The 56,901-nt window shown below is 71.1% G+C and carries 50 protein-coding genes and 1 pseudogene; 23 read left to right on the top strand and 28 right to left on the bottom strand.

The window, feature by feature from the left end:
* Positions 1-283: 283 nt before the first annotated feature.
* Positions 284-1,231 carry an EamA family transporter gene (locus ACTOQ1_RS15525; protein ID WP_440067711.1) on the top strand — a complete coding sequence of 316 codons (948 nt, stop codon included), beginning with the start codon at positions 284-286 and terminating at the stop codon, positions 1,229-1,231.
* 166 nt (positions 1,232-1,397) lie between these two features.
* Here the strand turns inward: ACTOQ1_RS15525 and hisC are convergent, their stop codons facing one another.
* Positions 1,398-2,459 (bottom strand): histidinol-phosphate transaminase, encoded by a 1,062-nt coding sequence (gene hisC / locus ACTOQ1_RS15520; protein WP_440067709.1) that lies wholly within the window; start codon positions 2,457-2,459, stop codon positions 1,398-1,400.
* Between the two features lie 59 nt (positions 2,460-2,518).
* On the opposite strand from hisC, the gene ACTOQ1_RS15515 reads away from it, so the two are divergent.
* Positions 2,519-3,145 carry a Uma2 family endonuclease gene (locus ACTOQ1_RS15515; RefSeq protein WP_440067707.1) on the top strand — a complete coding sequence of 209 codons (627 nt, stop codon included), beginning with the start codon at positions 2,519-2,521 and terminating at the stop codon, positions 3,143-3,145.
* 103 nt (positions 3,146-3,248) lie between these two features.
* Here ACTOQ1_RS15515 and ACTOQ1_RS15510 read toward each other — a convergent pair whose 3' ends face one another.
* From ACTOQ1_RS15510 to ACTOQ1_RS15490, 5 genes are all read right to left on the bottom strand, one after another.
* Positions 3,249-3,917 (bottom strand): NUDIX hydrolase, encoded by a 669-nt coding sequence (locus ACTOQ1_RS15510; RefSeq protein WP_440067705.1) that lies wholly within the window; start codon positions 3,915-3,917, stop codon positions 3,249-3,251.
* A gap of 19 nt (positions 3,918-3,936) precedes the next feature.
* On the bottom strand, positions 3,937-5,775 hold the full coding sequence (locus ACTOQ1_RS15505; protein ID WP_440067703.1) for a DUF4434 domain-containing protein: 1,839 nt from the start codon (positions 5,773-5,775) through the stop codon (positions 3,937-3,939).
* A gap of 78 nt (positions 5,776-5,853) precedes the next feature.
* Positions 5,854-6,942, bottom strand: a complete 1,089-nt coding sequence (locus ACTOQ1_RS15500; RefSeq protein WP_362689755.1) for a glycosyltransferase — start codon at positions 6,940-6,942, stop codon at positions 5,854-5,856.
* Between the two features lie 19 nt (positions 6,943-6,961).
* Entirely contained in the window at positions 6,962-8,227 is a 1,266-nt protein-coding gene (locus ACTOQ1_RS15495; RefSeq protein ID WP_440067701.1) for a nucleotide sugar dehydrogenase, read from the bottom strand.
* Positions 8,228-8,356: 129 nt separating this feature from the next.
* A complete protein-coding gene (locus ACTOQ1_RS15490; protein WP_440067699.1) occupies positions 8,357-10,234 on the bottom strand; it encodes a glycosyltransferase family 4 protein in 1,878 nt (625 codons plus the stop codon).
* Between the two features lie 437 nt (positions 10,235-10,671).
* On the opposite strand from ACTOQ1_RS15490, the gene wecB reads away from it, so the two are divergent.
* From wecB to ACTOQ1_RS15465, 5 genes are all read left to right on the top strand, one after another.
* Entirely contained in the window at positions 10,672-11,841 is a 1,170-nt protein-coding gene (wecB, locus tag ACTOQ1_RS15485) for a non-hydrolyzing UDP-N-acetylglucosamine 2-epimerase (RefSeq protein WP_440067697.1), read from the top strand.
* A 63-nt stretch (positions 11,842-11,904) separates the two neighbouring features.
* On the top strand, positions 11,905-13,962 hold the full coding sequence (locus ACTOQ1_RS15480) for a glycosyltransferase family protein (protein WP_440067695.1): 2,058 nt from the start codon (positions 11,905-11,907) through the stop codon (positions 13,960-13,962).
* Positions 13,963-14,501: 539 nt separating this feature from the next.
* Positions 14,502-14,696 (top strand): PP2C family protein-serine/threonine phosphatase, encoded by a 195-nt coding sequence (locus ACTOQ1_RS15475; RefSeq protein ID WP_440067693.1) that lies wholly within the window; start codon positions 14,502-14,504, stop codon positions 14,694-14,696.
* A 157-nt stretch (positions 14,697-14,853) separates the two neighbouring features.
* Positions 14,854-15,324: a hypothetical protein gene (locus tag ACTOQ1_RS15470; protein ID WP_440067691.1), complete on the top strand. Its 471-nt coding sequence runs from the start codon at positions 14,854-14,856 to the stop codon at positions 15,322-15,324.
* Positions 15,321-15,677, top strand: a complete 357-nt coding sequence (locus tag ACTOQ1_RS15465; protein ID WP_440067689.1) for a hypothetical protein — start codon at positions 15,321-15,323, stop codon at positions 15,675-15,677. The genes ACTOQ1_RS15470 and ACTOQ1_RS15465 overlap by 4 nt, the downstream gene beginning before the upstream one ends.
* Before the next feature lie 154 nt (positions 15,678-15,831).
* Here ACTOQ1_RS15465 and ACTOQ1_RS15460 read toward each other — a convergent pair whose 3' ends face one another.
* Positions 15,832-17,820, bottom strand: coding sequence for an alpha/beta hydrolase (locus tag ACTOQ1_RS15460; protein ID WP_440067687.1), 1,989 nt, complete (start codon positions 17,818-17,820; stop codon positions 15,832-15,834).
* 434 nt (positions 17,821-18,254) lie between these two features.
* Here ACTOQ1_RS15460 and ACTOQ1_RS15455 point away from each other — a divergent pair, with 434 nt between their 5' ends.
* The 3 genes from ACTOQ1_RS15455 (at position 18,255) to ACTOQ1_RS15445 (ending at position 19,864) form a co-directional block, all read left to right on the top strand.
* Positions 18,255-18,767 (top strand): RNA polymerase sigma factor, encoded by a 513-nt coding sequence (locus ACTOQ1_RS15455; protein ID WP_440068136.1) that lies wholly within the window; start codon positions 18,255-18,257, stop codon positions 18,765-18,767.
* A complete protein-coding gene (locus ACTOQ1_RS15450) occupies positions 18,767-19,654 on the top strand; it encodes a hypothetical protein (protein ID WP_440067685.1) in 888 nt (295 codons plus the stop codon). The genes ACTOQ1_RS15455 and ACTOQ1_RS15450 overlap by 1 nt, the downstream gene beginning before the upstream one ends.
* A 78-nt stretch (positions 19,655-19,732) precedes the next feature.
* On the top strand, positions 19,733-19,864 hold the full coding sequence (locus ACTOQ1_RS15445; protein WP_440067683.1) for a hypothetical protein: 132 nt from the start codon (positions 19,733-19,735) through the stop codon (positions 19,862-19,864).
* 21 nt (positions 19,865-19,885) lie between these two features.
* On the opposite strand, the gene ACTOQ1_RS15440 is transcribed toward ACTOQ1_RS15445, so the two are convergent.
* From ACTOQ1_RS15440 to ACTOQ1_RS15415, 6 genes are all read right to left on the bottom strand, one after another.
* Positions 19,886-20,476 carry a dihydrofolate reductase family protein gene (locus ACTOQ1_RS15440; RefSeq protein ID WP_440067681.1) on the bottom strand — a complete coding sequence of 197 codons (591 nt, stop codon included), beginning with the start codon at positions 20,474-20,476 and terminating at the stop codon, positions 19,886-19,888.
* A gap of 76 nt (positions 20,477-20,552) precedes the next feature.
* Positions 20,553-21,287 carry an SRPBCC family protein gene (locus ACTOQ1_RS15435; RefSeq protein WP_440067680.1) on the bottom strand — a complete coding sequence of 245 codons (735 nt, stop codon included), beginning with the start codon at positions 21,285-21,287 and terminating at the stop codon, positions 20,553-20,555.
* Entirely contained in the window at positions 21,284-21,871 is a 588-nt protein-coding gene (locus tag ACTOQ1_RS15430; RefSeq protein WP_440067678.1) for an ArsR/SmtB family transcription factor, read from the bottom strand. The genes ACTOQ1_RS15435 and ACTOQ1_RS15430 overlap by 4 nt, the downstream gene beginning before the upstream one ends.
* Before the next feature lie 412 nt (positions 21,872-22,283).
* Entirely contained in the window at positions 22,284-22,556 is a 273-nt protein-coding gene (locus tag ACTOQ1_RS15425) for a GlsB/YeaQ/YmgE family stress response membrane protein (RefSeq protein WP_329088698.1), read from the bottom strand.
* Between the two features lie 261 nt (positions 22,557-22,817).
* Positions 22,818-24,398, bottom strand: coding sequence for an SPFH domain-containing protein (locus ACTOQ1_RS15420; RefSeq protein ID WP_440067675.1), 1,581 nt, complete (start codon positions 24,396-24,398; stop codon positions 22,818-22,820).
* 127 nt (positions 24,399-24,525) lie between these two features.
* Positions 24,526-24,726, bottom strand: a complete 201-nt coding sequence (locus ACTOQ1_RS15415) for a hypothetical protein (RefSeq protein ID WP_362689711.1) — start codon at positions 24,724-24,726, stop codon at positions 24,526-24,528.
* Positions 24,727-25,225: 499 nt separating this feature from the next.
* On the opposite strand from ACTOQ1_RS15415, the gene ACTOQ1_RS15410 reads away from it, so the two are divergent.
* The gene (locus ACTOQ1_RS15410) at positions 25,226-27,247 is read left to right on the top strand and encodes an NAD(P)-binding protein (protein WP_440067673.1); all 2,022 of its coding nucleotides are present in this window, start codon (positions 25,226-25,228) and stop codon (positions 27,245-27,247) included.
* Positions 27,248-27,382: 135 nt separating this feature from the next.
* On the opposite strand, the gene ACTOQ1_RS15405 is transcribed toward ACTOQ1_RS15410, so the two are convergent.
* Both ACTOQ1_RS15405 and ACTOQ1_RS15400 read right to left on the bottom strand, forming a co-directional pair.
* Positions 27,383-28,411, bottom strand: coding sequence for an acyltransferase family protein (locus tag ACTOQ1_RS15405; protein WP_440067671.1), 1,029 nt, complete (start codon positions 28,409-28,411; stop codon positions 27,383-27,385).
* Between the two features lie 194 nt (positions 28,412-28,605).
* Positions 28,606-29,412 carry an SDR family NAD(P)-dependent oxidoreductase gene (locus tag ACTOQ1_RS15400; RefSeq protein WP_440067669.1) on the bottom strand — a complete coding sequence of 269 codons (807 nt, stop codon included), beginning with the start codon at positions 29,410-29,412 and terminating at the stop codon, positions 28,606-28,608.
* A gap of 158 nt (positions 29,413-29,570) precedes the next feature.
* On the opposite strand from ACTOQ1_RS15400, the gene ACTOQ1_RS15395 reads away from it, so the two are divergent.
* The 4 genes from ACTOQ1_RS15395 (at position 29,571) to ACTOQ1_RS15380 (ending at position 33,474) form a co-directional block, all read left to right on the top strand.
* The gene (locus ACTOQ1_RS15395; RefSeq protein WP_440067667.1) at positions 29,571-32,099 is read left to right on the top strand and encodes a nitrate- and nitrite sensing domain-containing protein; all 2,529 of its coding nucleotides are present in this window, start codon (positions 29,571-29,573) and stop codon (positions 32,097-32,099) included.
* Positions 32,096-32,503 (top strand): roadblock/LC7 domain-containing protein, encoded by a 408-nt coding sequence (locus tag ACTOQ1_RS15390; RefSeq protein WP_440067665.1) that lies wholly within the window; start codon positions 32,096-32,098, stop codon positions 32,501-32,503. Before ACTOQ1_RS15395 ends, ACTOQ1_RS15390 begins: the two co-directional genes overlap by 4 nt.
* A gap of 67 nt (positions 32,504-32,570) precedes the next feature.
* On the top strand, positions 32,571-32,918 hold the full coding sequence (locus ACTOQ1_RS15385) for a DUF742 domain-containing protein (RefSeq protein ID WP_362689693.1): 348 nt from the start codon (positions 32,571-32,573) through the stop codon (positions 32,916-32,918).
* Positions 32,899-33,474 (top strand): GTP-binding protein, encoded by a 576-nt coding sequence (locus ACTOQ1_RS15380; RefSeq protein WP_440067663.1) that lies wholly within the window; start codon positions 32,899-32,901, stop codon positions 33,472-33,474. Before ACTOQ1_RS15385 ends, ACTOQ1_RS15380 begins: the two co-directional genes overlap by 20 nt.
* A 318-nt stretch (positions 33,475-33,792) precedes the next feature.
* On the opposite strand, the gene ACTOQ1_RS15375 is transcribed toward ACTOQ1_RS15380, so the two are convergent.
* The 6 genes from ACTOQ1_RS15375 to xylA form a co-directional block, all read right to left on the bottom strand.
* On the bottom strand, positions 33,793-34,164 hold the full coding sequence (locus tag ACTOQ1_RS15375; RefSeq protein ID WP_440067661.1) for a DUF742 domain-containing protein: 372 nt from the start codon (positions 34,162-34,164) through the stop codon (positions 33,793-33,795).
* Complete coding sequence (locus tag ACTOQ1_RS15370; RefSeq protein WP_344745811.1) at positions 34,161-34,550, bottom strand: roadblock/LC7 domain-containing protein; 390 nt, start codon at positions 34,548-34,550, stop codon at positions 34,161-34,163. The genes ACTOQ1_RS15375 and ACTOQ1_RS15370 overlap by 4 nt, the downstream gene beginning before the upstream one ends.
* Before the next feature lie 174 nt (positions 34,551-34,724).
* The gene (locus tag ACTOQ1_RS15365; protein WP_440067658.1) at positions 34,725-36,968 is read right to left on the bottom strand and encodes a sensor histidine kinase; all 2,244 of its coding nucleotides are present in this window, start codon (positions 36,966-36,968) and stop codon (positions 34,725-34,727) included.
* 142 nt (positions 36,969-37,110) lie between these two features.
* A complete protein-coding gene (locus ACTOQ1_RS15360) occupies positions 37,111-37,761 on the bottom strand; it encodes a DUF998 domain-containing protein (RefSeq protein WP_440067656.1) in 651 nt (216 codons plus the stop codon).
* 129 nt (positions 37,762-37,890) lie between these two features.
* Positions 37,891-39,276, bottom strand: coding sequence for a xylulokinase (gene xylB / locus ACTOQ1_RS15355; RefSeq protein WP_440067654.1), 1,386 nt, complete (start codon positions 39,274-39,276; stop codon positions 37,891-37,893).
* On the bottom strand, positions 39,273-40,424 hold the full coding sequence (xylA, locus tag ACTOQ1_RS15350; RefSeq protein WP_440067653.1) for a xylose isomerase: 1,152 nt from the start codon (positions 40,422-40,424) through the stop codon (positions 39,273-39,275). The genes xylB and xylA overlap by 4 nt, the downstream gene beginning before the upstream one ends.
* Positions 40,425-40,502: 78 nt before the next feature.
* Here xylA and ACTOQ1_RS15345 point away from each other — a divergent pair, with 78 nt between their 5' ends.
* A complete protein-coding gene (locus tag ACTOQ1_RS15345; protein ID WP_440067652.1) occupies positions 40,503-41,696 on the top strand; it encodes an ROK family protein in 1,194 nt (397 codons plus the stop codon).
* Between the two features lie 288 nt (positions 41,697-41,984).
* Here ACTOQ1_RS15345 and ACTOQ1_RS15340 read toward each other — a convergent pair whose 3' ends face one another.
* The 3 genes and pseudogenes from ACTOQ1_RS15340 to ACTOQ1_RS15330 form a co-directional block, all read right to left on the bottom strand.
* A complete protein-coding gene (locus tag ACTOQ1_RS15340) occupies positions 41,985-43,013 on the bottom strand; it encodes a DUF6461 domain-containing protein (protein WP_440067650.1) in 1,029 nt (342 codons plus the stop codon).
* A gap of 55 nt (positions 43,014-43,068) precedes the next feature.
* Positions 43,069-43,248, bottom strand: a pseudogene (locus ACTOQ1_RS15335) (hypothetical protein); the annotation flags it as partial.
* Positions 43,249-43,565: 317 nt separating this feature from the next.
* Positions 43,566-44,018, bottom strand: a complete 453-nt coding sequence (locus ACTOQ1_RS15330) for a MarR family winged helix-turn-helix transcriptional regulator (protein WP_440067649.1) — start codon at positions 44,016-44,018, stop codon at positions 43,566-43,568.
* A 71-nt stretch (positions 44,019-44,089) separates the two neighbouring features.
* Here ACTOQ1_RS15330 and ACTOQ1_RS15325 point away from each other — a divergent pair, with 71 nt between their 5' ends.
* Positions 44,090-44,599, top strand: a complete 510-nt coding sequence (locus ACTOQ1_RS15325; protein WP_362834808.1) for a VOC family protein — start codon at positions 44,090-44,092, stop codon at positions 44,597-44,599.
* Between the two features lie 239 nt (positions 44,600-44,838).
* Here ACTOQ1_RS15325 and ACTOQ1_RS15320 read toward each other — a convergent pair whose 3' ends face one another.
* Positions 44,839-45,810 (bottom strand): asparaginase, encoded by a 972-nt coding sequence (locus tag ACTOQ1_RS15320; RefSeq protein WP_440068134.1) that lies wholly within the window; start codon positions 45,808-45,810, stop codon positions 44,839-44,841.
* 79 nt (positions 45,811-45,889) lie between these two features.
* Positions 45,890-46,786: a hypothetical protein gene (locus ACTOQ1_RS15315; RefSeq protein WP_440067647.1), complete on the bottom strand. Its 897-nt coding sequence runs from the start codon at positions 46,784-46,786 to the stop codon at positions 45,890-45,892.
* 332 nt (positions 46,787-47,118) lie between these two features.
* On the opposite strand from ACTOQ1_RS15315, the gene ACTOQ1_RS15310 reads away from it, so the two are divergent.
* From ACTOQ1_RS15310 to ACTOQ1_RS15290, 5 genes are all read left to right on the top strand, one after another.
* The gene (locus tag ACTOQ1_RS15310; RefSeq protein WP_440067646.1) at positions 47,119-48,357 is read left to right on the top strand and encodes a histidine kinase; all 1,239 of its coding nucleotides are present in this window, start codon (positions 47,119-47,121) and stop codon (positions 48,355-48,357) included.
* Complete coding sequence (locus ACTOQ1_RS15305; RefSeq protein ID WP_440067644.1) at positions 48,348-48,989, top strand: response regulator transcription factor; 642 nt, start codon at positions 48,348-48,350, stop codon at positions 48,987-48,989. The genes ACTOQ1_RS15310 and ACTOQ1_RS15305 overlap by 10 nt, the downstream gene beginning before the upstream one ends.
* 6 nt (positions 48,990-48,995) lie before the next feature.
* Entirely contained in the window at positions 48,996-49,799 is an 804-nt protein-coding gene (locus ACTOQ1_RS15300; RefSeq protein WP_440067643.1) for a hypothetical protein, read from the top strand.
* Positions 49,800-49,933: 134 nt separating this feature from the next.
* Entirely contained in the window at positions 49,934-50,563 is a 630-nt protein-coding gene (locus ACTOQ1_RS15295) for a TetR/AcrR family transcriptional regulator (RefSeq protein WP_440067641.1), read from the top strand.
* A 253-nt stretch (positions 50,564-50,816) separates the two neighbouring features.
* Positions 50,817-53,228: a GH1 family beta-glucosidase gene (locus ACTOQ1_RS15290; protein ID WP_440067640.1), complete on the top strand. Its 2,412-nt coding sequence runs from the start codon at positions 50,817-50,819 to the stop codon at positions 53,226-53,228.
* 320 nt (positions 53,229-53,548) lie between these two features.
* Here ACTOQ1_RS15290 and ACTOQ1_RS15285 read toward each other — a convergent pair whose 3' ends face one another.
* A complete protein-coding gene (locus ACTOQ1_RS15285; protein WP_440067638.1) occupies positions 53,549-54,067 on the bottom strand; it encodes a COG4315 family predicted lipoprotein in 519 nt (172 codons plus the stop codon).
* 305 nt (positions 54,068-54,372) lie between these two features.
* Positions 54,373-55,068, bottom strand: a complete 696-nt coding sequence (locus ACTOQ1_RS15280; RefSeq protein ID WP_440067636.1) for a winged helix-turn-helix transcriptional regulator — start codon at positions 55,066-55,068, stop codon at positions 54,373-54,375.
* 82 nt (positions 55,069-55,150) lie between these two features.
* Here ACTOQ1_RS15280 and ACTOQ1_RS15275 point away from each other — a divergent pair, with 82 nt between their 5' ends.
* Positions 55,151-56,605, top strand: coding sequence for an MFS transporter (locus tag ACTOQ1_RS15275; RefSeq protein WP_440067634.1), 1,455 nt, complete (start codon positions 55,151-55,153; stop codon positions 56,603-56,605).
* Positions 56,606-56,901: the final 296 nt, after the last annotated feature.

The raw sequence follows: 56,901 nt of genomic DNA, 5'->3' as shown, positions 1-56,901 counted from the left end.
CGCCCGGTCCGGCGTGTTCACCGTGGTTTGTTCATTCCGGCCTGTTTATTTTGGTCTGTTCACCGGACCTGTTCACAGGATCCGTTCATTCCGGCCCGGCCATTACGGCTCGCCCGTCCCGGTACGGCGAGGATTCCCGGGCCGCGATTCCCCGGAGCGCGCTCCGCCGGATCCGGCCGGACGCGGTGCCGCGGAACCCGGCCGGCCACGGTCCGTCCCGCCGGATCTCAAGGTCCGAAACACGCGAGCGTATTGTCGGTTTCAGCCGCTATTGTCATGAGCTATGGGTCAAGACAGTACTGACAGCCGCAAGGCGCTCCTCGTCTGGGGGGCGCTGGCGATCGTTTACGTGGTGTGGGGTTCCACGTACCTGGCGATCATGATCACGATCGAGACGATCCCGCCGCTGCTCAGCGGGGCTGTCCGCTTCGTCACGGCCGCGCTCGTCCTCGGCGCCGCGGTGTACCTGCTGAAGGGCCGGGACGCCTTCCGGATGACCTGGAAGCAGGCCGGCGGGGCGGCCCTGGTCGGCCTGCTGCTGCTGAACGGCGGCAACGGCATGGTCGCCGTGGCCGAGCAGCACATCTCCAGCGGCCTGGCGGCGCTGCTGGTGGCCTCGACGCCGCTCTGGCTGGTCATCTTCAGGGTCCTGTTCAGGGACCGGCCGCGGGCGCTGACGCTCGTCGGGGTGCTCATCGGGTTCGGCGGCGTGGCGGTGCTCTCGCTGGGCGGCGGGAGCAACGCGGCCGACGGCGCCGGAATCACGATCGTCCTGCTGGCGTCGCTGTCGTGGGCGGCCGGCTCGTTCCTGGCGTCCCGCATCCCGATGCCCGCGAACCCCTTCTCCGCGAGCGCCGTCGAGATGGCGGCGGGTGGCGCCGGACTCGCCCTCACCGCCGCCGTGGTGGGCGAGCGCCTCGACGTCGCCGCCGTCTCCGCGCGGTCGTGGACCGCGCTCGCCTACCTGATCCTGATCGGGTCCCTGGTCGCCTTCACGGCGTACGTGTGGCTGCTGGGCAACGCGCCGATCTCGCTGATCTCCACCTACGCCTACGTCAACCCGGTCGTGGCGGTCGTGCTGGGCGCCCTCGTGCTGAGCGAGCCGGTCACCGGCTCGATGGTCGCGGCCGGCGTGGTGATCGTCATCGGCGTGGCCCTGGTGGTCTCCACCGAACGGCGCGGGAAGCCGGAGCCCGCACCGGAGACGAAGCCGGAGCCCGCGACCGTGTAGCCCGCTGCTTTCCAGGCCGTGTAGCCCACGGGCACCCGGCGCGAAGGCGGTCCCGCGCGGAGGTCGCCGGAGTGGGGGACGGCCCGGCGCGGGCGTGCCGGAGTGGGGGACGGCCCGGCGTGCGGCCGGGCCGACGGATCAGGCGTTTCAGGGCGGGTCAGGCGGGTCAGGCGCTCCGGAAGGCCGACGCGGCGGCCAGGAAGGTGTCGTTGGCCTCGGGGTCGCCGATGGAGACGCGGGCACCCTCACCGGCGAAGGGCCGCACCGCGACGCCCTCGGTCGCGCACGAACCGGCGAAGTCGAGCGTGCGCTCCCCCAGCCGGAGCCAGACGAAGTTGGCCTCGCTCACCGGCACCTCCCAGCCCTGGGCGATCAGCGCCTCGCGGACCCGGTCGCGCTCCTTGACCACGGCGTCGACCCGCTCCATCAGCTCGTCCTCGGCGGCCAGCGAGGCGACCGCGGCGACCTGGGCGAGGTGGTTGACCGCGAACGGCACGGTCGTCTTGCGGACGGCGGACGCCACCGGCTCGTCGGCGATCAGGTAGCCCACCCGGAGCCCGGCCAGGCCGTACGCCTTGGAGAAGGTCCGCAGCACGGCCACGTTCGGCCGGTCGCGGTAGACGGTGAGCCCGTCGGTGACCCCGGCGTCCCTGACGTACTCGCGGTAGGCCTCGTCGAGCACGACGAGCACGCTCTCGGGCACCCGGTCGAGGAAGGCCTCCAACTCGGCCGCGTGGACGACCGTGCCGGTGGGGTTGTTCGGGTTGCAGACGAAGATCATGCGGGTGTGCGGGGTGATCGCGTCGGCCATCGCCTCCAGGTGGTGCGTCTCCCCCAGCAGCGGGACCCGCACCGAGGTCGCCCCGGCCAGGTCGGCCAGGAGCGGGTACGCCTCGAAGGACCGCCAGGCGTAGATCACCTCGGCGCCCGGCTCGGTCACGGTCTCGAAGAGCTGCTGGGCCACCGTCACCGAGCCCGCGCCGAGGGCGACGTGCTCGGCCGGGACGCCGTATCTCTCGGCGATCGCCCCGGTCAGCTCCGTGGCCGCCGGATCGGGATAGCGGTGCATCTGGGTCGCCGCCCTGGCGACCGCCTCGACCACCGAGGGCAGCGGCTCGTAGGGGCATTCGTTCGAGGAGAGCTTGTAGGACCGGCCGTCGGCGGACACCACGGCCTTGCCCGCCCGGTAGGCGGGCATCGTGTCCAGGATCGCGCGGAAACGAGGCATGGCCTTACCTTATGAGCAGCGGGCGGATGGGGCATCCTGTAACACTGGAGGTGAGAGGCATGCCCGACCGGAAGGACGACATGAGCATCGCACCGCTGGCCGACGTCGAGCCCATTCCCAACTGGGCAATTCCTCCTGTAGAGGGCTTCACCGCCGATGACCTCGATCGGCTTCCGGGGATCCCCCCTCACACGGAACTCATCGATGGCACTCTCGTGTTCGTGAGCCCCCAGACCCGTTTTCACGCTCTCGTGCTGTTCCTCCTGCACAAAGAGCTTGATCAGGCCGCTCCCGCCCATCTTCGGGTGGAGCAGGAGATGACGGTGAAGCTGGGGCGACGTCAACGGCCGGAGCCCGACCTGGTGATCCTCCACGCACACGCACCCTCCGAGATGTCACGGACCTTCTACGAGGCGGCGGACGTGCTGCTCGCCGTCGAGGTCGTCTCCGAGGAATCCGAGGAACGCGATCGCAACCGCAAGCCCCAGATGTGCGCCGAGGCCGGCATCCCCCACTTCTGGCGTGTCGAGAACATCGAGGGCCGCCCCAGCGTCCACGTCCACGAACTGAACCCGGTGACAAAGGTGTACGCGCTCACCGGTGTCCATCAGAATCGCCTGAAGCTCAGTCTTCCCTTCGACATCGACATCGATCTGACGGATATCGCCGACCCTCGCGGTCGATAGCCACGTCTGGCGACCGTACCGGTGCAGGCCCTGATCGATGACCGGCCGGTGTCCCTGGAACATCATGCGAGCGCGGTGCGATCGGCCCCACGGCCGGGTCCGACTACTCCTTCAGGGAGCGGAGCATCGGGGGGTGCAGCGCCACGGCGGGGCCGCGGCGGTAGAGCTTGGCGGGGCGGCCGCCGTCGCGGGTGGTGGTGCCGCCGGTGGGCACCAGGAAGCCCTCGGCCTTGGTGACCTTCCGGTGGAAGTTGCGCGGGTCGAGGGGGCGGCCCCAGACGATCTCGTAGACCCGGCGCAGCTCGGCGACGGTGAACTCCGGCGGGCAGAAGGCCGCGCCCAGCGGGGTGTACTCCAGCTTGGCGCGGGCCCGCTCGATCCCGTCGACCATGATGCGCCGGTGGTCGAACGCCATCTCGCGCAGCAGCGCGGAGACCGGCTGCCAGCTCATGTGCGCCTCGGTGGAGGTCGGCAGGTGCGGGGCAAGACCGAGGTAGGCCACGCTCAGCACGCGCTGGCGCGGGTCGCGGTCGGGGTAGCCGTAGGTCTGGAGCTGCTCCAGGTGCACGGCGGCGCCCGGCAGTCCCGCCCGTTCCGCGAGGACCCGGGCCGCGGCCGCGGGCAGGTCCTCGTCGAGCTGGATGAAGCCGCCTGACAGGGCCCAGCGTCCCTCGTACGGCGGCTTGTCACGCCGCCAGACGAGCGCGCTCAGCACCTGGCGGCGCACCGTGAGGACGACAAGGTCCACGCTGACGGGAATGCGCGGCACCATGGCAGGCACGTTACACCGGTCAGACCCGCACGCGGACGTGCAGCGGCTCGGTGGCGGCGCGTCCGTCGGCCGCGGCGACCGAGACCTGGACCCAGGTGTCGTCCGGCACCTTGGACCAGTCGAACGGGATCCACGCCGTGCTCATCCGTACCGGCAGGTCCGGCGGCGGCGCGGTCAGGTTCACCCCGGCCACGTCGACGACGTGGGGCTCCTCCTGGCCCTTCCAGGTGAGCGTGATCTTGGAGCCCATGGGGATGTTGTAGCCGCGGATCTCCACGCCGTCCTGGATGTCGCGCGGCATGCGGATCGCGTCGGCCGCGATGGGCCGGTCGTGGTCGCGGGCGATCTCCTCGGCGAGGGACGGGGATCCGCAGGTGTAGAAGTCGCTCCACATGTAGGAGACGACCTTGGAGACGTAGCGCCCGACCTGCGCCACGGCCGTGTCGAGCCGCTCCTTGTCGGTGCGCCCCCGCTCGGAACCCGCGGCGCACCGCTCCTCGCCGGTCGGCTCGAAGGCCTCGACGTTGGCCCAGAGCTGCACGTTGAAGCCCTGCTCGACCATCCTGGTCCTGGCCAGGGACATCTCGCGGTAGTAGTCGCGGGTCGAGCCGTGGTACGCGTCGCCGTTGGTCTTCTCGTCGACGACCGAGCGCAGCCGCTCGTCGACCTCGTCCTCGCGCTGGTCGGGCCAGAACAGCCCGACCTTGCCCGTACCCCGGCTGTCCTGCGGGGCGATGATCCCGACACCGGTCCTGACGAGGGCCTCGAAGCCCTTGGCGACCTGCTTGGGGGTGGCGCTGAACGGCCGTTCCTTGCGCGCGTCGAGATAGGGGCTGACGAGGACGGGCCTGCCGGGCATCTCCTGCTCGACGATCTCGTGCTGCGAGGCGTAGACCCTGAGCGTCGGGTGGTCGGCCTCGGAGTCCCCGATGTACTTCATCTCGCGCATCTGCAGCTCGAACGGCTGGTAGAAACCGCCCAGCGACTCCCGGTCCTGAAAGCGCGCCCCGTAGTCCTGCATGATCCGCCGGGTGAGCGTGGTGAGCGTGTCGGTGCCCTGCTTGGCGGCCCTGGTCTTCTGCGCCGGGTCGCGGGGGGCGAGCGGCAGCGCGGGGTAGACCTTCACCCCGAACCGGTCACCGAGGTCGAGCAGCTCGGTGAGGCTGTCCTCGTGCGCGGCCGCGACCAGGATCACGTGGTAGCCGCGTCCCTTGGTCCGGATGTTCTCGCAGCTCGCGTCGTCGGTGCCGTCGTCGGTGGCGACGATCCGGTAGAAGACGGTCTTCTCCGTGACGATCTTCCGCTCGAACTCGGGGCAGCGGAACAGGTCGGGGCCGAACGCCTCGTCGGTGCGGTAGACGAACGTCCAGCTCACCCGGTTGCCGGGGTTGGCGGCCTTGAGGTCGTTCTCCGCCGCCAGCGCGCACGGCACCCCGTCCTCCTCGCACGGCTCGTAGCGGGCGTCGACGTTCCCGTCGCCGTCGAGGATCCGGCCGTCGTCGTCGACGTTGCGCGCCTGCAGGCCCCAGCCGATCCGGATCACCGTGTCGCCGCCCACCTCGTGGATCGCGCCGAACTGCCGGCGCCAGGTGCAGTGGTCGGCGGTCGGGACCAGCCAGTAGCCGGTGATCGCGTACGGCCAGCGCATCGTCGTGTCGAACGTTCCACACGGGTCGGTGAACTCGGTCACCTCCGGCACCGGGACCGAGGGGGAGGCGGAGGGCGACGAGGACGAGGGCGAGGCCGCGAGCGACGAGCTCCCCGCCGTCGGAGAGCCGTTCCCCGCGGGGGTGGTCACCACGAACGCCGCCACCCCTGCGAGGATCGCCACGCCCAGGAAAGCGATGAGCCAGCGCACGTTCAGGACACTACCGTTCTTGTGATCAGGCAGACATAAGGAGCCGGGCGGGCACCGTGAGCCCCTCCGTACCGGAGATCAGCTCTTGACGCCCGCCCACGCCTCCAGCTGCGAGACGAAACGGCGGGCCGAGTTGGGCCAGTGGTGGTTCGCACGAGCCGCCGCATACCCTCGGGCTCCCCGGCCATACCGCTCCCTGGCGTCGTCTCGCAGGAAGAGCACCGCCTGTGCCACGGCCTTGGGATCCTGCCAGGGCACGACGATGCCGCTGTCGTAGCGTTCGACCAGCTCCACCGCGCGAGGCGAGGGGGTGGTGATCACCGGGATGCCGTGTGCCATGTACTCCACGATCTTCGTCGGCATGGAGTGCCGGTAGTTGGGCTCGTCGTGCAGCAGGGAGAGCCCCGCCAGCGCGCCGTCGAGCCGCTTGAGAGCCTCGTCGTTCGGCATGAAGTCGCGCCACTCCAGCACGCCCTCCGCGACCGCCTCGTTCAGCGTCGGCCGCGACTGCGGGTCGGCGTAGCCGATCAGCTCGACCGCCACCCGGTACGGCTGGAGCAGCCGGGCCACCTCGATGGCCTCGCGCACCCCGCGCGCGCCCGACAGCCAGCCGAGGTAGACGACGCGGTCGTCACCCGGCGGGGTCACCTCGTCGGGCACCCAGGTCTCGTTGGGCACCACCAGGTGGGCCTGGCGGAACCGTCCGGCGTAGGCGGTCTCGGCGAGCAGCAGGTGCAGGTGCCGCTCGGCCGTGCCTTCGAGCAGGCGGGCCAGGAACCGCACCGGCGGGCGCAGGAACGCGGGCAGCCAGGGCTTCAGCGACAGCGTCGCCGGGGTGTCCTCGTGGACGTCCCAGACCACCGGGGGCCGCTTGCGCATGCCCACCACCGCGAGCAGCAGCTCCGGGTCGTGGATGACCACGAGGTCGACCTGCCCGCGCATGCGCTTGAACACCTTGCGCGCGGCGCGCACGGCCGCGAACCGCTTGCGCTCGGCGGCGCGGGGGAGGTCGACGCCGTTCACCCAGGAACGGGCCATCACGCCCCGCGCCGTGTACGGGGCCGCATACGTGACCTCATGACCGGCGTCCACGAGCGCGCGGATCTGCCGGTGCAGGATCCGGGCGTCCTCGGGGTGATGCACCACCGTCATGACGAGCACGTGCACTGCGCGCAGCCCTCCGTCGCTAGAGCCGCTCGACGCGTTCACCCTCGGCGAGCACGCCTCGGGTGTCGAGCACGAGCTTGCCTTGGTCCTCGACGATCGACAGGTCGAAGGCGGCGTGCTGCTGCAGCAGCAGCGTCACGTCGGCTTCGGCCACTGCCGTGGCGAGGTCTTCCTCACGCGGCACCTCGACGTCGTCGACGCGCCATTCCTTGACGTACGGGTCGGCGAAGACGAGTTCCGCGCCCAGTTCCAGCAGCGCCCGCGCGACCGGCAACGCCGGGGTCTCGCGCTCGTCGGCGATGTCGGGCTTGTACGTGACACCGAGCAGCAGCACCTTCGAGCCGTTGACGGGCTTGCGCTGCCGGTTGAGCAGGCGCTGCACGCGGGCGACCACGTACGACGGCATCCGCTCGTTGATCTCCTGGGCCAGCTCGACGAAGCGGAACGGGTAGCCCAGCTTGCGCACCGTGTAGGAGAGGTAGGACGGGTCGACCGGGATGCAGTGCCCGCCGACGCCGGGCCCGGGGAGGAACTTCTGGAACCCGAACGGCTTGGTGGCCGCGGCCTCGATCGACTCCCAGAGGTCGACACCGAGCTCGTCGCAGAAGATCGCCATCTCGTTGACGAGGGCGATGTTGACGTGGCGGTAGGTGTTCTCCAGGAGCTTGGCCATCTCGGCCTCGCGGGTGCCGCTGACCGGCACGACCTGCTCGATGAACTGCGAGTAGAACCCGACCGCGCGGTCCTTGCAGGCCGGGGTGTAGCCGCCGACGACCTTCGGGGTGTTGCGCAGGCCGTACTTGGGGTTGCCCGGGTCGATGCGCTCGGGCGAGAAGGCGAGGTGGAAGTCGGTGCCCGCGACCAGGCCCGAGCCCTTCTCCAGGATGGGCCGCGCGACCTCGTCGGTGGTGCCGGGCCAGGTGGTGGACTCCAGGACCACCAGCGAGCCGGCCCGCAGGTTGCGGGCGACGGTGCCGGTGGCACCCTCGACCGCCGACAGGTCGGGGCGGTGGTCCTCGTCCAGCGGGGTCGGCACGCAGATGACGATGGTCCGGCTGTCGGCCAGGACCGATTCGTCCAGCGTGGCGGTGAAGCCCCCCGCCAGCATGTGCTCAAGGTCGGCGTCGGTCAGGTCGTCGATGTAGGACGTGCCCGCGTTGAGGGCCTCGACCTTGACGGGGTCGACCTCGAAGCCGACGACCCGCAGACCAGCCGCCGTGGCCTCCTTGGCCAGGGGCATGCCGACGTAGCCCAGACCGATGATGGCCAGGTCGTAGGCAGTCACTGGATGACCTTGGAACGCCGGAAACAACACTTCATGGTCGCAAAGGCTATCTCAAGTCCGAACGAGCTACGCCTAATGCGATTGAACGCATCGCAAACGGCTGGTCTCTCTGTTACCAACACGAGACCATCAACCAGCAATCGATCGGTAAATATCACGGTAAGTCTCCGCGATGCGGCTCCACGTACGCTTCGCCGCCACCTCGGCCCGTCCGGCCTCACCCATCTCGGCCCTCCGCTCCGGATCGTCACGCAGCCCGGCGATCGCCTTGGCCAGTGCCTCGGGGTCTCCCGGGGGCACCAGAAGCCCGGCCCCTTCGGAGCCCACGAGCTCGGAGAGGGCGGGCAGGTCGCTCAGCACGACCGGCTTGCCGAGAGCCATCGCCTCGACGGGTTTCAATGGCGTAACGAGTCGGCAGACGCGCAGGTCCTCACGCGGGCAGACGAAGATGTCGATCGCCGCCTGCGCCTGCAGGGCCTCGTCGGGGCCGACCCGTCCCGGCAGGATCGCGATGTCGCCCAGTCCCAGCTCCTCGACCTGTTCGAGCAGCGCCGCCCGCTCCACGCCGTCGCCGACGAGCAGCACCCTGACCGGCGCGCCCTCGTCCCGCAGGAGCGCGGCCGCGTTGATCATGGTGGCGAAGCCCTCGTAGGCCACGATGCTCGACACCGAGCCCATCACGATCTCGCCGGGCTCGATGCCGTACGCGGCGCGGAACGCCGCGCCGTCGTACTCGGCGCTGAGCAGCGAGTCGTCCACCGCGTTCGGCGCGAGATAGATCTTCTCCCTCGGCACCCCGCGCTCGACGATCTCGGTGGCCATGGTCTCCGCGAGGGTGACCACGGCGTCGGCGGAGCGCATGATGAACGCCTCGCGGTCGCGCTGGAGCACGTGCCGCTGGCTGCCGATGCGCTTGGGGTCGCGGGAGGCCCAGGTCTCCTCCAGGAAGCCCCGCACCTCGTAGACCATCGGCGTGCCGGTGCGCTCGCGCACGGCCAGCGCCACCGATCCGTTGCGGTGGTCGGTCGCGGCGTGCAGCACCTGCGGTCGCAGGGTCCTGACCAGCTCGGTCACCTCTCCGGCGCCGCGGATCATCCGCCCGTGGCTCTCGAAGGGCACCTCGCCACTCGGGATCAGCCGATGGTAGGGGATGCCGTCGATCTCCTCGTACGGCGTCGCGTCGGCGTGCCCCTGCATCATCGGCCAGCCCCAGCTGGTCACGACGTGCGGGTCGAGCCCGGCGGCCTTCTGCGAGGTGACGATGCGGTGGGTGCGGACGGTGTATCCGGCCTGCGTGTACGGCAGCGCGTTGGTCACGCAGTGCAGCACCCGGCCCTGGAACCGCTCGCCCACGATCACCTTCGCCTTGGGCGGGATCGGGTTCGGCTGGATCGCGGCCAGCTCACCGACGTAGTAGGCGTACCGGCGCTTGATGAAGGGATAGCGCGTGTGGGCCTGCAGCACCGCGGCGGCCTCGCTCATCCGGCCGGAGTCGAAGTGCTCCTTCGCCTCGCTCCACGGGCCCTTCACCAGGCGCATGCCGAGCTTGCGTACGACGATCTTGGCGCGCCGCGCGACGGGCCAGGCGAACCGGCCCACGACGGGGCGGACACTCGGCGGGAGCGTCTCGGCCGCCGCCTGCGCCACGCGTACCGGGTCGGACTTCACCTTGGTCGCCACGACCCGGGAGACGATGACCGGGTGCTGGACGAAGCCCTTGATCAGCCCGCGCAGTCCCGCTCTGGCCGACTTCGCCGACACCGGGGCCGCCGGAGGCGTGGACGACGCCGGGAGCGACGCGGGGACCTTCTCCTCGTCCTCGTCCGAGGGCCTCGCCGTGACCGCGGGCATGTCGGAGACCGGGACCGTGTCCGGGCTTCCGGCCGTGTCCGGACTTCCGGCCTGGTCCGCGGCGGGAACCGGGTCCGCGGCGGGAGCCGGGGTCGTGTCCGCGGCCGGGGGCGTCTCCGCGCTCGGCGGTGGCGGCGGCTCCGTGGGCGTGTCCACGGCGGGCTCCTCCACGACCGGAGTCGTCTCCAGGACGGAGGGTGCCTCCGGCTCGGAAAGTGCCTCCGACGCAGTGGGTGTCTCCGGTTCGGAGGGTGCCTCCGACGCAGCGGGTGTCTCCGGCTCGGAAGGTGTCTTCGGCGCCGCAGGTGTCTCGGACGGCTCCGGGCTCGGAGGCGTCACCGGTTCCGCGGACGCGGAAGGCCCGGCGGGCGGAGGGGTCACCGGAGCGGAGGGCTCGGCGGCGGGGGTCTCAACGGCCGGAGGCGTCACCGAGGGGGATGGTGTCGCCGGCACCGAGGATGTCGCCGGACCCGGGGGCTTCGCCGGAACCTTCGCTGGAACCGAGGGGGAGTCTGGCCTGTTGGCATCGGATACCACGCCGTGACCGTACCATAGGCAACGTTTGCCCCACTGCCGCATGAAAGGCGAGGTCAATGAGGGACTTTGCCCGTCCGGGCGCTGCTCAGGGCCCCGATAATCCCCTCGTCCTGCACGTGCTCGGCGCGCGTCCCAACTTCGTGAAGGCCGCGCCCGTGGTGCGCGCGCTCACCGAACTCGGGGTGCGACAGGGCATCGTCCACACCGGTCAGCACTACGACGCGCTCATGTCGGACGTGTTCTTCGCCGACCTCGGTCTCCCCGAGCCGATCGCCAACCTCGGCGTCGGTTCCGGCTCGCACGCCCGCCAGACGGCGGCGCTGCTGGTCGGCCTGGAGGACGTGGTGCTCGAGCACCGTCCCACGCTGGTCGTCGTCTACGGCGACGTGAACTCGACGCTGGCCGCGATCCTCGTCTGCGCCAAGCTCCACGTGCCGACCGCGCACGTGGAGGCGGGCCTGCGTTCCTTCGACCGGGAGATGCCCGAGGAGGTGAACCGGGTCGTCACCGACGGCCTGTCCGACATCCTCTTCGCCACCTCGCCGGACGCGCTCTCCCACCTGGCCGCCGAGGGCGTCGACCCGGCCCGGGTGCACCTCGTCGGCAACCCGATGATCGACAGCCTGTTCTCCGCGCTCGACCACCTCGACCCCGTCCCGGTCCGCTCCCGGCTCGGCGTTCCCGAGCGGTACGCGGTGGCCACCCTGCACCGTCCCGGCAACGTCGACGACCCGGCCTCCGCCAAGGAGCTGGTCGACGCCGTGCTGTCGGTGAGCGAGCGCCTCCCGGTCGTGGTGCCGCTGCACCCGCGCGGCCGGACCCGCCTGGCGGAGGCCGGACTGGTGAGCGGGGAGAACCTCCGCATCGTCGACCCGCTGGGCTACGTGGACTTCCTGTCACTGGTGCGGGGCGCGACGCTGGTCGTCACCGACTCCGGCGGCGTGCAGGAGGAGACCACCATGCTGGGCGTCCCCTGCCTCACGGTGCGGCCCAACACCGAGCGGCCGATCACCATCACGCACGGCACCAACCGGCTCGTCACCCCCGCGCAGCTGCCCGCCGCGGCCGATCGAGCGCTGGCGGACGGCGCGGCGACGCCGTCGGGCGAGCTGCCCCCGCTCTGGGACGGCAAGGCCGGTCCCCGGATCGCCCGGGTGATCGAGAGCTGGCTGCGCGGCGGCAACCTCTCACCGGCCGGACAATCGGTATCGCCCAAATCCCTTTAAAACGACTATTTCGGTACGGCTATGGTCGTACGCTGGCACGACCCCTGACAAAGGCGATTCCCCATGAGCGATGAGACCCCAGAAGAGCCGAAGTTCCAGCGTCTCGGGCCGATCAACTGGCTGCCCGAGGAGCGCAAGGTCGTCGAGCGCCTCGAGGAACGCGTCCAGGACCTGGAGCGGCGGCTCGCCATCGCCGAGGCGCGGGCCGACTACGCGCAGTGGAAGCTGGAGTCGACCAAGGTGCAGCGCCCCTACCGGGTGGCCGAGGCGCTGACGGCGGCCAAGGGGCCGGGGGTCACCGCGCTGCCCGGCAAGCTGCGCTCCGCGATGCAGGCCCGCAAGGGCCCCAAGCCGCCCCGCCCGGTGGCCGAGGTGGTCGAGGAGCTCAAGAACCAGGGGCCCGTGGTCGACGTGCCGCAGGTCAAGTGGCCCGCCGGTCCGATCGTCCGCCCCGACATGAAGGTCGCGGTCATCCTGGACGACTTCTCCCGGATGGCGTTCAAGTACGAGTGGGACCAGATCGAGTTCGGGCTCCGCGACTGGCCGGAGATCTTCGCCGAGCGCCGGCCGGAGCTGTTGTTCGTGGAGTCGGCCTGGCACGGCAACCAGGGCCGCTGGCGCTACCAGATGACCGGCACGAAGGCCCCCAAGCCCGAGCTGCTCGCCCTGATCGACTGGTGCCGCGCCGAGGGGATCCCCACGGTCTTCTGGAACAAGGAGGACCCGCCGAACTTCGACTTCTTCATCGACACGGCCAAGCTGTTCGACTACGTCTTCACCTGCGACGGCGACATGGTCCCCCGCTACCGCGAGGTGCTGGGCCACGACCGGGTCGACGTCCTGCAGTTCGCCGCGCAGCCCCGGGTGCACAACCCCATCCAGGACAAGCGCGGGCGCGTGAACGACGTGGTCTTCGCGGGCATGTACTTTCGGGACAAGCACCCCGAGCGCCGCGAGCAGATGGAAACCGTCATCGCCCCGATCCGCGAGCTCGGGCTGCACATCTTCGCCCGCAACGGCACCGTGGACCCGAAGTACGCCTGGCCGAAGGAGTACGTCCCGCACATCGTGGGCGAGCTGCCGTACGACCAGATGCTGGCCGCGTACAAGATGTACAAGGTCTTCCTCAACGTGAACTCGGTGCTCGACTCGCCGACCATGTGCGCCCGCCGCGTCTTCGAGCTGTCGGCCTGCTCGACGTCGATCGTCTCCGGCTGGTCCCGGGCCATCGAGGAGACCTTCGGGTCGCTGATCCCGATCGCCCGCGACGAGCTTGAGTCGTACAACCAGGTCCTGCACCTGATCAACAGCCCCGAGCTGCGCGCCCGCCAGGGGCACCTGGCCATGCGCGAGGTCTTCGACAAGCACCTGTTCTCGCACCGCGTGGACCAGATCCTGGGGATCCTCGGCAAGCCGGTGCAGCAGCGGACCCGGTCGATCTCGGTGGTGCTGCCCACCAACCGCGCCTCCCAGATCGAGCACGCGATCTCCTCGGTGGCCCGGCAGATCCACCGGCCCGTCCAGCTCGTCATGGTCCTGCACGGCCTCGACATCGACCCCGTCGTCGTCGCCGACAAGGCCCGGATGGCCGGGATCACCGACGTGGTGGTCCTGCCCGCCGACGAGTCGCTGTCGCTGGGCGCCTGCCTCAACATGGGCATCGCCGCCGCCGAGGGCGAGCTGATCGCCAAGATGGACGACGACAACCTGTACGGCGAGCACTACCTGTCGGACCTGGCCCGCGCCTTCGACTACTCCGACGCCGAGCTCGTCGGCAAGGGCGCGCACTACGCCTACTTCGAGGGCAGCAACACCACGATGCTGCGCCTGCCGGGCCTGGAGCACCGGTACGCCTTCCTGGTGCAGGGCGGCACCTTCCTCGGCAAGGCCGACATGTTCCGGCACTACGGGTTCGAGGACGTCACGCGCGGCGAGGACACCCGGCTGGTCCGCCGCCTCAAGGAGGACCGCGTCAAGATCTACTCGGCCGACCGGTTCAACTTCGTCTACTGGCGCAGCGGCGACACGTCCATGCACACGTGGCAGGCCGACGACATCAAGCTCACCCGCAACGCCCAGTTCTCCTTCGCCGGGCACCCGGAAGCGCACGTCATGATCTGATGTTGTGGAGCGGTTCCCGAAGGTCTTTGATGGGGCGGTTCCCGGAAGCGGGGGCTCTTTCCCGGGGTATCGATACGACGGGTCTCGTCCGGCTGCTCTGCCCGGTGTTCGTCGGCTGCTTGGCCGGTAGGGCGTGTTGGGGTGCGTTCGCGCTCCGGTGGGTGGGTGCTCCGGGCGGCCGTCGTCGGTGGCGGCTCCGGTGCGTCAGGCCTCCGGCCTGGCGGGCGCGCTGGTCACGGATTTTTATAAGCCGCCCGGAACACCCACCCACCTCCGCACACGACTCGTCTCGCCGTACGCCGTGCGGACCGTAGTCGCTTTCTCGCGGGCCGCCCAGTGTGCGCTGGGATGCTGAAGCAATCCGTACGGGGCCGTTCGGGGTTGTTCGCCGTAGCTGAAGCGCCGGTGCGGAAAGGAGCGCAGGGGGCGCTCGCCGGGGGGCTTGTGGGGTTCTGCCGGGGAGTACGTCGCCTGCTGGCAGGTGGAACCAGACGGCGGTGCCCGCCTCGGTGTCGTGATGGACGCCCCACCCGGCCACCATGGCTTCCACTGACCGGCTACTGCTGTGCTCGGGCGGGCTGAGCTCGGCCGTTCCCGGTGAGCTCATCCAAGACACCCTGCGCTCGTCGAACGATCCGGAGGAAGTGGCCGATCGCCTCATCACACTGGCCACCGACCACGGCGGTCCCGACAACATCACCGTGATCGTCATTGACGTACGGAACACTCGCTGACCGCTCAGGTCCCCTTGCTGATGCTTGCCCTCCAGTTCCCACGGGACAGAGGGATCGTCTCATTCGGGTCGATGTGGCCTGTTTGACGGCAGGCGATCACGTGCCGCTCCTCCCTGGTTCACCAACTTCAGAATGTGTTCTGACTTACGATGGCAGGGTGAGCACCAGCAACGCCGACGCCGTCACCTTCTCGGACCTGTCGAGAAACCCCCGAGCCGTCGCCGAACGCGCCGCGCGCCTCGGCCGAGTACGCGTCACCCACCGCGATGCCCCGGACTTCTACCTGACCGCCGCCGACCGTGAGGATCAGCGCGGGGAGACGCTGGCCACGGCGTCTCGCCTGTTCCTCGCTCTCATCAAGCACGATCCGACCGCCCGCGCGCTGGTCATCGCCATGCCCGAGGTCTTCCCCTGGGTCCGCCACCTCACCTCCGCCGAACTGCGTGCCTTCACCCTCGAACTGGTCGAAGCGCTCTCCGACGCAGCGGAACTGGATGTCGACGTCACCACACAGGAGGTCATCGCAGGCTGGCGGGCGACCGCTCGGATCAAGGCCGATCCCGCCCGCTACGCCCAGGCTCGTAAGGCCACGCGCGGCGACTTCGGGCCGGTGGAGGTTTCGGCGTGAGCCCGAAGCGCGGTGACCGGGTCACGGTCCCGCCTCCGGATGACGAGTGGGATATCCGGTTCGGTACCAGTGACGCGGTCAAGGGATGGGAGGAGTTGTGCCGCCACGCCCTGGGCAACACACGCCGATGTTTCGAGGCACTACGTGCCGATCCACGCTCACGGACGGATCATGAGCGTCAACATCACCTACGCGGCGACCTCGCGACTCATCGTCACAACGGTCAGGATCTGGAGCAGTGGGAGTTCGAGGTCACCAGCGGCGGGCGCGTCCGCTATGTCATCGATGACGCCACTCACACTGTCTGGGTCGTCTACGCCTCACCTCGTCACCCGAAAGACACCGACGTCTGAACCCGAGGGCGACACTCGTCCAGGATCCACGCCGGGTCGGCCGTGCCCGGAGCGGTCTGGCAGTACCTGCGGAACCGGGAGCTTCCGTAGAACGATCGGTCGGCCTTCGGCGAATGGAACAGGGCGAGGGCCGTCCGTGGTGGGAGGTCGTGGATCAGCTCTCCGACAGTGTGGCGGCGCGGTCGCCGATGATGTCGAGGGTGAGGAGGGCGAGGTTGGCGGCGAGGGCGGCGCCGATGATCATGGTCGTCGCGCCGGTGAGGCCGTCGGCGGCGGAGAACCCCAGCCAGGCTCCGGCGAGTGCCGAGGCCGGTGCGGCGGCCAGGCCCCGGCGCCGGTGCCGAGAGGTCCGGTCGCGGCGGGTCCAGGCGCAGTAGGCGCCGTAGCCGATGGCGAGACCGACGGGCGGTACGGTGACGAGCGGGTCGCCGAGGTAGGTCGACGGCCACAGGATCGACACGGTCAGCATGGCCAGGGACCAGCCGCCGAGACCGAGGATCACCGGGGTCAGGACGCGCAGCCAGACGCCGGTTCTGGGCCCGAAGCCACCGCGGCGGCGTACTCGGCGGGTCATCCCGGCGAGCAGGACGGCGGCGGCCAGCGTGAGGCCGGTCAGGACGCCTGCGAGGATCTTGGCGATGTTCGGCATGCTGAACGTGCCGACCCGGAAGTCGACCTTGTGGGTGGTGTATCCGGAGGTGTCGACCTGGCCGTGGTCGAAGAAGGCGGTCAGCAGCCGCCGGTTGGCCTCGGGCTGGTAGCGCCAGAAGTCGGTGGTGTGCCCGAGTTCGGCCAGGATCACCTGATGGCCGTTGGGCAGTGCGGGCAGCAGTTCCCTGGTGGCCGGTTCGGCGGGCGTGGTGAAGTCGACGGTGCCGCTGATCAGGAGCGTTTCGACGTCGGTCGGGCGCGTCTGCTGGTATCCGCGGGTATCGGGGCCGGACGGCCACGCCTTGGTGAGGCCACCGCCGGCCCACAGCAGATCCGCGCCGGCGTTGCCGAGGATCGAGCCCGGGTCGCCCCCTCTGGCGTAGTAGCGGTCGACCGGCGCAGCGTCGATCATGGTGGTCGCGGCGGACTCTCCCCAGACGAAGGACGTCGGGATGGTCAGGTCGGCGAGAAGGGAGATGGCCCAGAGCCCGCTGGGATCGCCGTCGGCGGCGGCCAGCCAGGCGTCGAGCATCGCGGGCGCGTTGAGCGGTGCGGCGAATCGTGTGGAGTTGACCAGTCCGATCAGCGTCGCGGCTCGGACGTTGCCGCTTTTGACGGCCAGGGGTCCCCACCGGTCGGGCAGGTGCGCGGCGGTCGCCTTCATGGAGGCGGCGAGGTCTTCGGTGCGTGCGGCGCACGCGTGGTCCTGGGCGCACAGCCGGGCGTATCGGGCGAGTTGGTCGTCCGTGGTGGCGGGGTCCCAGAGGAAGCGACCGGGCGGGTTCACGCCGGTCATCACCGACCGGTGGATGGACCGCGGATGGCGCCAGGCGTAGATCATGGCGGTGCGGGTTCCGACGCTCTGGCTGATCAGGTTGATCCGCCGGTAGCCCAGTGCCCTGCGGACGGTCTCCAAATCCTCCACGCGCTGGGGTAGCGAGTAGCCGTCGAGGTCGGTGCCGTCCTCGGTCAGGCGTCCGGCGCAGTCGGCGTAGGCCTGGGAGGTGCGGCGCGTTGTTTCGGGTCCGGCGAGGTCGGCGGAGTACCGCATCGCCGTGGTCACCTCAGGACAGTCGAGGACGACGGAACCGTCGATGCCGCGGTAACCGACCAGGACGATGTCGTGCCGCTCGGAGAGGCGGGCGGCTTCCTTGAAGGTCATGTTCGTCTGGCCGGGCCCGCCCCCGAGACGGAAGATCGGCTCGGCCGGGTCGGGGCCGGTGGCCCGGATGCGGTTCACGGGCAGCGTGATCGGCCGGGAGCCGGGAACGTCGTGGTTCTCGGGGACGGTCAGGGTGCCGCAGTCCGCCGGTAGGGCTCCGGCTTCGGTCTCGTACGTGCAGGGGTTCAGGGTCAGTGTGCCGACCTTGGCCGCAGGGGACGCCGCCGGTGTCGTCGTATCCCGTGCGCCCAGGTAGCCGAGAGCAAGGGTGATGAGGGTCATGGCCGCCAGGGCGATGATTCTGGCGGGGGTCAATCCCGAGGTGTCCATGCTGACGTCTCCTGTGTGTCAGGAGCGAGTCTGGTGCGAATGGGCCGGCGGTTCGCTGACGCCTGCCGGTGTATCGGAAGTAAGGGCAGCCCTACCCCGAGCAGACCGTTACCGGCGCTCCGGCCGTGCGTCCGAGTCGGAGTGGATGACGGAGTTCGTCACGAGCTCGCTCCTACCTGCTGCGCGATGCCGGTTTTACCGCCGATGGGACAGATGGATTGTTCCGTTCGGGTCGATGTGGCCTGCTTGACGGCAGGCGATCGCGTGCCGTCTCCGGCGTCGGCCGTGCCTCTCTCGGGCGAGCGGCGATGTTTTCTCGAATCTCGGATTTCCGCTGTAACGACGCCGCGTATCCGGACATCTCCTCTGATGCAGACCCCCGGGGGAAGGACATCCGTGTGGCCCCGCCCGACTCGAAGCAGCGTTTTGAGGAGATGTACATGGCCAACTACCAAGCCGTGATGGGCTACGTACGGCGCCGGACCGATTCGCCCGACGACGCCGCCGACGCGATCGCCGAGACGTTCGCGACCGCCTGGCGCAGGGTCGGCGAGATCCCTCCGGCGGACGAGGCCAGGCTGTGGTTGTACGGCGTGGCGCGGCGGGTGCTGGCGAACCAGCGCCGAGGGGAGAAGCGGCAGGGCGCGCTCGCCGTACGGCTGCGCGCGGAGCTGACCGTGCTGGCCGAGTCGGCGCTGGAGCGGGACCCGGACGCGGTCCGCGCGGCGTTCGGACGGCTGTCACCCGACGACCGTGAGGTGTTGTCACTCGCGGGCTGGGAGGGGTTGGGCGCGACGGAGATCGCGGTCGTGCTCGGCTGCTCCCGGCCCTCCGCGCGGGTGCGGCTGCACCGGGCGCGCAAACGCCTGGCCAAGGAGCTCGCCTCAGCCGGTCTCGACCTGGCCCGATACGGCTCGCGCGCCACGAAACTGATGGAGGCGAAGTGATGAGGCACCGGATCGACCGCATGGTCGCCGACATCGACCCCGGCCCCGGCCCGGGTCTGACCGCCGGGGCGCTGGAACTGCTCGACGAGCTGACGGCCACCCCCTGTGAGCCCGCCACCGTCACCCGGCGGTCCTCCTGGGGGCCGCTCCGCCCGCGCACGGCCGCCCTGCTGGTCACCGGGTCCGCCGTCGCCGTCACGATGGCCGGTGGGCTGCTGCCGGGCGGCCTGGGCGTGACCCCCAGCCAGGCCGACGCGTTGGACATCAAACGGCAGGGGGCCTTCTACGTCATCACCGTCAAAAACCTGTTCGCCGACCCGAAGCTGTACGAGACCCAGCTCCGCGAGCGCGGCCTCGACATCCGGCTGCGGGTCAAACCGGTGCCTCCGGCCGTCGAGGGCGGCATCTTCACCTGGGACACCAGGATGGACGGCCGGAGCACGGAGGAGATCGAGCGCAGCGAGGAGTACGTCTCCGCGATCCGGAAGCCGGGAGCCTGCGCCGTCCAGTGGCAGTGCCCGATCGGGCTGAAGGTCCCCGTCGACTTCACCGGGTCGGCGACCGTGACGCTCGGGCGCAAGGCCAACCAGGGTGAGCGGTACACCGTACTGCGCCCGCTCCAGGGGGTCGGCGAGCCCCTGCACTGCGTGCCCTTCCTCGGCAGGTCCGTGGATCTCGTGCGCGGGCTGTTGCGGGAACGCGGGGTGACCGTGGGCACGTACTTCGACGGCAAGGGCTCCCGCTCCTCGGTGCCCGGCACCTGGTACGTGCAGGAGGGCCACATGAGCGAGCCCGGCAAGGCCACCCTGTTCGTCACGCCCACGCTCGAGCGGCCCGAGGTGCCCGGCCCGAGCATGGCCGGCGACCCCTGCCCGCGACCTTCCTGACCCCTCGGGTGGAGCGGCGCGTTGCCGACCTCGTGAACAGGGGCGTCGAGGAGGCCTCGCGATCGCCTCTCTCCGAAGATGTCCGGATTCGCAAGGATCCGCGCCCGCTGGGTGGCGTTCCTGGGCGGTTGGACGGTGGTGGCGGACTTCGTCCATGAAACCGGAGAGCGTCACGGCGGCGGGGGCGTGGCTGTCCCGGTCACCTTCTGATCTCCGGGACGTCCTGGAGATTCAGCCGGCCGTCCGGTAGACGCACACGTTCACGCCCGCGGCACTGGTGACCGTGGAGACCAGTTCGAGCGTGCGCAGGCCACCGTCGTCAGGGAAGATCGATTTTCCGCCGCCGAGCATCACCGGCATGACCGTGAGCCGGAGCTCGTCGGCCAGGCCCTCGCTCAGGAGGGTGCGGGCGAGGGTGGGGCTTCCCATGACCACCAGGTCGCCGCCGTCGGTCTCGCGCAGCTTCCGGATGTGGGCGACGGCCTCGTCACCGGGGATGCGGGTGGTGTTGTTCCACGTGAGCTCGTCGTCGCCCAGCGTCCGGGACACGACGTACTTGGGGATGGCGTTCATCCGGTCGGCGAACGGGTCACCGGCCCGCTCGGGCCACGCCGAGGCCATGGTCTGCCACGTGCGGCGCCCGAACAGCAACGCCTCGGCCCCGCTCATCGCGTCGTCGAAGGCACCGCCGACCACTTCCGGGTCGAAGAACGGGGCCGACCAGCCGCCGTGGGCGAAGCCGCCGTCGGTGTCCTCCTGGGGTCCGCCCGGAGCCTGCACGACGCCGTCCAGGCTCATGAACTCGATGATCACGATACGCATGGGATTCGCTCCTTGAGGGGGTGTGTCGGGGAGGGGTGGCACCACTGCTTCGGGCGAGCCGGCCGGGGACAACCGGTCAGCCGAGGTTCGCGGCCATCCAGGTGTCCCACGCGGTCTGCTCGTCGCGGCCCGCGAAGTTCTGGTGGCCGAGGACGAGGGCGTCGCCGCGGGCGTCGCCGGAGTAGATGAACCGGTACAGGCCCTCGTCCGTCCGGACGCCCAGGTTGACGGGCAGGTTCGCGTAGTAGACGATCCCGGCGGAGCCGTCGGGGAGCCGGACGTCGTCGCCCTCGCCGACGTCCGGCGTGACGCCGAGCGACTCCGTGACGATCTTCCAGACGGTGTCCGGGCCGCCCGCTCCGGGCCGGAAGGCCGCCGTGAGCGACGACGGGGTGCGGCCGGTGAAGTGGGTGAGGTACTGCCGGAGGGTCTCCAGGTAGATGGGCCAGCCGGCCTTCATGGCCTCGAACTCGGTCTCCCAGTCGTCACCGAGCATGCCGTGCTGCACGAGCCGCAGCACGGTCGTGCCGCCGCCGCGCCCCTCGACGAGATACTCCATCGCCATGAACCGGCCGTTGGGAGCCTCCGCGCCGCGGGTCGCCAGGCGGGTGCCGGGCTCGTAGGCGGTGATCGTGGCCTGCTGGGTGTGGCCCATCATCGTGAGGTGGGCCGGGCCGCCGGCGGACGTGCCGAGCTCGGTGCGCCCCATGAACCAGGAGTCGACGCCCGGCCCGGTCGCGATCGCGTCCCAGACCTGCTCGGGGGTGGCGGCGAGCTCGATCTCCTGGGTCAGCTCGAACGGGTGCGTCATCGGGTTTCCTTCACGCTCGGGTGAACGGCGACGACGATCCGGTGGTCGCGGCCCTTCTCGGCGGACTCGTCGTGGTACTTGGACACCAGGGCCGTGACCGCTCCGGCGAGCTCCTGGGCGAACGCGGCCCGGTCGGCGGCCGAGGCGAAGCGCACCTCGCCGTCGATCGCGAAGGTCGCGACGCGCTTGCGCGCCTTGGCGGCGCCGGTGATGAGCGCCCCGACGTCGCGGACCAGCCGGGCCGCGACGGCCAGCAGCCAGCTCGCCGACAACTGGTCGGGGGAACGTGCCGGGTCGGGCTCGACCGACGCCAGCGCGGTCGGGGAGATCACGTAGGAGGCCGCGGTCGCGCGCATGATGCGCTCGTTGACGTTGCCCTTGCGCCGCTCCTCGATCATCTCGACGAGCCCGTGCGCCTCAAGCGTCTTCAGGTGGTAGTTGACCTTCTGGCGGGGCAGGCCGACCTTGGCGGCCAGCATGGTCGCGGAGCCGGGCTCGCTCAGCTCGGCCAGCAGCCGGGCCCGGATGGGGTCCAGCGAAACCTCGGCCGCGGCCGGGTCCTCGATCACGGCGATCTCCTGCATGACCACAGACTACGACCGACAAATTATGTTGTCAAGGAATTCTTATTTGCCGGTATCCCGAGCCTGGCCGGCCGCCGGCCGGGATCGTGCGGGCGCCACGAGCACCTGGGGATGATGTCCTGAAATTTTAGGAACCAGCGAGTTCGAGCGGACAGTACATGTGTGTGGAAACGACTATGCGTGCCCTGACCGCGACGAGCCGGTGAACCCGACCGGCCGGACGGGTCACGCCGCCCGGCGACGCGTCGCCCGCCGGAGCCCGGGGCGGTGTCACGTGTCCGGGCGGTACGGAGAACGACGACGGCCCCGTCCCGGAAAGATCCGGGACGGGGCCGTCGCAGGCGCCCAGGGTGGTGGTCTCCGGATTTCCTCGGGTTCTCCCCCTCGGAAACCGGCCGCCCCGGGTCACGGGCTAGCGGACGCCTCGCCTGCCGTACAGGCTCACCGCCAGGATGACGCCGACTGCTGCCAGGGCGATCTGAATGATCAGCTCGATCCAGTCGATACCGGATGTGGCGGAGACCCCCAGGGCTCCGGCGATCGCGGTGCCGATGAGTGCGGCGACGATACCGATCACGATGGTCAGCCAGATCGGGATGCCCTGCTTGCCGGGCACGACGAGCCGACCCAGGGCACCGATGATGGCGCCGATAACAATGGCGGTAATGATGCCGGTGACTGTCATGTTCCACGCTCCCTGTCTGCTCAGCTGCCAGGCGTATGCCCTGGAAAAAAGGAACAACACATAACGGGGTGCCCCGAATTAGTGGCCACCGGTCACGAGTCCGTCGCGCGGAGGTCTCACGCCGGCCCTGACCCGTGACCGTACACGGGGGAAACCCGGTCTCACCTGCCCCGGAAGCCCCACCGCCCTCATCCGCCCTCCGGGAGACCCGACGGAGAAATCCGCCGGAGAAATCGGGAGGAGGGGGACGAGGACAGAGGGTCAGGGGGCGAGGGCGGCGGGTTTCTCAGGGGGTGTGGCCCCTTTTTCCGAGCGTGTGGCTCCACCGGTCCCACCGGTCCCACCGGGTCCATCGGGAGCGGCGGTGCCCGAGGTGGCCGCGCCGGAGGCGGGGGTGCCGGGGGTGACGTTGACGGGGGCGGCGGTGTTCAGGAGGGAGCGGGCGAGTCCGAGGCCGGCGCCGCCGAGGGTGAGGGCCTTGGCGAGCATCTCCTCGACGCCCTGGGCGCCGTTGAGGACGACCATGTGGTCGACGTTGCCGAAGGCCTTCGCGCCCGCCTCGACGATCTGGGGCCACTTCTCGGCGAGCTGCTGGGCGATGACCGCCTCCTGGTTCTCGGCGAGGGCCTCGGCACGGGCCCGGATCGCGTCGGCGGCGGCCAGGCCCTTCGCCCTGGCGGCGTCGGCCTCCGCGAGCCCCTGCGCCTTGGAGGCGTCGGCGGCGGCCAGGCCGCGGGCCCTGGCGGCCTCCGCCTCGCCGAAGCCGGTGACCTTCGTCGCCTCGGCGGTGGCGATACCGCGCAGCCGCACGGACTCCGCCTCGGCCGCGGCGGCCTGTTTGACCTGCGACGCCTGCGCGGCGGCGCGGAGCTCGGTCTCGCGCGCCTCGGCCTCGGCCTGGGCGATGCGGGCGTCGCGCTCGGCCCGGGAGACCGTCACGGTCTCGTACGCCCTGGCGTCCGCGGGTTTGCGGACCTGGGCCTGGAGCCGCTGCTCGGCCAGCGCGGCCTCGAGCTCGGCCGCGCGGGTCTCCTGGACGACGACCTCCTGCCGGGCGGACGCCTCGGAGAGCGGCCCCGCCTGGCGGGACCTGGCCTGGGCCTCGTCGATCTCGGCCTGGTAGACGGCCTGCTTGATCTGCGAGTCGCGCCACGCCGCGGCCTTGTTCGCGGCGGCGATCTGCTCGGCCTGGGTGGCCTCCTGGTCGCGCTGGGCCTCGGCGATGCGGGCCGCGGCGGCGATGCTGGCGGCGTGCGGCTTGCCGAGGTTGGTGATGTAGCCCGTCCCGTCCTCGATCTCCTGGATCTGCAGGGAGTCGACGATCAGACCGAGCCTGATCATCTCGTCGGCGGCCGAGGCGCGGGTCTCGCCCGTCAGCCGCTCGCGGTTGAGGATGAGGTCCTCGACGGTGAGGTTGCCGATGATCGAGCGCAGGTGACCGGTGAACAGTTCGTGGATGGCGCCGTTCATCGAGTCCTGCTGGTCCAGGAAGCGCCGGGCGGAGTTGGCGATCGAGTGCAGGTCGTCGCCGACCTTGTAGATCACGACGCCCCGTACGACCACCGGGATGCCCTGCTGGGTGACGCAGGAGACCTGGAGGTTGGCGGCGCGGCTGTCCAGGCGCAGGCGGCGCGCGGTCTGGAAACCGGGGAGCACGGAGGTGCCCTTGCCGGTGACGATCCTGAACCCGAGGCTGTCGGCGTCCGTGGAGTTACCCCGGGCGCCGAGACCGGAGATGATCAGCGCCTCGTTGGGCTCCGCCACCCGCCAGACGGTCTTGAACAACAGGATCATGACGAGAAGGGCGACAAGGGCTACGCCCCCTATGACGAGGTACTCCATGGGCGTCTCGGCCTCCGCGGTGTGGGGGAGAGCAGGGGAGAGTGAGGGAGAGCGGGTTCGAGGGAACGGGGGGTCGGAGGGCTCGGGGAGCCGGGGTTAAAGGAGCCGGGGCGGGTCGCGAAAGAGGTCAGGGAAGCGCGCGGGCGACGTAGATCGTGCGCGGCGGGAAGAACTCGACGACCACGACGATCGAGGACGGGGCGATCTCCTCGTCCGGGACCGTCGGATGGGCGTAGAACGCCTCGACGCCCCCGCGGACCGCCACCATCACCTCCCCGACCAGGCCGGGGCCGATCCTTCCGGTGACTCTTCCCTGCTTACCGATCACGCGATACTCCCCGTGGCATCCGTCAAAAGGGAAAAGCGAATGCGGACGCCACCCCCGGCATGCCACGCCTCACCGCCCGGCGACAGGAGGCGCCGGATCCATCGCGAATCCCCTGGTTGGATTTTATACGGATAACGAGCCGACTGACCATAACGTTCTGGATTATCCGGTAATCCGGATGACACGCCTCCCCGCCCCGCGGAATCCCCGGTGAGCGACATCGGAAGGGCGCGGAGCAGCGAGAACGTGGCGAGATCGGCCCGAAGGTGGCGTGGGACGCGTACCGGGCCACTCGCGGCGCGGACCGCTTTTCCCGGATCGGATAAGCCCAGGCGACACCGAAGCCGCATCACCCCCTCATCTCCTTTAATTCCCAGCCACCATGACATGACTCACATGTAGGAGATGTCACGACAGCGCGTTAATGGCCCGGGTAAAAACTTCCCGAAAACGCAGCGAGGCAGCCCCGCCGATCCATTCACATCGTGATGATCGCCCCATGACCGATCCTCACGAGATCAATCCCCGTAAGGCCCTGGAACTCGGCATGGACCGTCCCATCTCCCGTCGAGACTTCTTCGATGGGGTGATCGCGGCCACCGGGATCGCGGCGGTGTGCTCGCTGACCGGGGTCGGCGGTGGGGACGACGCCCCTCCCGCACCCCCGGAGAATCTGGAGCTTTCACCTGACATGTCCTATCCGCCGTCCCTCACGGGACTGCGCGGCGACACCGCGGAGGCGCTCAGCGTGCCCCACGCCCTTCGTGACCAGCGGTTCTGGCCGTACGCGGGCATGCCGGAGCCCACCGGCGAGCACTACGACCTGGTCGTGGTCGGCGCGGGGATCAGCGGCCTCAGCGCGGCCCACCGGTGGCTGGAGCGCGACCCCGCCGCGCGGATCCTGATCCTCGACAACCACGACGACATCGGCGGGCACGCCCTGCGCAACGAGTTCCGTCCGGCGGCCAGGAAGGGACCGCTGGTCGCGTACGGCGGCTCGCGGTCGATGGAGCACCCGTCGGCGTGGACCCCCGAGGGCAGGGACCTGCTCGCCAAGCTGGGCATCCACCCCGAGAGGCTCGGGGAACCCGCGGGCCGGGGACTGTACGCGAGCCTGGGGATGCACGACAGCGTCTTCTGCGACCGGGAGGCCTTCCCCGCCGGGAACGCGGAGAAGCTCGTCGTGCTCACGCCCGGCGAGGGCCACGACCGGTGGATCGCCGAGCTGCCCGTCGCGGAGCGGGCCAAAAAGGACCTGCTCATGCTGTACGGCCATCCGCCCGACTGGTTCCCCGGCCTGTCCTCCGAGGAGAAACAGGAGCGGCTGGCCCGGCTGACCTACTCGGGCTTCCTCAGGGACGTCTGCGGGGTCCACCCGGACGTGCTGGCGTTCGTCAGGACCATGCCGAGCGACGAGTGGGCCTACGGCTCCGACGCCTTCGGCGCGATCGACGCCTGGGGCCGCGCCGACGAGCACCGGTACGCGGGGTTCCAGGGGCTCGGGCTCGACAGGTCCAAGCCGTCCAGGTACAACTCCCCGACCGTGATCAAGGAGTGGGACGCGGGCGAACCGCGCGCCTGCCGCTTCCCCGAGGGCAACCAGGCGATCGTCCGGATGATGGCCGCCCGGATGATCCCCGGCTTCGCCACGGCCGCCGGCGTGAACGACATCACCACCGCGGGCTTCGACTACGACGTGCTCGACCGGCCGGGCAACCGGGTCCGGGTGCGCCTGTCCAGCCCGGTGGTCTCGGCCGCCAACGACGGCCTCCCCGGCGCGGCCACCGGCGCCACGGTCGGTTACTTCGACGGCGAGCGGGTGCGGACCGTGCGGGCGGACGGTGTGATCCTGGCCTGCTGGAACTCGATGATTCCCTACCTGGTCGGCGACCTCCCGCCCGCGCAGCGGACGGCCCTGCGGCGGTCGGTCAAGGTGCCCCTGCTGTACGCGACGGTCCAGCTCCGCGACTGGCGGGCCTGGCGGGAGCTGGGGATCAGGCGCGCCCGGTTCACCGGCGCCCGCTGGTGCGTGGCCGAGCTCGACGACCCGGCCGACCTCGGCGGCTACCGGTGCCCGAGGAGGCCCGAGGAGCCGATCGCCGTGCACATGGTCAGCACCCCCGTCACCCCCGGCGTGTCCCCCGCGCACGGCTCGGTCGCCGGACGGTACGCCCTGATCGAGACGCCGTACGAGCACCTGGAGTACAGCATCCGCGACCAGCTCACCCGGCTGCTCGGCCAGGGGGGCTTCGACGCGGCCCGCGACATCGAGGCGATCACGGTCAACCGGTGGGGACACGGCTACGCGCCCGAGTACGCCACCCCGTGGGACCTCGACTTCTACCCCGACGGGCAGCCCCCGGCGGCCGTCGCCCGCAGGCCGCACGGCCGGATCGCGATCGCCAACTCCGACTCCGTTCCCGCCGCCCGCGCCGACGCGGCCGTCACCGCCGCCTACCGCGCGGTCGCGGAGCTCCAGGGCCGGCCGCCGCGCCCCTCCGGCGGACCGATCCGGATCTGACCGGTCCGGATCTGACCGGTCCCGGAGCCGGCCGCACCCCCTGGCGGACCGTTCCCGCTCCGGCCGCCACCCCCTGGCGGTCCGCTCGGCCCGGCGAGTCCGGCCGGCCCGGTTCTCCCGGCAGGCCCGGTTCTCTCAGCCTGGTTTTCTCAGCCTGGTGAAGGCCCAGCTCATGCCGGGCTCGACCGCCCAGCGGGTGACGCGCCGCACCGGCGCCGTGCACAGCAGGGCGGCGAGCCCGACCCCGAAGAGCGCCACGGCCGCCACCCCCGGCACGGTCTGGGACCAGTCGCCGTAGAACCGCTCGGCGACCTTCACCACCAGGCCGTGGAGAAGGTAGGCGTACATGGTCGCCATGCCGAGCCCGGAGTACCAGGTGCGCCTGGACGGGGTGATCGCCAGGAACGCGGCGACGAGCAGCGTCCCTGCGGCCAGCATGCCCAGGCGGATCAGGCTGCCGGTGAGGTCGTCCACCCCGATCACGTCGTTGGCGTGCCGCCAGCGGATCCACTCGGTCTTCACGGAGGTGTGCACGGCGAGCGCCAGGGCCGCGCCGGCGACCAGGGTGACCGCGCCCGCGACCCGGACCCACCGCCTCCTGAGCCACTCGAAGTGCTCGGGCCGCAGCATGAGCCCGAGCACGTAGAACGGGAGCAGGCCGAAGGTGCGGTTCATCGACAGCTCGTCGGGGAGCCTGCTCATCCCCGACAGCAGCGACAGACCGACCGCGACCACCAGCGGCCACCGCAGCTGCTGCCAGACCGGTGTGGACAGCCGCCACAGGAACAGCGACATCAGGAACCAGGTCAGGTAGTACGGGTCGAGGAGGCTGATGTCGAGCTTGCCGTACAGGAGGAGGCGGGGCAGCGAGTAGATCAGCTCGAAGATCACGTACGGGACGGCGAGGGTGCTGATCAGCTTGCGCGCCTTGCCGGACGAGAAGGTGAAATTTCGTGACAGGTAGCCGCTGAGCACGATGAACAGCGGCATGTGGAACGTGTACACGAAGAAGTAGGCGGCGTGCGCGACCGGGACGTCCCGCAGGTCCTCGACCAGGTGGCCCGACACGACCAGGGTGATCGCCAGGAACTTGGCGTTGTCGAAGAACGGGTCCCTGCCCGCGGCGGCCGGGAGGACGACCCGCAGCGGGGTTGTGACGCTCACAGCCCCGGACGGTAACCGGACCCGCCCAACATCGGGCGAACGGCCGGTGACACGCGGGGAAATCCCCGCCGCGAACCGTGGCGCCGGGCGCCCACGGACACCTGTGCGTCTCCGTGGGCACCCGGCGCCCGCACCGTCACCGCTCGTCTCCGTGGGTGTCCGGCGCCGGCGCCGTCACCGCGCCGCGTGGACGGTCACGCGACGGCGGCGGCGCTCGCGTCCCAGAGGGCGCGGGCCAGCGCGGGGTCTCTCATTCCCCGGGGAACGGCCGCGGGGGCGCTCTTGGCGAAGTAGCGGCCCGGATGGGCGGCGCCGTCCGGGTGGGTGGCGAGGTGGACCAGGGTGCTCGCGCCCTCCTCGACGGTCTGGCCCATGCCGGGAACGTTCTTCACCATCCACATCATGAACGTCGACGGGGCGAACTCGGTCTTGATGACGCCGGGGTGGAAGCAGGTCGCGGTCACTTCGGTGTCCTGGAGGCGCCGGGCCAGCTCCACCGTGAACAGGGCGTTCGCCTGCTTGGAGTCCCCGTACTGGAGCCAGCCGTTCCAGCGCCGCCGCTCGCGGTCGAGGTCGGACGGGTCCAGGCGCCCGGTCTTGCCCGCGCGGGAGGTGGTGGTGATCACCCGCCCCGCGACCCGTTCGAGCAGCAGGTTCGTCAGCAGGAAGGGGGCCAGGTGGTTGACCTGGATCATCGTCTCGTGGCCGTCGCGCGTGAGCGTTCGCTTGGTCGTCATGACGCCCGCGTTGTTGACGAGGATGTCGATCCGCTCGTAGCGGGACAGCAGTTCCGCCGCCAACCTTCGCACATCATCCAAAAGGGTGTAATCGCAGGTAAACGTATCCGGAAGTACTCCGGAGACCGCCTTCACCCTTTCCGCCACACGCGCCGTCTTGTCGGGATTACGGCCGACCAGAACTACCTTCTGCCCGCGTCTCGCGAGCTCCACCGAGGCGGCCTCGCCAATTCCGGCACTAGCCCCGGTAATCACACTAATCATCGGATCCTCCACTGCGCAAAAACCTTATTCGGTGCTAGTCTCCTGTGCGATCTTCGGAGGCGTATCCATCCCTAAACCGGCACGAGCCTCCACACGCGCAGGGGTTGGGACGAGTGGACATGAGCTCTAGAAACCGCTCGATTCGGTTCAAGATTTTCTTGCTGTTGCTCCTGCCGCTGCTGTCGCTGAGCGCGTTGTGGGGCTTCGTACTCAACCTGACCGTCGGTGACGGGATCGCCCTGCTGAAGGCGAACGCCCTCTACCAGACGGTGGGCGTCACCTCCACCGAGCTGGGCCTTCAGCTCCAGGCCGAGCGGACGCAGTCGTCGGTGGCGATCAGCTCCCGGGTCCTCACGAGCGGGATGGGCGACCAGCGGATCCGTACCGACCGCGCGGTCGAGGAGTTCAGGAAAGCCGCCGTCGGCGATGATTCCGGAAGCCCGGAACTGAGCAACTCGCTGGACGAGCTGCTCCGCCAGCTCGACAAGCTCCCGAGCGTCCGCTCGGGCGTCGACAGCGGGCAGCACACGCGGCTGGACGTGCTGTCGAACTACAACCAGATCCTCGACGCGGTCTTCCTGGTGTACGACCAGATGGCCGCGGTGCCCGATTTCTCGATCTTCCAGCAGGCCGCGGCCATGCAGGGGATGGGCAACGCCCACGAGATGATCGCCAGGGAGAACGCGCTGATCAGCGGGGCGCTGATCGACTACCGGCTGTCCGAGGCGGAGCGCAAGGCCTTCGGCGAGTACGTCGCCACCCGGCGCTTCCTGCACGCCCGCGGCGCCGCCTCGCTGGACTCCGAGCTGGGCGCGCAGTACCGCGACACCTTCGCCTCCGCCGCCTTCGGGAAGTTCACCGACCTGGAGAAGGCCATCGTCGGATCGACCGGCGGCCGGCTGGCCTCCGAGGCGAGCTCGTGGAAGGCGACCACGAACTCGATCTCGAACTGGCTCGACCAGGTCAACCTCGCCGCCTCCAAGAAGCTGGCGGACCGGGCCCAGGACGTCGCCACCGGCGTCATGGTCCGGATCCTGATCGCCGGCGGCGTCGGCCTGATCGCGGTGGTCGCGTCGATCATCATCTCGGTCCGCTTCGGCCGCCGCCTGGCCACCGAGCTGGCCGGGCTCCGCTCGGCCGCCCTGGACCTGGCGGACGTGCGGCTCCCCCGCGTCGTGGAACGCCTGCGGCGCGGCGAGGACGTCGACGTGCGGGCCGAGGCGCCGCCGATCCAGGCGGGCGGCTCGACCGAGGTGCACGACGTGGCCCACGCGTTCGGCTCGGTGCAGCGCACCGCCGTGGAGGCCGCCGTCGGCCAGGCCAACCTGCGGCGCGGTGTCAGCCAGGTCTTCGTGAACCTGGCCCGGCGCAAGCAGAGCCTGCTCCACCGCCAGCTCACCCTGCTCGACAGCATGCAGCGCCGGGCGACCGACCCCGACAGCCTCGAGGACCTGTTCCGGCTGGACCACCTGACCACCCGCATGCGGCGGCACGCCGAGGGCCTGATCATCCTGTCCGGCGCGGCGCCCGGCCGGACGTGGCGCAAGCCGGTTCCGGTGGTCGACGTGCTGCGGGCCGCGATCGCCGAGGTCGAGGACTACACCCGGGTCAACGTGGTGCCGGTGCCCGACGTCTCGCTCGACGGGGCCGCGGTCGCCGACATCACCCACCTGGTGGCCGAACTTATCGAGAACGCGACGATCTTCTCGCCGCCGCAGACCGCGGTGACCGTGCGCGGCGACGTGGTGGCCAACGGGTTCGCCGTCGAGGTCGAGGACCGCGGCCTGGGCCTGAGCACCGCGGAGTACACGGCGATCAACGAGCGGCTGGCCAGCCCGCCGGAGTTCGACCTGGCCGACAGCGACCGGCTCGGCCTGTTCGTGGTGGGCCAGCTCGCCTCCCGGCACGGCATCCAGGTCATCCTGCGCGGCTCGCCGTACGGCGGCACCACGGCCATCGTCCTCATCCCCCGCTCGGTGATCGCCCAGCAGGACTCGCCGCTCGCCCTCACCGCGGAGCGGACGTCCTTCACCGCCGAGCGCGCCGCCGCGCGTCAGAAGGAAGCGTTCGAGACCACCCCGCCGGGCACGTTCGCCCCTCCGGCCAACGGCAACGGCCTCCCGCGCAGGACGAGGCAGGCCTCCCAGAACCAGCCGGGCCACCCTCTCCAGCAGGACCAGCCGGACCAGCCCGGAGCCCCGTCCCTCAGCGTGGTGACCGACCTGCCCGACCGTACCCCGTCCTCGGGTCAGGAGGGGCGGCCGCCCGCGCCCGCGGGCTGGGAGACGGGCTGGGACGCGGCGGCGCGTGAGGCTCCTCCCGGCGCGCCCTCCCCGGCACCGCCGCAGGGGGCGCCCCAGGCGCCCCGTGAGACCCACGAGACGCCTCGCGACGCCCAGGCCCGGGACAAGGGCGGCAACGGCGGCCCGACGCGCCAGACGGCCGTACAGCCCCCCACAGGGCCGGGCGGCCTGCCGCGCCGGGTCCGGCAGGCGAACCTGGCGCCTCAGCTCCGCCAGGAGTCCGAGCCGGCCGAGCCGGAGCCGAGGCCGGAACCGAGCGAGGAGCGTTCGCCGGACGAGGTCCGCGCGCTGTTCTCCGCCTTCCAGGCGGGAGCGCGACGCGGGCGCGAGGAGCAGGACAATGACTTCGCGCACCATACGACAGGCGATAAGGGGGACAAATGACCGGCAAATTGACCAACACCGGCGAGCTGAACTGGCTCCTCGACGACCTGATCACCAGGGTGGGCGCGGTGCGCCAGGCGGTGATCCTTTCCACCGACGGGCTGGCCGTCGGATTCTCGAAGGGCCTCCTGCGCGAGGACGCCGAACATCTGTCCGCGGTCGCCGCCGGATTCCAGAGCCTGGCGCGCGGCGCGGGACGCCACTTCGGCGGTGGCGAGGTGCGCCAGACCATCGTGGAGATGGAGTCGGCGTTCCTGTTCGTCACCGCCGCGGGCCAGGGAACCTGTCTGGCCGTGCTGAGCAGTTCCGACGCCGACGTCGGCCACATCGCGTACGAGATGGCGATGCTGGTCAAGCGGGTCGGCCAGCACATCTCCACCAATCCGCGCCAGGGGCTCTCGTGAGCGGGGGAACGGAGGGCCGCGTCGTCGACGGACCGTTAGATCCCCGAGCCCGGTGCTGGAGGTCTGGATGACGAACTGGATGGACGAGGAGGCCGGACCGGTCGTCCGGCCGTACGCGCTCATCGGGGGTCGCACCCGCTCCTCCGGTGACAAGCTGGACCTGGTCGCGATGGTCACCTCGACTCGCGGCGCTCCGTCCGGGGGATTCGTCCCAGGCCCCGAACAGGAACGCATCCTCGCCATGGTCACCACTCCGACCTCGGTCGCCGACGTCGCCTCGGACCTCAACCTGCCGCTCGGCGTGGTCAGGGTCCTTCTCGGCGACCTGCAGGACCACAAGCTCATCTCGATCGGGCGCGCCTCCGCGAGCGAGCGCATTCTCAAGGAAGTGATCAATGGACTTCGGGCCCTCTGACGAACCCGTCGCCCTCAAGATTCTCATCGCGGGTGGCTTCGGGGTGGGCAAGACCACGCTGGTGGGCGCCATCAGCGAGATCCGGCCGCTCCGCACCGAGGAGGTCCTCTCCGACCGCGGTATCGGCATCGACGACGTCGACGGCGTCGAGGGCAAGACCACCACCACGGTCGCGATGGACTTCGGCCGCATCACGATCAGGGAGGGCCTGGTCGTCTACCTGTTCGGCACGCCGGGCCAGGAGCGGTTCTGGTTCATGTGGGACGAGCTGTCCTACGGCGCGCTGGGTGCGGTGGTGCTCGCCGACACCCGGCGGCTCACCGACTGCTTCCCCTCGATCGACTACTTCGAGCAGCGCGGCACGCCGTTCATCGTGGCCGTCAACTGCTTCGACGGTGCCGACCGGCACGAGGCGGAGGACGTACGCGTCGCCCTGGACCTCGACATGGACGTGCCGGTGCTGCTCTGCGACGTGCGACGCCGCGTCTCGGCGAAGACGGTGCTCGTGACGCTGGTGGAGCACTCCCTGAGGGTGCTGACGGCCAGCCAGAGCTAGGGGAGCGGGCCGGGGTACTCCCGGCCCCCGCCTGGGCCGGACACCGGCTCGGGCGCTACGGCCGGAAGCGGGCGCGCCGGTTCACGGGCGGGCTCGGGCACTACGGACGGGGAGCGGACGCGCCGGTTCACGGGCGGGCTCCACTACGGCCGAGAAGCGGGCACGCCGGTTCACGGGCCGGCTCGGGTACTACGGGGCCGGGAAGCGGGCGCGCCGGCCGGTGGGGTCGCGAGCATGGGAACAGCGCCCTCGGCGCCCTCGGCGCCCCTGCCCGCCGCCGGGGTCGCGGGAGGGGTCACAGCGGGGCCGCGGGAGGCGTCACAGCGCCCGCAGGCCGCTGATCAGCTCCTTCAGGAGGCTCTCCGGGGGTATGGAGGCGGCGGGGAGCGGCGACCGCACCTGGATCAGACCCTGGTCCAGCAGGTCGCCCAGGAGGACCTTGATCACGCCGACCGGCAGCCCCGCGTCCGAGGCGATCTCCACGATCGGGCGTGCCCGCCTGACCAGGTTGAGCAGCCGCCGGTGCTCGGAGCCCAGGTTCGCCCCGGGGCCGACCGGCGCTCCGGTCGCCACCGCCATCGCGAGCAGGTCGAACGAGGACGACGACGCCCGGGTACGCCCACCGGTCATCGCGTAGGGGCGGACAACGGGACCGGCCTCCTCGTCGACCCACTCGACGTCGTCTTTCATTGGCCGGCCACCCGTGGTCCGGTGGCCAGGTGCTGGCCGACGCGGGTGACCAGGCGGGCCATCTCGTAGGCGATCAGGCCCACGTCGGCGGCGCCGGTGGTCATGACCGACAGGCAGCTTCCCTGGCCGGCGGAGGTGACGAAGAGGAACGCGGAGTCCATCTCCACCATCGTCTGGCGTACGGCACCGCCGCCGAACTGCAGGCTGGTGCCCTTGGCGAGGCTCTGGAAGCCGGAGGCGACCGCGGACAGGTGTTCGGCGTCCTCCTTGCTCAGCCCTCGGGACGAGGCCATCATCAACCCGTCGTTGGACAGGATCAGCGCGTGCGAGACGTCCGCCACACTCGTGACGAAGTCATCCAGCAGCCAATACAGCTCACCCGGCACGTGGTTAAACCCCTTCCCCTCTGATGATCTCGCTGGTCGCCGGCCCCCACCGGCTCGGTGAATCCGTTCCCGCGAATCCGCTCCCACGGGCGTCGCCGGGCCGCGCGCACGGCCGCGCGCCGGGGCGCGGCGAACCCGGTCCCGGGGATCCGCAGCGGCGCACACGGTCCCGGCTCATCGCTTGGTACCGCCGTCCTCGTCGTCGCCGCGCCCGCGCCGCCACCCGGACTGCAGGGAGCTCATCAGCGCCCTCGCCTCCTCGGGCGACCGTCCCCCGGCCTCGGCCTCGGCCTCGGCCTCGGGCGAGCGGGACTCCCGGGCCTGGCGCGGCGGCGGCATGTTCGCCTGCCGCACCCGGCGGGGCAGTCCGTCTCCGCCGCGCCGCAGCGGCTTCCACAGGTCCGCGGGGATCGGGACCTCACCGGAGTCGCCCGGCCGGTCCACCCGCTCCACGAGGGTCCCCGCCCGCTGCTCCGCGGACTCGGGCCGGACGCTGATGACGGTGAGCACCGGCGGTTCCAGCGGCTGCTCGACGGGCTCGGGGTCTCCGAGCAGTTTCTCGGGAATGAGGACGACCACCCCGGTACCGCCGTACGGCGAGGCGCGCAGCACCACCTCGACCCCGTACCTGGCCGCCAGCAGCCCGACCACGGCGAAGCCGAGCCGGTCGGTGTCGGCCGGGTCGAACTCCCGCGGGCTGGTCAGGCGCTCGTTGATCGCGGCGCGCTTGTCGTCGGTCAGCCCGAGTCCCCTGTCCTCGATCTCGACCGCGAAGCCCCGCCCGACGAGCTCGCCCCGGACCGAGACCTGGCTGCCCGGCGGGGAGAAGACGGTGGCGTTCTCGAGGATCTCGGCGAACAGGTGCATCATGTCGGCGACGGCGTTGCCGACCAGGGTGGTGCCGCCCGTCGGGTAGATCCGCACCCGGGCGTAGTCCTCGACCTGGGCGGCGGCCCCGCGCAGCACGTCCTCCATCGGCACCGACGAGCGCCACTTGCGGCCCGCCGCCCCGCCGGACAGGATCACCAGGCCCTCGGCGTGGCGGCGCATGCGGGTGGTGAGGTGGTCGAGCTTGAAGAGGTTCTCCAGCGCCGCGGGATCCTCCGCCTGCTTCTGCATGCCGTCGAGCATCTTGAGCTGGCGCTGCAGCAGCGACTGGCTCCTGCGGGCGAGGTTGCGGAAGGCCTGGGAGACGCCCTCGCGCAGCCTGGCCTGCTCGACGGCGGCGTCGACGGCGCTGCGCTGGACGCTGTTGAAGGCGTCGGCGACGTCGTGGATCTCGGCCGTGCTGCCCGTCGGCCTGAGCGCGGGCGCCTCGGCCTCCACGTCCACCGTGTCGCCGCGGCGCAGCTTCTCCATGACCCTCGGGAGCCGCGCCTGCGCGAGCTCGGCGGCGGCCCGCCGCACGGCGGCGAGCTCCTTGGTGATCCCGCTGCCGACCCGGTAGGAGACCAGTATCGAGGCGACGACCGCGATGAGGCCGAGCACGCCGATCACACCGGCGCGGACGAAGACGCTGACGGCCGCGGGCGTGGCCTGCTCGATGAGCGCGGGGGCGGTCGCGGTCAGGGACCGCTGGTAGACGGCGTCCAGCGCGTCGCCGGCGGCGCGCCAGTCGGTGGAGCGCACCTCGGCGCCGGTCAGGATGTGGTTCTCCAGGGTGATGAAGCGGGCGTACGTCGAGGAGGCGATCATGTCCGAGAAGGGGGCGCGCAGCTCGGGATCCAGCTCGGGGAGCGCCTGTTCCATGAGGAAGATCCGGTTGGCGGAGAGCCGGGTGAACAGTCGCATCTCGCTCGGCGTCATCGGGCTTCTGAGCGCCAGCGAGCCTGCGGCGAGTGCCCGCTCGCGGCTGAGCAGGTCCATCGCATGGTTGATCGTCGTGATGGCGCGCGACTGGCGGTAGAGCGGGAGGTCGTTGCTGAGGCTCAGGGTGTTGAAGAGCCGGCGCAGGGCGTCCGGCAGCCGGGCGAACTCCTCGGAGAGGCCCACCGGGCCGATCCGCCCGGAGTCGACCCTGGCGCGGATCGCGTCGAGCGCGCCCACCTGACGCATCAGCTCGTCGTGGTGCGTCCTCATCTCCTCGGACATCGCCGCCTGCGCCGCGTCCCCGGTCGTCTGCTGGCGCAGCCGGGCGCGGGCCTGGTCGGTGACCGAGCGCTGCCCCACGAGGGTGTCGCGGTCCGCGTCCGAGCGGGTGGCCAGGTATTCGGCCGACAGGAGGTGCTCGCGCTGGACCGCGGTGCCGAGGTCTCCGGCGGGCTTGGCGACGGTGTCGTACAGCGTGCCGACGGAGAGCAGGCTCACCGAGTCGCCGACCGTCACGACCGTCGCGAAACCCCACAGTGCCACCAGTGAGGCGAGCGGGATGACCAGCAGCACCGAGACCTTGAAGCGGATGGATCTGCTCGCTGCCATGTCACCTCAACGGCTCGCTCTCGGAGCGCCGGGGGGGAGCCCCGGACGATCTCTAGATCGCCGACGAGAATAGCACTGGCGGCTCCTGCTATTTGTAGCCTATTTGTGACATGTCATGAAAGAGTTTTCAAAAGTGAGTCCGTCAGCCGAGAGCGGCGCGTGAGGCGGGAGCGGTTCCCCGCGCCCATGTCAGTCTCGCGAGCCGGACGGCCAGCACTCCGACCAGCGCGACCTCGGTGCCGAGCAGGGTCCACTCGACGAGACCGGCGAGCACCCCGTCCCCGGGAAGCGTCACGTAGGTGAGCGCCAGCAGCCCGAAGCCCCCGGCCAGCGTGAGCCACTCCAGCGGCCTGGCCACCGGCCGCCACCGCTCGTCCTCGCCGAACCGAGCCACCGTCAGGCCGCCCGCCGCGGGCACCGCGGCCAGCACGGCGATCGACACGTAACGGTACGTCTGGGAGATCAGGTCCGTCCCCGTACCGGGAAGAACCGCGGGCACCACCGCGAGCACGATGAGCCCCACGCCCCAGGCCAGCATCAGCCGCCCGGCCAGGACACCCACCGGCGCCCCCACGGCCCGCAGCCCGGCGACCACCGCGAAGGCCGCGATCCCCAGCGCCGCCAGCGCGAGCCCGGTGGCTCCGGTGCGATCCAGCGCGGCGTACTCACTGATCGTCAGATCGAGCGGGTTCGCGTAGGGAACCGGGTCGGCCTGTCCGGCCGCCGCGACCGCGACGGCCACGACGAGCCCGGCACAGGCGATCAGGGGGTAGAGCCTCTTCGACGCGAGCATGCGCTAAGACTGTCCGCCAGAGGACGTTTCAGACATCCGGCGCCACCCCTGAGCCAACCCTGAGCCACCCCTGAGACGACCCACCCCGGCGCGCGCCCCGGCGGGAGCGCGCGCCGGGGCGCCCGCGGCTCAGCGGAGGCCGCGGACCTCGGCGTAGCGGGCCCTGACCTCCGGTGCGGGATCGGCCTCGTAGTACTCGACCTTGCCCGCCTCCCAGGCCGGCGGCTCGGCGTCGCCGCCGAGCAGCCAGGCCGCCTGCCTCGCCGCCCCGTCGGCGACGTACTCGCCGGGCTCGGGAACGACCACCGGCCGCCCGAAGACCGCGGGGGCGATCCGCCGTACGGCCTCCGACCTGGCGCCTCCCCCGATGAGCAGCACCCTGGCCGGGTCGAGCCCGAGGGCGTCGAAGGCGTCGGCGAGATGGCAGAGCATCCCCTCCACCGCCGCCCTGGCGAGGTGCGCCGGGGTGGAGGTGGCGAGCGTCAGCCCGTGCAGCGAGCCGGTGGCGTTGGGCAGGTTCGGGGTGCGCTCGCCCTCCAGGTACGGGACGTGGACGAGCCCTCCGGCCCCCGAGGGCGCCTCCAGGGCCAGCCTGCCGAGCTCGTCGAGGCCGACCCCGAGCATCCGCGCGGCGGCGTCGAGCACCCTGGCCGCGTTGAGCGTGGCCACCAGCGGGAGGAACCGCCCCGTGGCGTCCGCGAACCCGGCCACGGAACCGGTCGGGTCCGCGCTCGGGGCGGCGGCGACCGCGAAGGCCGTCCCCGACGTCCCGATCGACACCACCACGTCCCCGGGCAGGGCGCCGACCCCGAGGGCCGCCGCCATGTTGTCGCCCGTACCCGGCGCCAGCCGCACCGCGCCCGCGCCGGAGACGCCGGCTGCGGGCCGCACCTCGCCCGCGGAGTCGCGGGGCCCCAGCACCTCGGGGAGCCCGGGCACGGCGCCGAAGGCCGTCTGGAGCAGGTCGGTCCGGTAGGCCCCGGTCGCGGGCGACCAGTAGCCGGTGCCCGACGCGTCGCCCCTGTCGGTGACGAACTCCCCGCCCAGCCGCCAGGTGAGCCAGTCGTGCGGCAGGCACACCCTCGTCGTGCGACGGGCGGAGTCGGGCTCGTGCTCGGCCAGCCAGCGGAGCTTGGTCACCGTGAACGACGCGACCGGCACGCTGCCGACCGCCTCGGCCCAGACCTCGGGGCCGCCCAGTTCCTTCACCAGGTCGGCGGCGGCTCCGGCGGAACGGGTGTCGTTCCACAGCAGCGCCTTCCTGACGACCTCGCCGGACTCGTCCAGGCAGACCATGCCGTGCTGCTGCGCGCCGACGCTCATCGCCTCGACGCCGTCCAGCCCGCCCGCCTGCGCGATCGCCTCCTGGAGCGCCTCCCACCAGGCTCCGGGGTCGACCTCGGTGCCCTTGGGGTGGGTCGCGCGCCCCTGGCGGACCAGGGCGCCCGTACGGGCGTCCCTGATCACCACCTTGCAGCTCTGGGTCGACGAGTCGACCCCGGCCACCAGTGTCATCCGCGGACTCCGAGGAGGTGGTCCATGGCGAGCTGGTTGAGGCGCGTGAAGTGGAAGCCGCGCGCCGCCACCGCGTCGAGGTCGAACTCGTCGCGGTTCAGGTCGGCGATCGTCTCGCCGGGGGCGAGCGTGGGCTCGGAGAGCTCGGCGACCCTGCTCGCGGCGAGCGCCTCGGCGACCTCGGGGTCGGCGCGGAACGCCGCGACCTTCTCCTTCAGGATCAGGTACGTGCGCATGTTGGCCGCGGCGGAGACCCAGACGTCCTCGGAGTCCTCGGTGCGCAGCGGCTTGTAGTCGAAGTGCCTGGGGCCGTCGTAGCCGCCGTTCTCCAGCAGGTCGACCAGGAAGAAGGCGTTCTTCACGTCGCCGTGACCGAAGATCAGGTCCTGGTCGTAGCGGGGGCCGTGCTGGCCGTTCAGGTCGATGTGGAAGAGCTTGCCGTGCCAGAGCGCCTGCGCGATGCCGTGCGCGAAGTTGAGCCCGGCCATCTCCTCGTGGCCCACCTCGGGGTTGAGGCCGACTCGCTCGGAGTGCTCCAGCTCGTTGATGAACGCGAGCGCGTGACCGATGGTCGGGAGAAGGATGTCGCCCCGGGGCTCGTTCGGCTTGGGCTCGATGGCGAACCTGATGTCGTAGCCCTGCTCGATCACGTACGAGGTGAGCAGGTCCATGCCCTCCTTGTAGCGGCTGAGCGCGGCCCTGATGTCCTTGGCGGCCCCGGACTCCGCTCCCTCGCGCCCGCCCCAGCAGACGTAGGTGGTCGCGCCGAGCTCGGCGGCCAGGTCCACGTTGCGCATGACCTTGCGCAGCGCGTAGCGGCGGACGTCGCGGTCGTTGCTGGTGAACCCGCCGTCCTTGAAGACGGGGTGGGTGAACAGGTTCGTGGTGGCCATCGGGACCTTGAGCCCGGTCTCGGCCAGCGCCTTCTTGAAGTTGGCGATGGCCCTGTCACGGTCGGGCTCGACGGCGAGCAGGTCGTCGTCGTGGAAGGTGACGCCGTACGCGCCGAGCTCGGCGAGCCGGTGGACGCTCTCCACCGGGTCCAGCGGGGCCCGCGAGGCGTCCCCGAAGGGGTCGCGGGCCTGCCAGCCGACGGTCCACAACCCGAAGGTGAAGCGGTCTTCGGGCTTGGGGGTGTAGGCGCTCATCTGCGTTCCTCCGATTTAATCCACTTTATGGACTTAATATGGATCGAGGTGGTGGGATCGTCAAGGGGTGGTTGTTCCATGACACAGGCCGTACGCCACAATTCGATGCGCGCCCGCAACCTCGGTGTGGTCCTCGGCGAGGTCCGCAGGAGCGGCCCGGTCACCCGGGCGGCGCTGGCCGAGATCACCGGACTGACCAAGACGACGGTGTCGAAGATGGTCGGCGACCTGATCGAGGCGGGCATGGTCGCCGAGTCGGGAGCGCTCAGGGACGGCGAGCGGGGACGGCCCGGCACGGCCGTCGCGCTCAGCGGGCGGCGGGTCGCCGCGCTCGGCCTGGAGATCAACGTCGACTACCTGTCCGCCTGCGTGGTCGACCTCACCCTGGCGGTGCGGCTCAGATATACACAGGCTGTGGACAACCGTACGTCCTCGCCTGTGGAAACCCTCTCCCACCTGGAAGAACTCGCCCACAGGGCTGTGGACGAAGCACACGGGGAAGGCCTCTCCATCGCCGGATCGACCCTCGCGGTGCCCGGCCCCGTGGACGGCGGGCTGGTCCACACGGCCCCCAACCTCGGCTGGCACGACGTCCGCGTCTCCGACCTGCTCGGCTTCCCCGTCGAGGTGGACAACGAGGCCAACCTCGCGGCCCTGGGCGAGCTCTGGTTCGGCTCGGTGCCCGGCGACTTCCTGCACGTGTCGGGGGAGATCGGCATCGGCGCGGGCCTGGTGGTCGGCGGCGCCCTGTTCCGCGGCGCCCGCGGCCTCGCCGGGGAGCTGGGACACGTGGTCGTCTCCCCCGACGGCCCGGCCTGCCGCTGCGGCGGCCGGGGCTGCCTGGAGCAGTACGCCGGGCAGGACGCGCTCCTGAGGGCCGCCGGACTCGCCGGGGTTCCCGACGGTGTGGCCACGCTGCTGGCCCGCCTCCACTCGGGCGAGCGGGACTCCCTGGAGGCCTGCGAGCGCGCCGGTCAGGCACTCGGCGTCGCCCTCACCTCCGCGGTGCACCTGATGGACCCGGGGACCATCGTGCTGGGCGGGGTCTTCGCCCCGCTGTTCCCGTGGATCCGGGGTCCGGCGCACGAGACGATGACCTCCCGGCTGGGCGTGATGCGCCGGGCCGTCCCCGAACTGACCGTCTCGCGGCTCGGCGGCGACGCCGCGACCCTGGGCGCCGCCGGGCAGGTCATCCACCGGGTCATCGCCGACCCCTGGAGCCACTTCGCCACCCCCGGCCCCGACCCCGACTTCCGCGCGCCTCGCGGTTGAGCGTTCTCTCCCCCTGCCCCTTCCCTTGTCTTTCCTCGCCTTCCCTCGTAGAGAGACCGTCCGCGTTCCGAGGAGTCGCCTGGTCGCGTCTGACCCCGCGAGCGGGCCCTGGTTGTGCACCACCGCCCCCAGGGGCAGGGAGCGCGACGGCAGGGGAGGTGGGTCGCCGGTTCACGGACCGGGGCGGTATCGGGATTGATCAATCAGTACCGGCGGGCGGCCCGGTCACCACAGGTCAGAGCCATCTTGCCTGCATTTCGGCGCGGAACAGGTCGAACGGTCGCGCGTTCAGGACGCTGTGCGGCTGATTCGATGCAGGCACCGCTTCATGATGACGACGATGGTTTTTTGATCGTCGGTGAGATGTCCCATGTAGGCGTGGCCCGCGACCGCGTCCGCGGATTCGGTGAGGTCGTCTCCCAGCGCGTCCAGCAGCACCTTCACGGCCGCACGGCGCGGTGTCCAGTCCGGGCCAGGTTCTCGTGAGACGTCGTCGCGCAGTAAGGCGACCCGGCGGCGGACCTCCCGCCGCCGGGTGGTGTCGTCGTCGCCACGCAGGAACTCCAGCGCCTCATCCACTGTGGGGTGCAACAACTGCGAACCCTGTACCACCGCCTCCGCCATCAGGTAGCGGATGGGAGCTACCTTGTCGGGCGACAGGTCATCGAGGATCGCCCGTACTTCGGGTCGGTTCAGTACGCGGTGGTCGCGTAACTGATCGGGGACGAGGTCGTCGGGGAGCGGATCCTCGACGAGCAGGCGCGTGAGGCCGCTGTCCAGTAGCCACTCTTCCGTGAGGCGGGCACCGGTGACGTGCTCCGCCGCCAGGAGCGTGGCGGCTTGGAGCCCGATGACGTCATCGGTGCCGACCGAGTCGATGACCGCGTCGGCGCCGCCTGGAAGGCGGCCGGGACGGGCGGGGGAGGACGTCAGCCGGACGGCGAGCAACCGCCCGGCGGCGGCGTAACCGAGCCGGTCGTACCGGCCTCCGTTCAGCAGAACGTTCACCGCTCGCCCGCGGGCCGACAACGCCTTCAGCACTTCGGGTCTTGCGCCCTCGCACCCGTTCGGTTCGACGACCAGCGTCCAGCCGCCGATCGTCCCGGCGACCAGACTGGGCAGGATGCCAGGGATGTCCGCGTTGTACTGCTCGATCTGGGCGTCCTCGAAGCTCAAGGACTCGGCCGCGGCGAGGTCGGCGCCGAAGGCTCGCGCCACGTCGTCCAGCCCCGATTCCTCGCACCAGGTCAGGCAGGTCGGATCGGAGAACCACGCGGAGACGAGTCTCTCGTAATGAGTGAAATCGTCTTCCCTCATGCCGCGGTCTCCATCGTGAGGAACCGGCGTCCTGGAACGCCCGCCGGCTCAGCGCTTACCGAGTAGGTGGCTGCCCGTCATAGACCTTCACATAGGACGTGTCTCCAGGGAGCACCCTGTACCGCATCCAGAACATGCTCTGGGTTGAACCGGCCGCGCGGTTCGCGCATTCCGGGAGCAACTTGACCGAGAAGTCGAAGTCGTCATTGGCCGCCCCTTCCAACGTACTGGCGAAGGGATACTCGTCTCAGTGCTCCTTGTTGGCCTCGTACCACCTGGGGCCGAAGCGGTCCGCGCATGTCCTGGTGACGACCTGCCTGTTCTCGTATTCGATTTCGCCCGCGTGTCTCCCGGGCCAGGCCCGGGTGAGAGGCGTCGGGCGCAGGGGGTTCTGTGCGATCCCGTCGGGGCTGCCGGGTATCGCTTCACTTGATCGATGATCACCCAGACTTCTATATTTCTGGCACCGATCTCTGCGTTCGCCCGCTTCTGGGCCTTGACCGACTTGGTGGGCTTGCCGGCGATCTCCACTTCCACCTTCGCCAGATTTGGTCACGAGGGGTCCGGGGCGGGGAGGATCGCGGCGCAGATCTCTCGTAGTTGGCGGAGCTGGTCGGAGGTCAGGCGGTCGAACACGGCTTGGCGTACGGCCTCGACGTGTCCCGGGGCGGCGGCGGTGAGGACCGCGAGGCCCTGGTCGGTGAGGATCGCCCAGCTCACGCGCTTGTCCGCGGCGCACGGCTCGCGCCGCACCCAGCCGCGCTCCTCCAGCCGCTTCACCGCGTGCGACAGGCGGCTCTGCGAGGAGTTGACCTCCGCCGCCAGCTCGCTCATCCGCATCATGCGCTCGGGCGCCTCGGAGAGCTTCACCAGCACGGCGTAGTAGGCGTGCGGCATGCCGGAGTCGCGCTGCAGCTGCCGGTCCAGCTCCTCCTGGACGAGCTGCGAGGCGGCCAGGAACGCACGCCAGGTGCGCTGCTCGTCATCGTCCAGCCATCGCGTCACGGACCCACCTTACTTGAACTCTCAAGCAAGCAGAGGTAATCTACTTGAGAGTTCAAGTTTTAGGAGGCACCATGCCGGTCCAGCGGCTCAACCACGCCGTTCTCTTCGTCCGCGACGTGGAGCGCAGCGTCGCCTTCTACCGGGAGGCACTCGGCTTCAGGATGGTCATGGGCATGCCGGGCGCCGCGTTCCTCCAGGCCTCGGGGTCCAGCAACGACCACGACCTGGGCCTCTTCGAGATCGGCGCGCAGGCGGGTCCCTCGGAGGCCGGGCGCTCGGCCGTCGGCCTCTACCACCTGGCCTGGGAGGTCGACACCCTCCAGGAGCTGGAGCGGATCGCCCTCAAGCTCGGCGAGCTCGACGCCCTCGTCGGCGCCTCCGACCACTCCACCACCAAGGCCCTGTACGCCAAGGACCCCGACGGGCTGGAGTTCGAGGTCTCCTGGCTGGTCCCCGCCGACCTGCTCACCGAGGAGGTGCTGAACGGGCGCTCCGGCATCAAGCCCCTCGACATCGCCAGGGAGAAGGAGCGGTACGGCGCCGAGACCCGCGGCGGCCTCGGGGTCTCGATCCCCGTCTGATCGTTCCGGGCGTCCGGCCCGTCCGGTCGCCCGCGGCCCGGCACCCCCGTGACGGGCACCGGGGCGGGGAGGGGGTGATCCGGCGAAGGCCTCCCCAGCCCTTCGCCGGATCACGGACTCCACCGACGTGCCCGCACAGCTCGGCGATACTCCCCTTTTCGCGATTTTTACCTATCCACAAATCGCCTCACGGCGCGTCAGGACCTGCCGAACCGGCGCCAGGACCTGCCGAACCGGCGTCAGAGCCTGCCGAACCAGTCGCGTACGGCGTCGATCCCGCCTGTCCCGAGGGCGACCATCAGCGCGCACCGCGCCTTCGAGGGCGCCAGGCCCCGGGCCCCGATCGCACCGACACTCGCGGCGAGTCCCGCGCCGAAGCGCATCTCGTCGAGCGGGACCGCGCCGGTACGGCACCTCGACGCGACGACCACCGGGATCCCCCACTCCGTCAGCTCGGCGATCGCCACGAAGAGCCCGACCGGCACGTTGCCCATGCCGGTCGCCTCCAGCACGACGCCCTGGGCCCCGGCGTCCACGACGGCGGTGAGCAGCACGGGTTCGATCCCCGGATAGGTCTTGATCAGGGCGACGTCCGACGCCGGGTCCCCCCCGAACGCGGGCGGCCGGGGCGGTGGGGCGGACAGCGTCTCGACCCGGCCGCCGGTCACCCGGCCCAGCACGGCGAAGGGGGCCGACGAGAACGCCGCGACGCTCGTGGCGTCGACCTTGGCGACCCAGCGGGCCGCGTGGATCTCGTCGTTGACGCACACGACGGCCCCGGCACCGCGCAGCGCGCCGTCGGCGGCCACCACGAGCGAGGAGGCGAGGTTACGCGGGCCGTCCGAGGACAGCTCGTCCAGGGAGCGGACGGCGCCGGTCAGCACGATGGTGCCGCGCTCCGCCGCCCGGCCCGCGAGGAGGTCCACGAGGTAGGCCGTCTCCTCGATCGTGTCGGTGCCGTGAGTGATCACGACGCCGTCGAATCCGCGATCCAGGATGGCCGCGCGCGCCCTGCGGGCCAGTTCCAGCATGGTCGAGGGCGACATGTCCCAGCTGGGCTCCGCCATCATGTCCTCGGCCACCACGTCCACAGCGTCCGCCGCGATCGTGCCGGGCGGGAGCGCCCTCAGCAGTTCGGCCCCCGACGCGACTCCCGGGCGGCCCGGGGCGTAGGAGTGGGCGATGACGTCACCGGTCGCCAGCAGCAGCACGCGCTTCAAGGAGACGATCCCTTCGTTGGCCGCCCTCAAGTCTCCCTCTATTTATAACCCACGACTAACCCCATTGGGGTTATCTAAAAGCCGGAGCGCCCTCGGGCCGGGAGCGCCGGCGCCGTTCGGGGTCCGGGACGCGTGACAGCTCTCCGGCGAGCCCGGCTCCGGGGTCGGCGAGCCCGTCGCTCCGGAACAGCGCGTGGGCCGCCTCCCGCGTCCCGTCGTCCCGCCGCGCCCTGGTCACGAACTCCTCGGGTGTCCGCCCGAACAGGAGCCGCAGCTTCGCGGAGCGCGCCAGCAGGTGCCCGATCAGCTCCGGCTGGGGAGCGAGCCGCAGCGGCTCTCCCTCCTCGTCCACCAGGCATCCGTGCCTGCCCGCGTAGACGTGGCACGAGGGGAGGGTCTCCCCCGAGGAGAGACGCACCGGGAAGGATCTCGGGGGCAGCGGGAGCCGGAGGTAGTTCGGCTCGGTCGCGTCCAGCGCGGCGAGCTGGGCGTCGTCCACCCACACGACGAACAGGAGTGACGCGCCCGCCACCCTGACGGGCGCGGCGGGCAGGTAGGCGTTCCGGCTGACGTGCGCCGACACCCCCGGGGCGACGCCGTGCACGGTGGCCGGGGTCAGCGGGACGACGGGCCGGATCCCGGCGGCGGTGAACTTGCGGTGCAGCTGGCCCGGCGCGGCGTTGGACCCCACCGCGACCACCGGGTGGCGGGCCTCCATCGGCCCCGCGCCGAGGCTCGCCAGGTGGTCGGCGAGCCGCACGACCCGGCCGCCGGACCGGACCCGCCGTTCGCCGAGGGCGCCGGCGTCCTCGGACATCGGCAGGAAACGGCCGTCGGCCAGCAGCCCGGCTCCCGAGGGGAGGCGGCCCGGGTAGGTCAGGGGCTCGGAGATCGGGTCGTGGGCGAGAAGCCGGGAAGGATCGGCGGCGCCGGGGAGGCCGGGAAGCACGGGGAATACGGGGAACATGGGTAGACCTGGGAGTGCGGAGAGGGCGGGGGTACGGGGAGGCCGGGGGGTACGGGGAGTGCGGGGAGTGCGGCCCGACCGGGAGGCGACCGGTCCGTCGCCCCTCCCGCGCCATGCCGTTCGACATGCTCGCGGGAGCCCGTTCCTCAAGGTTAGGTGAAGCCACCAAATGGTGTCTTTACCCTACGAAGAGGGCAGACCGTACGACCGTGACACCCGGGGGCACCCCGTGAAGAGAACCCCTGGCCGGCCGTGAAGGTGGGGTTTGCCCCACCTTTTTCCGGGATACCTCGCCCCTGTGCCCCGGTCCCGGCGGTCCTTACGGTGGTCACATGACCGGCATCGAGATGACCACCCCCTGGGAGAGGATCAGCGCCCACTGGTCCGCGCGGGCCTGGCTCCGCACCGCGCACCTGGTGACGGGCGTGCCGATCGCCCTGCTGGGCACGGCGGTGATCGCGGCGCTGGTGACGGCGTCAGTGCTGCTGGTGTGGACCGTGGTGGTCCCCGTGGTCGCGCTGCTGCTGTTCTTCGTGGTCGTCCGGGCACTCACCCTGGTGCAGCGGTCCCGGTTCGCGGCCTTCCTCGACGTCGACATCCTTCCGGTCCCGCGCCGCCCCCTGAGCATGAACCCGTTCAGGCGGCTGCTCCAGGAGGCCAGGACGCTGAGCACCTGGCGCCGGCTCGGGTACCACCTGCTGGCCCCGCTGATCAGCGGCATCGGCGCCGTCTCGGTCGTCGGGGCGTGGGCGGGCGGCCTGGTCACCGCCGCGCTCGCCGTGCGGTACTGGGCGATGGAGGAGACCTGGCCGAGCGTGGCGTTCGTCCTCGTCTCCGGGGCCCTGTTCGTCGCGGGGCCGTGGGTGGCCCGCGGGTTCGCGGTGCTGGACGTGATCGCCGCCGAGGCCCTGCTCGGCCCCAGCCTGAGCGACCAGCTGGCCCAGCGGGTCGAGACGTTGCGGGAGAGCCGTACCGGGGTGGTCGACGCCGCGGACGCCGAGCGCCGCCGCATCGAACGGGACCTGCACGACGGCACCCAGCAGCGGCTGGTGTCGCTGGCGATGAACCTGGGCATGGCCCGCGCCACCCTCACCGACCTGCCGGAACCCGCCCGCGAGGTGATCGTGCAGGCACACGAGGAGGCCAAGCAGGCCCTCAAGGAGCTGCGCGACTTCGTCCGGGGGCTGCACCCGGCCGTGCTCAACGACCAGGGCCTGGACGCGGCCCTGTCCGGCCTGGCCGCGCGGGCCCCGTTCCCCGTACGGCTGAGCGTCGACATCTTCGAGCGGGTCTCCCCCACGATCGAGGCGGTGGCGTTCTTCGTCGTGTCCGAGGCGCTGACCAACATCACCAAGCACGCGGGGGCGTCCGGCGCCGAGGTCGTCGTCGACCGCCTCGGCGACCGCCTCCACGTGGCCGTCAGCGACGACGGCCGCGGCGGCGCGGACCCGGACCGGGGGACCGGCCTGCGCGGCCTGTCCAGCCGGGTCGGCTCCGTGGACGGCATCCTGTACGTCGACAGCCCGCTCGGCGGGCCGACGACGATCAGAGTGGAGCTGCCGTGCGCGTAGTGCTCGCCGAGGACTCCGTACTCCTGCGAGAGGGGCTCGTCCGCCTGCTCGGCTCGGCGGGCATCGAGGTCGTGGCCGCCGTGTCCGACGCGGAGGGGCTGCTGCGCGCCGTGGACGAGCACGTCCCCGACCTCGTCGTCACCGACGTTCGGATGCCCCCCTCGCACACCGACGAGGGCCTGCGCGCGGCGCTCGTCCTGCGCCGCCAGCGGCCGAAGCTCGCGATCCTCGTGCTCTCCCAGTACGTCGAGGAGCGCTACGCCACCCAGCTGCTGTCCACCGCCACCAGCGGGATCGGCTACCTGCTCAAGGACCGGGTGGCCGACGTCGAGGAGTTCCTCGACGCGCTGCGCCGGATCGCCGCCGGAGGCACCGCCCTGGATCCCGAGGTGGTCGCCCAGCTGCTGCTGCGCCGGCACAGCGACCCGCTGGACCGGCTGACCCGCCGGGAGCACGAGGTGCTCGCGCTGATAGCGGAGGGCCGCTCCAACACCGGGATCGCCGAGGCCCTGGTGGTGTCCGAGAGCGCGGTCGGCAAGCACATCAACAACATCTTCACCAAGCTCGACCTCTCCGGCGCCGACAAGGACCACCGCCGGGTGCTCGCCGTCCTGCGATTCCTGAAGGTTTGAGAGAGCATGCCGACACGAAACAACGCCCGCACCGCCTGGCTGATCGCCGGTGGGACGCTCACCGCGCTCACCGTGGCCTTCACCGCCCTGGCCGCGTGGGCCGAGATCACGAGGGTCCGCCCCAGCGCCGAGACCACGCTGCAGTCCCGGGCGCTCACCTCACCGAAGATCGTCGTGGAGGCCACCGGCCACGTCAACGTCTCGGTCGTGCCGGGCGCGGCGGAGCGGCTGGACCTGGAACGGACGCTCCTGTGGACCCGGGACCGGCCCGTGGTCACCGAGGAGTGGGACGGGCGGACGCTCCGACTCGACGTCCGCTGCCCCGGCGGCGACCGTCCCGGCGGCCCCGCCTGCCAGGCCGACTACATCCTGGGCGTGCCCGCGGCCACCGACGTCGAGGCGGCGTCCCGCCGCTTCGGACACGTTTCGGTGAGCGGGATCCAGGGCGACCTGCGCCTCTCCACCGCCATGGGCGACGTGGTCGCGGACGGCACGGGGGGCTCGCTGCTGGTGCGGGCGCAGACGGGGAACGTGATCGGCATCGGTCTCAGGTCCGCCGGGGCCGACGTCGAGACCGGTACGGGAGACGTCGACCTGAGGTTCGCGGCCCCGCCGGACGACGTCAGCGCCGTGGTGAGGGCGTCCGGGGACGTGAAGATCAGGGTGCCGGACGGCCAGGAGTACGAGGAGGGCTACGACGTGCGGACCGGCACCGAGAACGCGACCGTCGGGGTGCGGCGCGACCCGGCCGCCCCGCGGCGGATCACCACCCTGACCGGGTCGGGCGAGCTGAGCGTCCTCCCGTCCTGACCCGCGGTCCCCCGCCCCGCGAGCCCCACGCCTTCCTCTCGGCGCGGCGGGACGGAGCATCGCGCACACAGGTTTGACCAGGTCAAAACCAACGCCAGGGCGTCTCCACCCGTGCGGAGGACTTGAATCGAGTCATGATTCCCGCCGACGACCCGCAGAGCCGAGCGGTCATCGACATCGCGGCGCGGCTCTTCGCGGCGTTCGGTCACGACGGCACGTCACTGCAGGGGATAGCGGAGGCGGCCGGACAGGACCTGACGTGGGTGCAGCAACGGTTCGGCGACAAACACGATCTCTATCTCGTCGTCATCGAGCACGCCAGCCGGGCGGAACGGGCCGTCGTGGAGGACGCGCTCAGCGCGCTCCCCGCCGCCGGCCCCGAGGAATTCGCCGCCGTCATGTACGGACTCTCCGAGCGCTACCTGGAGTTCTGCCTCGACAACCCGCAGATCCCCGCGCTGTGGATGCACCGCTGGCTCGGCGACGCCGCCGACCTCCCCGACCTGGAGCAGACCTACTCGGTCCCCATCATCAACCTCACCCGCGACGCGATGCGCTCCGCCGCCGGGGCCGGGCTGATCGACGACCAGGTGGACCTGAGCCTGCTGCTGCGTACGCTGATCTGGAGCGTGTACGGGTTCCTGCACGGCGAGGCCATCGCCGAGGCGGAACACTCCGTCTCCACCGACCCGCGGGCGCGGCGACGCCTCCTGGCCCACCACCGCCAGTTGCTCGACCGCATGCTGAAACTCCCCGGAGCCTGAGAACGTTCTCCGGGAGACCCTCTCCGCCCCGGAGAACGGCGTGCCCGCTGTCGGTGGCATCGGTTACTGTGTCGTCGATCATGAACGCGGGCGAGGTGGGAGCGTTCCCACATGGGTTGGGAAATCCTCTCGACGCCAGGCCTCGACCGTCCCATGATGTCGGTAGGCCGCTTCCACCGGCCGGGACGGCGGCGACCCCGCCACCGCCTCGCGCGTCCTGGCAGTCGCGAGAACCAACGGGGGTTTTCGAAGGATGACCGCAACGACCATCTCGGCCCGGGGCGAGACCCTGGCCTTTCCCGAGGGCTTCGTCTGGGGGGCCGCCACCGCCGCGTACCAGATCGAGGGCGCCGCGCGAGACGGGGGGCGTGGCCCGTCGATCTGGGACACCTTCTCCCACACGCCGGGCAGGACCGCCGACGGCCACACCGGCGATGTGGCCTGCGACCACTACCACCGCTACGCCGGCGACGTCCGGATGATGGCGGAGCTGGGTCTCGGGGCCTACCGGTTCTCGGTGGCGTGGCCCAGGATCCAGCCGTCGGGCTCGGGTCCCGCCGTCGCCGCCGGGCTCGACTTCTACGACCGGCTGGTGGACGAGCTGCTGGCGGCCGACATCGCGCCCTACGTGACGCTCTACCACTGGGACCTCCCCCAGGCGCTGGAGGACCTGGGCGGGTGGACCAACCGCGACACGGCCCACCGCTTCGCCGACTTCACGCGCATCGTGCACGACCGGCTCGGCGACCGCGTCGGGACGTGGATGACCGTCAACGAGCCGTGGGTGGCCGCGGTGCTGGGGTACGGCATCGGCATCCACGCCCCGGGCCGCGCCTCGGCGGCGGAGGCCTTCCGCGCCTCCCACCACCTCCTGCTGGCCCACGGCCTGAGCGCCCGGGTGCTGCGCGACGCGGGCGCCCGCGAGATCGCCCTCACCCTGAACCTCACGCCGGTGATGACACCCGGCCAGGTGAGCGACCCCGACCTCGTCCCGTCCGCCGAGGACGCCGAGGCGGTGAACCGGATCGACTGCCTCATCAACCGGCAGTTCCTCGACCCCGCCCTGCGCGGGAAGCATCCCGACCCGGTGCTCGCCATCATGGAGCGCATGGGCGGGACCGACCACATCCACGACGGCGACCTCGAAACGATCAACCAGCCCATCGACCTGCTCGGGATCAACTACTACACCCCCTGCGTCGTGCGGTCCGAGCCGGGCGAGCCGGCCAACGCCGCCTATCCCGGCAGCGAGGGCATCCGGTTCAGCGGCACCCACGCCCCGACGACGGCGATGGGCTGGGCGATCGTGCCGATCGGGCTCTCCCAGCTGCTCACGCGGCTCTCGCGCGACTACCCCGAGGTCGGCCTGATCGTCACCGAGAACGGCGCCGCGTTCGACGACGTGGTGGCGGGCGACCGCGTGCACGACGCCGACAGGACCGCCTTCTTCGAGGGCCATCTGAGGGCCGCGCACGCCGCGGTCGAGGCCGGTGCCGACCTGCGCGGCTTCCTGGTCTGGTCGCTGCTGGACAACTTCGAGTGGGCCGAGGGCTACAACAAGCGCTTCGGGATCGTGCACGTCGACTTCGAGACGCAGCGGCGGCTGCCCAAGGACAGCGCGCTGTGGTACCGCGAGGTGATCCGGCACAACGGGCTGCACCGCGAGCGCGCCAAGCGCCCCACCCTGGAGGCGGTCGCCGCCCGCGCGGGCGTGTCGAGGTCGACCGTCTCCCGGGTGATCAACGGTGAGGGCACGGTCAGCGACGAGTTCCGCGCGATCGTCATGCACGCCGTCAACGAGCTGGGCTACGTCCCCAACTCGGCGGCCCGCAGCCTGGTGACCCGGCGCACCGACTCGATCGCGCTGGTCGTCTCCGGCTCCCCCGCCGGAGTCCGCTCCGACGACCCGCTGTTCTCGGCGACCGTCCGCTCGGCCACCCGGGAGCTGGAGGAGTCGGGCAAGCGCGTCACCCTCATGCTCGCCGACTCGACGGACGGCCGGCTCCGGGTGGAGCAGTACGCCGCCTCGGGGCACGTGGACGGGGTGGTGCTCGTGTCGACGCAGGGCACCGACCCGCTGCCCGCCGCGCTGGCCCGTACGGGCATCCCCGTCGTGTCACTGGGCAGGCCCGCGGTGGCGACGCAGGCCGCGTACGCCGACGTCGACAACGCGGGCGGCGCCGCCTCGGCGGTCGGGCACCTGCTCGCCAGGGGACGGCGGCGGATCGCCGCGATCGCCGGGCCCCCGGACGCGGTCGCCGCGCAGGACCGGCTCAGGGGCTACCGCGAGGCCCTGCGCGACACCGGGTATCGGTCGATCATCGCCGTCGGCGATCTCACCCTCGCCTCGGGCGCGGACGCGATGCGCCAGCTCCTGCGTGACGACCCGGCGCTCGACGCGGTCTTCGCGGCCGGCGACCTGATGGCGATCGGTGCCCTGCGGGTGTTGAGCGAGTCGGGGCGGCGGGTGCCGGACGACGTCGCGATCGCGGGATTCGACGACATCGAGGCCGCCTCCTACGCCGTGCCCGCGCTCACCACGGTGCGCGCGCCCCGGGAGGACCAGGCGCGGGCGGCGGTGCGCCTGCTTCTCCGCCAGATCGACGGCGGCCCCGTGTCGTCGACGATCCTGCCCACGGAGCTCGTCGTCCGGGAGTCCACCTGACGAGGTGACCGCGCGCGCCTCGACCGGCGGAGAACTCCGCGAAGGCGCGGATGGAGGATTCCGCGAAGGCGCGGGCGGAGAACGTGAAGGGCCCGCCGGGGCGTCGGCGGGCCCTTCACGTTTCGCGCCCCGGGCGGGGCGAGCCTCACGGTTTCGTCGGCGGGCTCGCCCGTGTCGCGGGCCGGCACGCCGTGCCCGCCGCCGCCTCCGGCCCGGACTCCCGGACTCCCGAGTTCCCGGGGGTCCGGGGGTCCGGCCTCACGGACACGCTCGTTCACGTCCCCCGGGGTCGGCGCTCGTTCACGTCCCCCGGGGTCGGCTCAGTCGCGCGCCTTCTTCCCGTCCGCGTCGACCGCGTACCACTCGTCGCCGAAGCCGTCGACGTCGTGCCCCTTGACATCGCCGGCCTTGGTGTCCTTGGCGAAGTAGTAGAGAGGATGGCGGTTGTAGGTCACCTGCGTCGTGCCGTCGTCCCGCTCGGTGGTGTCGAGCAGGTCCTCCTTGACGCCCTGGCCCGCTTCTGGCTTCCCGTCCGTGACGTACGGCGGCCACGCCCGCGCGCAGGCGTCGGAACACGACGACTTCCCGTCCTTGTCCTTCTCGAAGAGGTAGAGCGTGCGTCCTCCCTCTCCGACCAGGACCTTTCCGATACTCGTCTCTCCCAGCTCGACCTTGGCCCTGGTCGCCGGCGAGGACGAGGCGGGGGTTCCTGGCGAGGTGGGCGACGCCTTGACCTGGTCCGCGACCATCGGCTCGGTCGTGCTCCCGTCGTCGGCGCCGCCGCATCCGGCTGCGAGCACGCCGAGCGCGAGCACGCCGGCATGAAGCAACTTCCTCATCTCCGACCCTCCAGGTAAGCAGTGCCATTACTGCTGGACAGCAGACACGCTGCGGCACCGGTTGGGGGGCACGACACGGATCGCTTGGACATGCCTTTGCCCGCCCTTGCGAGACCCGTCTCACGCCCGGACCACCCGGCCCGCCCGGACCCGCCCGGACCGTGCGAGCCGCCCGGCTCCGGCTCGCTCGCGACCGTCCGCGTGCGGGGGCCGGGAGCGAGGACGCCGGGTCACGTCGGGACCGGGCCGGGGACAGGGGTGAGGGACCGGGGGCAGGGGTGAGGGAAAGGCCGGGGGCGGGGCGGTCAACCGGAGGTTGGGAGGGTGGCGCGGGAGCGGCGGCGGTGTGCCCTCTGGCGGCACGCCGTGCCGCAGAACCGGGCGGGGCGGCCGGTACGCGCGGCACGGATCGGGTCGCCGCACATCTCGCACCGCGAGAGGCCCGCGCCGGGACGGCTCTCCTCACGCGCCGGCGCCGCGGCCCGAGTTTCGTTACGTAGCGGCACCGTGTGCCGTGTTTCGTCACGTGGTGGCGTCGTGGACGGGGTTTCGTCACGCGGGGGCGTCGCGACCGGCGCGGCGTCCGCGCGGGCGTCGTAGCTCGCCCGGGCGGCGGCGATCTCGTTCTGGTGCCGCTCCGTCCAGGTGACGAGCGACTGGATGGTGTCGTGCAGGGTCACACCGAGGGGCGTGAGCTCGTAGTCGACCCTGGGCGGCACGACGGGGTGCACGGTGCGGCGCACCAGGCCGTCGCGCTCCAGATGGCGCAGGGTGACGGTGAGCATGCGCTGGCTGACGCCGTCGATCTCACGGCTCAACTCCGTGAAACGGAGGGTACGGCTGTCGAGGAGCGCGATGACGAGCAGGGACCACTTGTCCGCGACCCGGTCGAGGATCTGGCGGACCTCACAGTCTTCCCGGGTGTCCCACTGGTGGGCGTCGACGTAGGCGTCACCGGTATCCGAGCAGCGACTCGGTGACTTCGAAGTGCCTTCTTCCATGGTCATTGATGGTGTCCGATGATGCGACTACTTACAAGAGGGAACCAGCCGCGGTTCCCGCCTCTCTCCAAGGAGTCGTCCCGTGTCCACACCACTGTCCCCACCGTCGGATCGCATGAGCGGGCGCGCCTGGGGCATGCTGCTCGTGCTGTGCGGCGCGATCTTCCTGGAGGGGATCGACGTGGCGATGCTGAACGTGGCCCTGCCGTCGATCCGCTCCGACCTGGATCTGTCCACCGGCTCGCTGAGCTGGGTGATGAGCTCGTACGTGCTCGGCTACGCCGGTTTCATGCTGCTGGGTGGGCGGGCCGCCGACCTGCTCGGCCGGCGGCGGATGTTCCTGACATGGCTCGGCGTCTTCATCGTCTTCTCGGGCCTGGGCGGGTTCGCGACCGAGGGGTGGATCCTCATCGTCGCCCGTTTCGTGACGGGGGTGGCCGCCGCGTTCATGGCACCCGCCGGGCTGTCCATCATCACGACGAACTTCGCCGAGGGCCCGCGGCGCAACCGGGCGCTCCTGGTCTACGCGGGCACGGCGGCGGCCGGTTTCTCCCTCGGCCTCGTCATCGGCGGCCTGCTGGCCGAGATCAGCTGGCGGTGGGTGTTCTTCGCTCCGGTGATCATGGCCTCCGCGGTCCTCGTCGCCGCGCTCCGCCTCATCCCGGACGGCGACCACCCGCCCCGTCGTACGCTCGGCTTCGACCTGGCCGGAGCGATCACCGTGACCGCGGCGATGATGGTGCTGGTGTTCGCGGTCGTCAGGCTGGAGGATCCGGCCGCGGGATGGGGCTGGACGGCCGGAGCGCTCGCCGCCGGGGTCGCGCTGCTCGCCGCCTTCACGGCGATCGAGCGGCGGTCGGCGTCGCCGCTGGTACGCCTGGGCATCCTCCGCTCGGCTCCGCTGGTGCGCGCCAACCTCGGCGCGCTGCTGTTCGGGGGCTCCTTCTTCGGGTTCCAGTTCCTCGTCGTGCTCTACCTCCAGGAACTGCGCGGCTGGTCGTCGTTGCAGGCGGCCCTCGCGCTGCTGGTGGTCAGCATCGACGCCGTGCTGGCGCCGACCCTCACCCCGCGCCTGGTGAACCGCTTCGGCAACGTCCGAGTGATCTTCGGCGGGCTGTGCCTCGCCGCCGTGGCCTACGCCCTGTTCCTGCCGGTCGGCCTCGACTGGACGTACGCGGCGATGTTCCCGAGCATGATCATTCTCGGTCTCGCCTTCTCCCTGGCGTACGGGCCGCTCACCATCGCCGCGACCGACGGCGTGGCCGAGGAGGAGCAGGGACTCGCCGGCGGGCTGCTGTACACCTCCTTCCAGTTCGGCGCGGCGCTCGGACTGTCGGCGGTGACCGCCGTGAACGTCGCCGTCACCGGGTCCGGCGGATCTCCCCTCACCGAGCTCGACGGCTTCCGCGCGGCCCTGGTCATCCCGCTCGCGATGGCCGTCGTCGCGGCGGCCGTCGTCGCGTCCGGCCTGCGCGGGCGCGGCGGGGCGGGCACGGAACCCCGCCACGGGACTCCGGTCCCCGCCGAGTCGCGGTAGACCCTGTCGCGGTAGACCCTGTCGCGGTAGACCCTGTCGCGGTGGATCCGGTGCGCGGGGTCCGGTGCGCGGTGGATCCGGTGCGCGGTGGATCCGGTGCGCGGGGCCCTCGTCCCCGATCGTCCCCGGCCGGCGGCCGACCTTCCCGCGCAGTCCCCGATCGCCCCGGGCCGGCGGCCGACGCCCGTTGCCCGACGCCCGCACGGCGCGAATGCCCGGACAGCACGAAGCCGGCCCCCTGGGGAGCCGGCCGGGTTCGAGCGTGGGAGACCGATCGGGTCGGTGTCGGGTCGGTG

This window comes from Streptosporangium sp. OZ121, from assembly GCF_051918885.1.
GTDB lineage: Bacteria > Actinomycetota > Actinomycetes > Streptosporangiales > Streptosporangiaceae > Streptosporangium.
The sequence above is the reverse complement of the archived record's forward strand: the minus strand, read 5'-3'. Positions and strand labels throughout refer to the sequence as shown.

Bases quoted from the DNA above. Each gene is read 5' to 3' on its own strand.
- ACTOQ1_RS15440 (WP_440067681.1), bottom strand. From the start codon at position 20,476: ATGCGTATCGTGATCATCGAGTTCATGAGCCTGGACGGCGTCGTGCAG.
- ACTOQ1_RS15365 (WP_440067658.1), bottom strand. From the start codon at position 36,968: ATGGCAGCGAGCAGATCCATCCGCTTCAAGGTCTCGGTGCTGCTGGTC.
- ACTOQ1_RS15285 (WP_440067638.1), bottom strand. From the start codon at position 54,067: ATGAGGAAGTTGCTTCATGCCGGCGTGCTCGCGCTCGGCGTGCTCGCA.
- ACTOQ1_RS15425 (WP_329088698.1), bottom strand. From the start codon at position 22,556: ATGACAGTCACCGGCATCATTACCGCCATTGTTATCGGCGCCATCATC.
- ACTOQ1_RS15410 (WP_440067673.1), top strand. From the start codon at position 25,226: ATGACCGATCCTCACGAGATCAATCCCCGTAAGGCCCTGGAACTCGGC.
- ACTOQ1_RS15385 (WP_362689693.1), top strand. From the start codon at position 32,571: ATGACGAACTGGATGGACGAGGAGGCCGGACCGGTCGTCCGGCCGTAC.
- ACTOQ1_RS15310 (WP_440067646.1), top strand. From the start codon at position 47,119: ATGACCGGCATCGAGATGACCACCCCCTGGGAGAGGATCAGCGCCCAC.
- ACTOQ1_RS15510 (WP_440067705.1), bottom strand. From the start codon at position 3,917: ATGGTGCCGCGCATTCCCGTCAGCGTGGACCTTGTCGTCCTCACGGTG.
- ACTOQ1_RS15315 (WP_440067647.1), bottom strand. From the start codon at position 46,786: ATGTTCCCCGTATTCCCCGTGCTTCCCGGCCTCCCCGGCGCCGCCGAT.
- ACTOQ1_RS15300 (WP_440067643.1), top strand. From the start codon at position 48,996: ATGCCGACACGAAACAACGCCCGCACCGCCTGGCTGATCGCCGGTGGG.
- ACTOQ1_RS15515 (WP_440067707.1), top strand. From the start codon at position 2,519: ATGCCCGACCGGAAGGACGACATGAGCATCGCACCGCTGGCCGACGTC.
- ACTOQ1_RS15450 (WP_440067685.1), top strand. From the start codon at position 18,767: ATGAGGCACCGGATCGACCGCATGGTCGCCGACATCGACCCCGGCCCC.
- hisC (WP_440067709.1), bottom strand. From the start codon at position 2,459: ATGCCTCGTTTCCGCGCGATCCTGGACACGATGCCCGCCTACCGGGCG.
- ACTOQ1_RS15290 (WP_440067640.1), top strand. From the start codon at position 50,817: ATGACCGCAACGACCATCTCGGCCCGGGGCGAGACCCTGGCCTTTCCC.
- ACTOQ1_RS15400 (WP_440067669.1), bottom strand. From the start codon at position 29,412: ATGATTAGTGTGATTACCGGGGCTAGTGCCGGAATTGGCGAGGCCGCC.
- ACTOQ1_RS15525 (WP_440067711.1), top strand. From the start codon at position 284: ATGGGTCAAGACAGTACTGACAGCCGCAAGGCGCTCCTCGTCTGGGGG.
- ACTOQ1_RS15375 (WP_440067661.1), bottom strand. From the start codon at position 34,164: ATGAAAGACGACGTCGAGTGGGTCGACGAGGAGGCCGGTCCCGTTGTC.
- xylA (WP_440067653.1), bottom strand. From the start codon at position 40,424: ATGAGCGCCTACACCCCCAAGCCCGAAGACCGCTTCACCTTCGGGTTG.
- ACTOQ1_RS15390 (WP_440067665.1), top strand. From the start codon at position 32,096: ATGACCGGCAAATTGACCAACACCGGCGAGCTGAACTGGCTCCTCGAC.
- ACTOQ1_RS15475 (WP_440067693.1), top strand. From the start codon at position 14,502: ATGGCTTCCACTGACCGGCTACTGCTGTGCTCGGGCGGGCTGAGCTCG.
- ACTOQ1_RS15430 (WP_440067678.1), bottom strand. From the start codon at position 21,871: ATGCAGGAGATCGCCGTGATCGAGGACCCGGCCGCGGCCGAGGTTTCG.
- ACTOQ1_RS15295 (WP_440067641.1), top strand. From the start codon at position 49,934: ATGATTCCCGCCGACGACCCGCAGAGCCGAGCGGTCATCGACATCGCG.
- xylB (WP_440067654.1), bottom strand. From the start codon at position 39,276: ATGACACTGGTGGCCGGGGTCGACTCGTCGACCCAGAGCTGCAAGGTG.
- ACTOQ1_RS15480 (WP_440067695.1), top strand. From the start codon at position 11,905: ATGAGCGATGAGACCCCAGAAGAGCCGAAGTTCCAGCGTCTCGGGCCG.
- ACTOQ1_RS15455 (WP_440068136.1), top strand. From the start codon at position 18,255: ATGTACATGGCCAACTACCAAGCCGTGATGGGCTACGTACGGCGCCGG.
- ACTOQ1_RS15280 (WP_440067636.1), bottom strand. From the start codon at position 55,068: ATGGAAGAAGGCACTTCGAAGTCACCGAGTCGCTGCTCGGATACCGGT.
- ACTOQ1_RS15435 (WP_440067680.1), bottom strand. From the start codon at position 21,287: ATGACGCACCCGTTCGAGCTGACCCAGGAGATCGAGCTCGCCGCCACC.
- ACTOQ1_RS15420 (WP_440067675.1), bottom strand. From the start codon at position 24,398: ATGGAGTACCTCGTCATAGGGGGCGTAGCCCTTGTCGCCCTTCTCGTC.
- ACTOQ1_RS15345 (WP_440067652.1), top strand. From the start codon at position 40,503: ATGACACAGGCCGTACGCCACAATTCGATGCGCGCCCGCAACCTCGGT.
- ACTOQ1_RS15325 (WP_362834808.1), top strand. From the start codon at position 44,090: ATGCCGGTCCAGCGGCTCAACCACGCCGTTCTCTTCGTCCGCGACGTG.
- wecB (WP_440067697.1), top strand. From the start codon at position 10,672: ATGAGGGACTTTGCCCGTCCGGGCGCTGCTCAGGGCCCCGATAATCCC.
- ACTOQ1_RS15380 (WP_440067663.1), top strand. From the start codon at position 32,899: ATGGACTTCGGGCCCTCTGACGAACCCGTCGCCCTCAAGATTCTCATC.
- ACTOQ1_RS15460 (WP_440067687.1), bottom strand. From the start codon at position 17,820: ATGGACACCTCGGGATTGACCCCCGCCAGAATCATCGCCCTGGCGGCC.
- ACTOQ1_RS15360 (WP_440067656.1), bottom strand. From the start codon at position 37,761: ATGCTCGCGTCGAAGAGGCTCTACCCCCTGATCGCCTGTGCCGGGCTC.
- ACTOQ1_RS15340 (WP_440067650.1), bottom strand. From the start codon at position 43,013: ATGAGGGAAGACGATTTCACTCATTACGAGAGACTCGTCTCCGCGTGG.
- ACTOQ1_RS15445 (WP_440067683.1), top strand. From the start codon at position 19,733: ATGTCCGGATTCGCAAGGATCCGCGCCCGCTGGGTGGCGTTCCTGGGC.